Consider the following 40,414-nt stretch of genomic DNA (forward strand, 5'->3'; position numbering starts at 1 on the left):
CATTGCCACAAAAGATCGGGTGTATTGACTGGTTTGGTAATTGATTTCGGATCGTAATCTTAAGTCGTCACCAATATCCCATTTACCCCCTAATGCATAAACATAGCTATCAGTCTCGCCCGTAGAACCATCACCGCTGGTAAACAAGGCTGCGTTATTGATGTAATTCTTCTTCACCACATTCGTATTGTCGTAGAATTCTGGGTTTCTGAAGTGGCTGTTACCATTAACAAATGAAAACAGCAGTGAGTTGAAATCTTCATTGCGATAACCGTTATAGAAAGCTTCAAAGAGATACTCTGAAGTGGCATTAGGTTGCCATTGTAGCGATAAGTTAACGGCAGGGCGCTTGCGGGTACCAGTATAATCGGTTAAGCCCATCGCATCGCGCAGCAACACATACTCAGTATCAACCCCGTTAACATTGAGCGTTGAGCCCGGTGTTGTTGATAGTGCTTCACCACGATTCACAAATGCGGAGTTAATACGTTCAAAATTATCGGCACGATAAGGATCAGATGAACCAACCCAAATATTTTGATCGCGATAATTACTTTCGGCGTACGAAGCATTAATCAAGGCGCCAAATTCACCAGAACTGGTATCCCAACGATCACTGGCAAGAATACTGAAATTAGGATCCACTTTTTCGGTTGAATCACTGTAGATACCACGGGCGGCAACGACAATCTTCTCCCCAGAGAAGTTGAAGGGCCGTTGGGTTTTAATGTCGATTTGACCCGCAATGCCGCCTTCAATCAGGTTGGCAGAACGCGTTTTATACACGTCAACACTGTTCAGTAGTGAGGCGGGAATATCCGCTAATGCCACAGAACGACCCGTTGAAGTAAAAATTTGACGACCATTAATCGTGGTAGATACATCACCTAAACCACGGATAGTGACTCCACTCACTTCTCCGCCGCCTCGACCAGTCACTTGAACGCCTGTAACCCTTTGCAGGGCCTCAACCACGTTATTATCGGGAAACTTACCAATATCTTCCGCAATGATGGAATCAACAATTTGAACGTTCTGTCGCTTCAGCTCGATAGCCTTCGTTAACGAATCACGAATGCCAGTAACCTGAATCACTTCTATCTCATCAACTTTTTTTTCTTCTTCTGCATAAGCGTTTTGGCACATCAAAGATATTGATGAGGCTATCGCTATGCTGAGCAGTGAACGTGTAAACATGAAAGAGCTCCCCAAGTGCAGTTATTTCATAAGTTTGTTTAATTTTTGGTAGATATTTTGTTATGTTAATTATAATGATGCTATTGTATGACTAATAACCTGTCAACACCTAATTTGTCAGTTTCTTGTTAAAAGATATCTTTGCTGTTTACAAATATACTATTGTATGATGAATTGTGGTTGTCGTGATCATCTCCCATAGGGCATGGGTTAAAAGTGATCAACCTAAAAACATAGAACTCTTTAAAAGCATTTTAAAATTAAGTACATAAATATTAATGGGGGAGATGACTATATGAAATTGAGTAAATTGATGCTTGCTATGACGGGGCTCATCGTTCTTGGGGGATGTGGCGGCGATGGGGATTCTGGTTCATTACCTCCCAATATGGTTCCAGAGAACCAACAATTACCGGATCCGACAATCAAGCAGGAAATGTTAGATTTTAATGATCTTGCAGTGCATGATCCGTCAATCATTAAAGCTGACGATACCTATTACGTTTTTGGTTCACATTTAGCTGCGGCTAAATCAACGGATCTGATGAACTGGCAATATTTGACTCGTATTGAGCCAGTACTTGATGCCAATGGCGAACCGGTTCTCGATGATGATAATAATCCTGTCACCATCACACGCATTGCAAATGCACCCACAGATCAAAATCCATTATTTAATACAGTTTCGAGCGAAATGGCGGCCGCTTTTAAATGGACTGGCGATAAAGTTCAAGGTTCGTGGGCGCCGGATGTTATCAAGCTTAAAGATGGAAAGTATTATTTCTATTACGATTTTTGTAATAATCCAGATGACCCTGTCTATCCAACACCTGTCTGTAATGCCCCACGATCTTTTATCGGCGTTGCCGTAGCTGACGCGATAGAAGGCCCATATGTCGATAAAGGTGTATTTTTGCGCTCAGGCTTAACGGCAGATGAGATTACTCAAGGTTTAGGACCTGATGGTGTAACCGCCTATAACGGTGGCACTATGCCAAATACCATTGACCCCGCTGTTTTCTATGACAAAGATGGACAACTGTGGATGACCTATGGATCTTACTTCGGTGGGATCTGGATCTTAAAAATAGATGAGACCACAGCAAAACCATTCCCGAATCAAGGCTATGGTAAGCGGCTAACCGGTGGTGAGTTTGCGGCTAATGAAGGCTCATATATTCTCTATAGCCCTGATGCTAACTATTACTATTTATTTACATCTATTGGTGGCTTTGCGGCCAATGGTGGTTATAACATTCGTGTCTCCCGCTCAGAAAATCCTGACGGCCCTTATGTCGATGCCAGTGGTTATGACATGACTCAAGTTTATAAAAATCCTGAAGAACATGGCAATAAGATACTCGGTGGTTTCGAATTTGTTGCAGAGAAAGGCGATACGGGAAGCACTCAGGGTTATTTATCACCAGGCCATAACTCAGCCTATTTTGATAAAAATACAGGTAAATATTTCCTCGTTACCCATACTCGTTTCCCTAACCGCGATGAGCAACACTCTGTACGTGTTCATGAGATGTTTATCAATGCAGATGGTTGGTTAGTGGTATCACCACATCGTTATGCGCCAATTGACGGTGATAATGTTGTCGATGCACTCGATCTCGTCGGTGACTATCGCTTTATTAATTTTGAAAAAGATACCAACACTTCACCAAAGACATCCGTTTACCTCACACTGACCGAGAGTCGTCTTGTGAAAGGGGAAGTCACGGGTAAATATCGTTTATACGATAACGAACCGAACAGAATCACGTTAACCCTTGATAATTTGGGTACATTCGAAGGTACTCTCGCATGGCAGTGGGATGAGACCCTCGCTAAATTGGTACCCACTTTCAGCGCATTGTCAAATGAGGGCGTCTCAGTTTGGGGCTCAAAACTGCTCGATAAGACCTCAGAACAACTATTAACCGACATAGGCAACAGCATAGATGTTGTCAGTGAAGCGACGGATGGTGTGATTGCGCTACCAACGCGCGGTACACGCGGTGCGACAATAGAGTGGACATCAAGCGATGCTACTGTAATTCACCCCGACGGCACTGTGGTTCGCCCCAATGTAGGGGAAGGTGACAAGGTAGTAACTTTGACCGCCACTATTATGATTAACGGTAAAAAAGTCTCGAAGACGTATCAAGTGACTGTGTTTGCGAGAAAAACCTATAACCGTATCGCGCAGTACAGTTTCGAGAACAACCTGACAGACTCATTAGGGCTGTTTGCAGCTGGTCAACCTACAGGCGATAGAATATTTAAACCTTCTGATTCAGTTAGTTATAGCATGGGACTTGAAGGGGAAGCACTGGCACTCGATGGCACCCACGGCGTGTTACTGCCTACAGGGATCATTTCAAGCTATGAGTACACTGTCTCATTCTGGGCCAATCCGACAGTCATCACTGGGTTTTCAACGGCATTTTTTGGTGCAGTCAATGAGGAAACCGCAGCCGATGGCGGTAAGTTCTCTAACACTTGGATCAGCATGCTGCCCCAAGGCTGGGATGGCAATACCATGTTTTGGAGTAACGGCAGTGCCTGGTTTGATGGTGTTACCGGTGAGCGCATACCTGAAAATACTTGGTCACATGTCGCGTTTTCGGTGAGCAATGGGCTGGTACGTGTCTTTATCAACGGTGTTGAAAAATTCAGTCGCGGCAATCTCAGCGATTATTTCAGCGGCCAACAGGGCGTCTTTGGGCTTGGGGTTAACTACTGGGATCTACCCTATAACGGTTTGATTGATGAACTTAAGGTATATGAAGCGGCATTGACTGCAGGTGAAGTCAAAGCTTTGGATATTGATAAATTACCAGACAGCGAATTACTAGCATCTGCAGTGGATATCCTCGATTTAGGCGATTTATCCTCAGTACGTGAAGATTTGCATTTACCTGTCACGGGTCCTTATGCGGCAGCAATAACTTGGGTATCTTCAGATCCGACTATCATTAATACCACTGGCGGCGTGACTCAACCAGGTCGTGAGGAAATCGATAAAGTGGTGACCTTGACGGCAACCATAAAGCTGGGACAAGCCACTCAAACCAAAGTGTTCACAGCAAATGTGAAGTCAATGGCGCCACCAACACCTGTAGCTGTCTATAGCTTTGAAGATAACCTAACGGACAGCACTGCTCACTTTGGTGCTGGCACTGTGGTGGGTAACTTAATTGGTACAACTGGTGGAGCCATTGCTTACGCTGATGGTGCTGTGGGCAAAGCGGCAGTATTTGACGGAAAATCGGGTATTGAACTGCCAAACAACCTGATCAAAGACAATAGCTATTCAATCTCTTTGTGGCTGAATCCTAAAGTCTTGAACAAATACACCAGTGCGCTCTTTAGTTATGCCAGTGCTTCAAGCTGGACCAGCGTATTACCTGGCGGACAAAACGACTATGAACAAGCGGTATTATGGTCTGGTGAAGCTTGGTATGACGGTAGAACTGGCTTTACTATGCCAAAAGAGACTTGGTCACACATGGTGTACACGGTTAATGGTGGGGATGTGAAGGTCTACATCAATGGTAACTTACTGTTTACTGGCGCCAACTTCCCGAACGTTTTCTCTGTACCCACCACAAAATTTGCGGTCGGCGTTAACTTCTGGGATACACCTTTCACCGGTTCGATCGATGAAATCAAGTTCTATGATGAAGCGATATCCGAGCAAGACGTGCAAGATCTGTTTGGCGAATCCAATCAATAGGCATAAGCAACACCCAAGCTATTGACGTTCATCACGAAAGCATCCGAAAGGGTGCTTTTTTATTTACAGTATTTACACAGTCCTTACTTCTCATTCTGTTTAGTAGCATTGCTATATACGTTTATTTGTTGAAAGATAATACCTCACCCCAAATGAGTGATTTTATGAACAATATTGTTGGTGTTGGCAAATTACTGATGACCATTCCCGTAGGTAATATTCTAGGGGAAAGCGTGCTTTGGGATGATAAAACCCAATCCATTTGGTGGACTGATATTGAAGCTGCTGAGATACTCAATTACTCAATTACGACTCAAAGTCTTCGAACTATTGCCATGCCGTATCGAGTCGGTTCATTTGGTCTAACGCAAAATGCAGAACAACTGATTGTCGCGTTTGACCGTGGTATAGCTTTATACCATTTAAAAACTAGAGAAGTACAATGGCTTGCTACGCCAGAATCACACCTAACAAATAATAGATTTAACGACGGCCGAGTCGACAGGCAAGGGCGCTTCTGGGCCGGCACTATGGTTGAAACTGTGGTCGAAAATGGTCCTTATCCAAGCAATGATGCAGCACTTTACTGCATAGATCATCAAGGCCAATGCTTAAAAGTGTGCGAGAACATCAGTATTTCAAATGGGCTCTGCTGGAGTTCTGATGGGCTAACTATGTACCATGCAGACTCACCAACACATGAAATATTTCAATATGACTTTGATCCAAACACAGCATCAGTCAGCAATAAGCGTTCATTTGTCACAACAGAGCAAATGATTTTCCCTGATGGTTCTGAAGTCGATGGTGCTGGATATATTTGGAACGCTCAATGGGGGGGCGGCCAAGTGGTGCGTTATCGTCCTAACGGCCAAGTCGATCTTACACTGACATTACCCGTCACCAACCCAACCAGTATTGCCATAGGTGGGCCAAACATGGACTGGCTCATCATCACCAGCGCAAAGCATTCTTTAAGTACTGAACAATTATCAAATGAGTCCCAAGCAGGTGATGTATTTATTTATCAGCTAGTCGGCATAAAGGGACTGAACAGTCCATTAGCGAAATTTACAAAAATAATGAGCAATTATCAGTCCCTAAACACATTTAGTCACTTCCTAGGCGAAGAGTAGATGGGCTACCAATATCTCAACCAACAAACCACTAAAACCACTTTTTGTACAGCGTGTAAAGTTTAAGTGCCTTGCGCTAATGTAAGAGTCCGTTGTATAAATACCTGTAGTGATGATACAAGCTGTTGTATCTCGGCGTAAAATATTCAAATCGATTGAACTAAAACACTTAAGACTCGTTTCTACGGAGGCGACTATTATCTTTACGGCTATTACAATCAACAGCGGTGTGCCTATCTTGGTAGTGGTCAGTGTCAAAAACATAAAAAGCATCTTGTGCCAACATGTTTGGCACAAAACGGGCACAAATTTAGAAAAATGGCTAATTGGGGGGTAACAGTGATAGATGTGGGTTAAGCAATCGAGGCATAGTTAGGCAGATCAGAGGGGGCAGGGTGTGTTTGAATATTTCTGCAAAACACCTAGTTTAGGCACGAAAATTTTTTATTTGTCACAAATATAAACAGAGCGTCTTAAGGTAAGACAATATTAAATTGAGGTTTTAAAGGGAGTTAAAGGGAGTTAAAGGGAGTTAAAGGGAGTTAAAGTAAGAAATGGTACACCCGAGTGGACTCGAACCACCGACCCCTACCATGTCAAGGTAGTGCTCTAACCAACTGAGCTACGGGTGCACTGTTTGAATTTCACTTTTTATACTCTGTGAAGAGAGTGGTACACCCGAGTGGACTCGAACCACCGACCCCTACCATGTCAAGGTAGTGCTCTAACCAACTGAGCTACGGGTGCATTGCAAAATTTAACAAGCTATTCAAAAGCGTTGCGCCTTGGAACGAGCGCTATATTAGGGGCATAGCGCAGGGCTGGCAAGCAAAAAAAACAAATTTGTCGTCAAATGGTGAATTGCTGTGCAACTTGCCCAGTGTTTCAACAACGCCGCTGATAAAACCGCAATTTCTTATTCGTTTTACTTCAGAGAATGCATCGAAATCAAACTGATAAACCAAAAGGCGAGCACTGTCGCTCGCCATTAATGCAATCAATGGTGAACACTGTCACCTTCAATAAGGCTCAAATGCACGCCATGCTTTTGGATGTAACGCAGACGAATGAAAAATAACAGCGCTGCTGAGGTCAAGCCCGCAATCAATCCTGCCCAGAATCCATGGGCGCCCATCGCGGGAACGATATGGTCCGTATAAGCTAAGGTATAACCGAGTGACATACCAATCCCCCAGTAGGAAAACAGCGTGATATAAAAGGCGCTGCGTGTATCTTTATAACCGCGAAGAGCACCCGCTGCGACCACTTGAACTGAATCAGATAATTGATACAGGGCTGCCATCAACATCAAGCTGCCGGCTAAGGCAACCACTTCAGGATCACCATTATAAAGTTTCGCAATTTGGAATCTAAATAATACGGTCAAGACCGCTGTCGTTAGAGCAAGGGATAGTGCCAGCCATAAGCCCACTTTAGTGACCACAGCGGAAATATCGGCGCGATCACGGCCTAAGTAATAACCAATCCGAATCGATACCGCGATACCGATAGATAACGGCAGCATAAATACGATGGCAGAAAAGTTGAGCGCAATCTGGTGACTTGCGACCACTGTTGCGCCAAGTGGCGCGAGTAATAGCGCTATGATGGCAAATAAACTCACTTCAAAAAACAGCGCCATTGCTATCGGCATGCCGAGTTTGGTCATTTTCTTCATAGTTTCAAAATCTGGGCGATGAAATTTACTGAAGGGAGCTAAAGCCGCGAATTTTTTATGTAACTGCATGTAAATGGTCATGGCAACTAGCATGGCCCAGAATACGAGAGCAGTGGCGATACCACAGCCTGCGCCGCCCATGGCCGGTACGCCAAAGTGTCCATAAATAAAAATATAGTTAGCGGGGATATTTACGGCTAGACCGACAAAACCAATGACCATGGTCGGTAAGGTATAGGATATACCTTCACTGCAGCCACGTAGCACTTGATAAAGCACAAATGCGGGTGCGCCCCATAAAATACCGTCGAGATATCCTATGGTTAAGCGGTATAATTCGGGTTCTAAATCCATATGGCTAAGCACAAAGGGCGCAGATGCGAGGAAAACCATCACGCCAATGCCGCCAATGATGGCAAGATAGGCACCTTGAAAGGCCAAAGGTTGGATGGCTTTTTGATTATTCGCGCCATTGTAGTGGGCAAATAAAGGCGTAAAAGCCATCAGCAAACCTTGGACGAACAGAATAGCGGGTAACCAAAGGCTAGTGCCGACCGCAACAGCGGCCATATCAACCGCGCTAACACGGCCCGCCATAACGGTATCAATAAAGCCCATCATGGTCTGAGTGACCTGAGCTATTAGCACCGGCAGCGCCAATTGGATTAAACGTTTGGCTTGATAGCCTGAATGATTCATAAATACAGCCTTTAACGATTAAGCGAGCAGAAAATGTTTACAGGTATAGTTCAAGCCACCTGCGAGGTGGTTGCAATACATAAGAAAGATGGCCTAAATACCCTTGAGGTAGCGTTCGAACCTGATTTGCATGAGGGACTTGCGATTGGTGCAAGTGTGGCAAATAACGGGGTATGTCTTACTGTGACTCAGGTCGTTGATGATAGGGTATTTTTCGACGTAGTGGAAGAGACCTTGCGACTGACGAATCTGGCTAATTTGTCTATAGGTCAAAGCGTTAATGTTGAGCGTTCGTTAACTTTTGGTAGTGAAATTGGTGGGCACATTCTCTCTGGCCATATCCATACTAAGGCCAAAGTCATCGATATTAGCCATACAGAACAGCATTATGATCTGACACTGGGCATTGAGCCTAAATGGATGGATTACATTTTTTATAAAGGTTTTGTTGGCGTTAATGGCTGTAGTTTAACGGTTGGCGAGGTGAGTGACTCCGGTTTTAAGTTGCACTTAATTCCTGAAACCCTAAAACTGACCAATTTAAGTCAGTATAAAGTGGGTGATGAACTCAATATTGAGATCGACAGCCAAACACAAATTATCGTCGACACAGTCGAGCGCGTGCTGGCCAGGCGTTTTAACGAACAAGCACGTTAGTTTAGTGACATCGCAGCGTGTAGTGCAATCTCGTTTAATAGATTTGCTCGTCGTCTGAATCGATATACAGCTCAACCGTTCGTCTCGATTCATCGATGTGTAAGCGTAAGTGAATCGGATTACAACAAATTCGGCAGTCATCGTAATAATCTTGGTCTCCACAGCTGGCATCGATACTGATATCTTGATGGTGCCCGCAGTGGGGACAAGCAATAACTTTGTTCATGACTCTCATGGTGCAACTCCTTATCGCCAATAGAGCGAATCGCTCTGCTCAATCAACGCATCTCACACTTCGTACGCTTATATTGTCTGCGCTTTGTCGATATTCGAAACCTGAGTGCGCTTTATGTGCTTCCTATTTGAGTATACAGCAGAGTGCAGTGCACTGACTTAGATGAAGTCGGTCTCAAAACGCAGCATGATAGACCTTCTGGTTAAATATTTTCTTGTTGGATCATTATCTCTTCTAAAAACTAGTCCTTTGCCGTCACTAACCCCTCCATTTCATTGCTGTGTAACACGCCATCGCGGGCATTTTGGGTAATATCCAGCGTTAAACGCTGCATCTGTTGCTCAAGTTCACTTTTAATATCAACGAGTAACACTTGAGTATCAATCAAAGATTTGCTTGTGATTTTCACCTGCGGCTCAGGTAAAGCGGTTGCAGTGTGCGTGAGTGTTACAGCCAGTAGAATGCAGTTCAACATATCAACTCCCTTGTCATGTTTTCAGTGATGCCCAATAACTGGCGCTAGAATAGGGGAGTTAGATGACCAAGAAGTTACCAAGACACTGCAAAATCATGAATTTGCTTTTTGTTTCCAATCCCAATTCTGGTCAATATGCTTGCGCCTTTTAGCTACAATCCCTTAGAATAAACGCCCTGCTACGCAAGGCGGCTAAGACTCCTGTACTGTCTTAACCTAGCGAGCATTTCTCTTACATTAACTAAAACCAAGTGGCCCTACGTGTGGGTCACCACTGGAAAGGACATTTCATGCCTGTAATTACACTTCCCGATGGTAGCAAACGCGAGTTTGCCCATGCTGTATCGACCCTCGATGTTGCCGCTGATATTGGCCCTGGTTTAGCGAAAGCTTGTATCGCTGGCCGCGTTAATGGCGAATTAAAAGATGCTTGCGATCTCATTGAAACCGATGCTGAGCTATCAATCATTACCGCCAAAGACGAAGAAGGTGTTGAAATTCTTCGCCATTCTTGCGCGCATTTATTAGGTCACGCGATTAAGCAAATGTGGCCAGAAACCAAGATGGCGATTGGTCCTGTTATCGATAATGGCTTCTACTATGATATCGACCTTGAGCACAAGTTGACTCAAGATGACATCGACGCCTTAGAAAAGCGCATGCTTCAACTGGCAAAAACCAACTATGACGTAGTAAAACGTGTCGTTAGCTGGCAAGAAGCCCGTGATACATTCGCTGCGCGCGGTGAAGATTATAAGATTGCCATTCTGGATGAGAACATCAGCAAAGACGCGACGCCTGCGCTATATCATCACGAAGAATACACTGACATGTGTCGTGGACCGCACGTACCTAACATGCGTTTCTGCCAACATTTTAAATTAATGAGCATTGCCGGCGCTTATTGGCGTGGCAACTCAGAAAACAAGATGTTGCAACGTATCTATGGTACCGCTTGGGCCGACAAAAAAGCCCTGAGTACGCACTTAACCCGTCTTGAAGAAGCGGCTAAGCGTGACCACCGTAAAATCGGTAAGCAGCTCGACTTGTATCACATGCAAGAAGAAGCACCGGGTATGGTGTTTTGGCATAACGACGGTTGGAGCATCTTCCTCGAATTAGAAAGATTCATTCGCCGTAAGCTAAACCAATACACTTACCAAGAAGTAAAAGGCCCATTAATGATGGACCGCGTGTTGTGGGAACGTTCTGGTCACTGGGATAAATACTCAGAAGCCATGTTCACGACCAGCAGCGAAAACCGCGAATACGCCATCAAACCAATGAACTGCCCAGGCCACGTGCAGATCTTCAACCAAGGGTTGAAATCTTACCGTGATCTGCCATTGCGTATGGCTGAATTTGGTTGCTGTCACCGTAATGAACCTTCAGGCTCGTTACACGGATTAATGCGTGTACGTGGCTTTACGCAAGATGACGCCCATATTTTCTGTACTGACAGCCAAGTTCAAGAGGAAGTGAGTGCCTGTATCCAGATGGTTTACGATACTTACGCGACCTTCGGCTTTGAAAATATCGTAGTAAAACTGTCGACTCGCCCAGAGAAACGTATCGGTGACGATGCGATGTGGGACAGAGCGGAAGAAGCACTTAAGCAAGCTCTGCGTGCCAATAATATTGAATTCACTATTTTGCCAGGCGAAGGCGCGTTCTACGGACCAAAAATCGAATTTACTTTACACGATTGTTTGGACCGAGCGTGGCAATGTGGTACTGTGCAGCTCGATTATGCGTTGCCAAGCCGTCTTGGTGCAACTTACGTTGCCGAAGATAACAGCCGTCAGACCCCAGTGATGATCCATCGTGCTATTTTAGGCTCTTTGGAACGATTCTTGGGTATCTTGATAGAAGAATATGCAGGACGTTTCCCAACTTGGTTAGCCCCAATGCAAGTTGTCGTGATGAATATCACTGATAAACAGGCTGATTATGTTGAAGAAGTCGTAAAATTCTTCAAAGAACAAGGTATTCGAGCGTCTTTTGACTTGAGGAATGAGAAAATAGGCTTTAAAATACGCGAGCACACCTTAAGGCGTGTCCCTTATTTGTTGGTCGTTGGCGATCAAGAAATGGAAAATAAGGAAGTAGCGGTGCGTACCCGTGATGGTATCGATTTAGGTAAGATGCGACTTGAAGATTTCGCCACTAAAATCCATCAACAGATTTCGCTCCGTAGTCTCAAATTGTTGGAGGAATAGGTCATAAAGATCAAAAAAACAGCAGGGCGTCAGCCGGCCCCTAATAGAATCAATGAAGAAATCACAGGTGTACCAGAAGTACGCTTAACAGGCATTGATGGTGAAGCTATTGGTGTGGTAAGCATCAGAGATGCTCAGAATTTGGCAGATGAAGCAGGTGTAGACCTAGTAGAAATCAGCCCAAATGCTGAACCTCCAGTATGTCGCATTATGGACTACGGTAAGTTCCTTTTTGATAAGGCTAAGTCAGCCAAGGAACAAAAGAAGAAGCAAAAGCAGGTTCAGGTCAAGGAAATTAAATTCCGTCCTGGAACTGACGAAAACGACTATCAGGTAAAACTACGCAACCTGATACGTTTTCTGGAAGACGGGGACAAAGCGAAGATTACGCTGCGTTTCCGAGGTCGCGAAATGGCACACCAAAACCTGGGTATGGATCTATTGAACCGTATCAAGGCTGATTTGGACGAGTATGCGGTTGTTGAATCTTTCCCGAAAATGGAAGGCCGACAAGCAATTATGGTGCTAGCGCCTAAAAAGAAATAAGTAGGGCAAAACTTAAAGTAGCAAAGGTCTATGGCCTTTGCTCGCCTTGCTTTTTATTAAACATCCCAATGCGGAGTTTTAGAAATGCCTAAAATGAAAACAGATAAGGGTGTAGCGAAGCGTTTTAAGAAAACCGCTAATGGTTTCAAGCGCAAGCAAGCACACTTACGTCACATTTTGACGAAAAAAAGCACTAAACGTAAACGTCACTTACGTGCCAAATGTTTAGTATCAAAAGCTGACGTTCCAGCAATCGCGCGTCAATTACCTTACGCTTAATTTAGGAGATTAGAAAATGCCAAGAGTTAAGCGTGGTGTAACCGCTCGTGCTCGTCACAAGAAAGTTTTAAAACTAGCTAAAGGTTATTATGGCGCTCGTAGCCGTACTTACCGTGTTGCTGTTCAAGCAGTAACTAAAGCTGGTCAATATGCTTACCGTGACCGTCGTCAGAAAAAACGTCAATTCCGTCAACTTTGGATTGCACGTATTAATGCTGCCGCTCGTCAAAATGGTCTGTCTTACAGCCGTTTCATCAACGGTCTGAAAAAGGCGTCTATCGAAATCGATCGTAAGATTTTGGCTGACATTGCTGTATTCGATAAAGTTGTATTTGCAACTTTAGTTGAAAAAGCAAAAGAAGCGTTAAACTAAGAAATTAGTTTGTTGCTGTAGAGAAGGGACCATTTGGTCCCTTTTTTTGTGCGCCATTTTTGGCTTAACGAAATGATTTTACTTACCTAAGAACTTATATAAGTACTATCTAAGTAGTGCGGAATTAATAATCGCAAAGGAAAGAAATGTGCGTGCGTGAACAATATTAATTGGCACAGCCTGCAAAAATCTTGCTATTACTTAACGATTTTGACCTAAAAAAATAGCAGGCTAAGCCTGCTATTCGTTGAAAAATCGAGTCTAATTATTTTTTAGCGTCTAAATAACGCTCTGCATCGAGTGCGGCCATACAGCCTGTACCGGCAGAAGTAATGGCTTGACGATAATGTTGGTCCATCACATCACCACAGGCATAAACACCTTCGATACTGGTTTGCGTGGCGTTACCTTGCAAGCCACTCTGAACTTTTAAATAACCGTGGTTCATTTCCAACTGGCCTTCAAAAATACCGGTATTAGGGCTGTGACCAATAGCGACGAACACGCCAGCAACGGCTAAGTCAGTTATCGAGCCATCTTTAGTGCTCTTCATCTTTAGACCTGTCACACCCATGGCATCACCAACCACTTCATCCATGGTTTGATCTAAGTGAAGGATGATGTTGCCATTAGCGACTTTATCCATCAGACGGTCGATCAAGATTTTTTCTGAGCGGAAGGTGTCACGGCGATGGATGAGGTGAACTTCAGCAGCAATATTGCTTAAATATAATGCTTCTTCAACGGCGGTATTGCCGCCACCGATCACAGCGACTTTTTGATTGCGATAGAAGAAGCCATCACAGGTTGCACAGGCTGATACACCGCGACCTTTGAAAGCTTCTTCTGACTCTAACCCTAAGTAACGGGCAGAAGCGCCAGTTGCGATGATCAGCGCATCACAGGTGTACTCGCCGTTATCGCCTTTCAGACGGAAAGGGCGCTCGGTAAGGGTTACTTCGTTGATATGATCGAACAAGATTTCAGTATCGAACTTTTCAGCATGCTTCTGCATACGTTCCATCAAGGCCGGACCTGTTAAGTCGTCCGCATCGCCTGGCCAGTTTTCAACTTCAGTCGTCGTGGTTAATTGACCACCTTGTTGCATACCTGTGATCATCACAGGTTTTAAATTCGCACGCGCAGCATAAACGGCTGCGGTATATCCTGCTGGGCCTGAACCCAAAATCAATAAGTTACAATGTCTGACCTGGCTCATTTTTATCTCCGTGCCTTTAGCAAATTGCAAGGATTGTAGGGAATTTACCTGTGGGGGTAAAGTGTTGGAGGGCGATTCTTTTAGATTGCACTAATCGAGTCCATCCGTTTTGGTATGGAGAGTGTCAGTTTTACTTTACTGTGAATAAATAGCTTAAGTGTGAACCACGAAATGAGCTTGTATAAATATGATGGTGTGATCGTAATGGAGCGTATTTCTACCCAATAAAAAAATCGGCCTCAATTGTATCGAGACCGATTTGAATTCCATACTAAGTAAAGCCAGCTTAAATCCACATAAAAAGTTAAGTTAATTAAAAACTTATACTAATAGTGTCGCAGGAGATGTGAACGCTAAGTTTAGGGCGTGAGCCACTTCCTTACACACCACTTTACCGTGCATGACGTTTAAGCCATTAAGAAAATGCTTGTCTTGCAACAGCGCTTCTTTATAGCCTAAATTTGCTAACTTGAGAATGTACGGTAAGGTTGCATTATTAAGCGCAAATGTTGAAGTACGAGCGACCGCACCAGGCATATTTGCAACACAGTAATGCACAACATCATCAACGATATAGGTCGGATCTTGGTGAGTAGTGGCATGTGAAGTTTCAACACAACCGCCTTGATCGATCGCCACGTCAACGATAGCGCTGCCAGGCTTCATACGTGAAATCATGCTACGAGTAACCAATTTTGGCGCCGCAGCACCAGGAATTAGTACACCACCGATCACAAGATCGGCCTCAATAACATGACGTTCAATTGCATCCGCAGTTGAGTAAATGGCTTTTACAGCAGAACCGAATTGCACATTTAAACGACGTAGAGCATCAATACTGCGATCAAGCACAACAACATCAGCACCCATACCAACTGCCACTTGTGCTGCATTAGTACCAACCATACCGCCGCCGATAATGACGACTTTAGCAGGCTCAACCCCCGGTACGCCGCCCAATAACATACCGCGGCCACCAGAAGATTTCTCTAATGCCATAGCGCCAGCTTGGATTGACATACGACCAGCGACTTCAGACATAGGGGCAAGCAAAGGCAGGCCACCACGATCGTCTGTCACAGTTTCGTAAGCGATACATACGGCACCACTTTTGATTAAATCTTCAGTTTGCGGTAAATCTGGAGCAAGATGCAGATAAGTAAATAAAATCTGATCGTGACGCAACATAGCGCGTTCAACTGCTTGAGGCTCTTTTACTTTTACAATCATCTGCGCTTTAGCAAAAACTTCAGCAGCAGTCGCTAAAATTGTGGCGCCAGCATCAATATAATCTTGATCTGAAAAACCAATACCTATGCCTGCATTTGTTTCAACAAAAACGTCGTGACCTTTGATCGCCAACTCGCGAACACTAGAAGGAACCATACCGACACGATATTCGTGGTTTTTAATTTCCTTGGGAACACCAATAATCATCTTTGAGCCTCAATTGCCTGAAATCCCACTTTTAATGGGCATAATTGTTATTTTATCGTGACCTGAACGTGATTAATTCAGGGATATCTAGTATAGTATCGGCGACGCAGTTTATGCTGCTGAACTTTCGGCATACGTAGAATAAAATGTTGTTTTAGTGATAAAGCAAGGTTAAATAAATGGCATATAATAAAAAGAGTCCTGTAAAAGACTTGGATCGCATCGATCGCAACATTCTTAATGAACTACAACTTGATGGCCGCATTTCAAATGTGGAATTGTCAAAAAGAGTCGGACTAAGTCCTACTCCGTGTTTAGAAAGAGTAAAACGTCTCGAAAAGCAAGGTTACATCAATGGTTATACCGCATTGGTGAATCCTCATTTCTTGGGTGCATCCCTACTGGTATTCGTGGAAATCACATTAAGCCGTGATACTCCCGAAGTGTTTGATAAGTTTAACCGTGCAGTGCAACTACTCGATGATATTCAAGAATGTCATTTAGTTTCAGGCGATTTTGACTACTTACTGAAAACTCGTGTTTCAGATATGTCGGCTTATCGTCGCTTGTTAGGTGAAACTTTATTGAAATTACCTTCTGTTTCCGACACGCGTACTTATGTTGTGATGGAAGAAGTTAAGCACACCAGTCGTGTAGCGATAAATCATCTACTCTCAGATATCTAAATTACCCTGATTGTTTGGTTTTACAATAAGGGGCTTAGGCCCCTTATTTATCAGTAACGTCGATATATCCATCTCATTTAACACTTATTGCTATTAGCCTTGTATTGCCCTTAAGTTTGCTAACTTAGGGGCTTCTTTTTGTGGCATTTTTAAACAAATTTGTTAACGGAAGTGTTTGTGTAATAACTCATTCCTTCCCAAAAGCACACTAAAACACCTCAATAGACCAAATTTTGCCAATCATGACCAATTCTGTATAGAAAAACAGGCTAATGTGCTCCACATTTAGTGGGATTCTGGTATCGTTAGCCCACCTGTTTTCACTTTTATGGATTACGTCGTTTGTCTCAAGGAAATAGTGTACGCACGCTCACTGGCCTGCAACGTCTGCTGGAAGGCGGACTCATCATTTGTTGTGTTCTCGCCACTTATATTTTGCTCGCATTGACGAGTTTTAGTCCGTCTGATCCTGGTTGGAGTCAGTCGCATTTTCAAGGCGATATTAAAAACTGGACCGGAGCAGTAGGGGCTTGGATTGCCGATATTCTGTTATATTTCTTCGGCGTTACGGCTTATATCATGCCAATCATTGTCGCATCGACAGGTTGGTTATTGTTCAAACGTGCCCATCATTTACTTGAAATTGATTACTTTTCAGTGGCCCTGAGATTGATTGGATTTTTACTGATCATTCTAGGATTTTCTGCTTTGGCGAGCATGAATGCCAACAACATCTACGAGTTTTCGGCAGGCGGAGTGGCGGGTGATGTGATCGGTCAAGCCATGTTGCCGTATTTTAATAAACTCGGCACTACCTTATTACTGCTGTGTTTCTTGGGCTCAGGCTTTACGCTGTTGACTGGGATTAGCTGGCTGACTGTGGTCGAGAAAATCGGCTTAGTCTCTATTTGGATTTATAAAAAGTTAAAATTATTGCCGCAAGCGATGAAGCGTGAGCATGAAACCGAGGATACCCGTGGTTTTATGTCCGTGGTGGATAAGTTTAAACAGCGCCGTGAATCCCAATATGTGCTAGAAAAGCCCCCCATAGTTGAAAAGCCTAAGGTGCGTGAGCGTCATATTGGTCGTAGAGCTGAGATAACCCCAACGCTATATGCTGCCACTGATGATATGGTCATTGAACCAGAAGGTATTATTACTGAAACTGAGAATAATTCGTCGCCAAAAAACAAACTATCGGCGCTTGCAAAAATTCTAAGCTTGAATGGCAGTAAAAGTAAGAGTGCACAACGGGTTGAGCCACAAATCGATAATGATGATTTGGCCGCCCATGGCAATTTTGAAGCACCACCTTGGTTAGCTGAACCTCAGCATTCAAATGCCGATGAGCTGAACAGTGCCGATTTTAATTCGCATTCATTCGATCATGATGACAATGAGCCTGTGTTTAGCAGTCAAGCATTTACAGAAGATGAAGACGATGAAAGTCTAGGTTTTAGCGATGATGACGTCATTGATTTTGATACTAAAGTGTCAACAGGTGCAGTGAATCAAGCGCAGCGTAATAAGCAAGATCAAAAAGCTAAAATTGTCGATGGCATTGTGGTATTGCCAGGACAAGAAGACAAACCCGCACCGAAAAAACCGATGGATCCTCTGCCGAGTATTAACTTGCTCGACATACCTGACCGTAAGAAGAATCCGATCAGCCCAGAGGAATTGGATCAAGTCGCCCGCCTTGTTGAGCTTAAATTGGCCGATTTCAACATCATCGCCAATGTAGTGGGTGTGTATCCAGGTCCTGTGATCACACGCTTTGAATTAGAATTAGCGCCGGGCGTTAAAGCGTCAAAAATCTCTAATCTATCAAAGGATTTAGCTCGTTCATTACTGGCTGAAAGTGTGCGCGTGGTTGAAGTTATTCCGGGTAAGGCTTATGTCGGACTCGAATTGCCCAATAAATTCCGCGAAACCGTGTTTATGCGCGATGTGTTAGATTGTGCCGCCTTTACTGAGAGTAAATCCAACTTAACGATGGTGTTAGGCCAAGATATTGCTGGTGACCCCGTTGTTGTTGATCTTGGTAAAATGCCACATTTATTGGTAGCCGGTACTACAGGCTCTGGTAAGTCTGTGGGTGTAAACGTGATGATCACCAGCTTACTGTATAAGTCTGGCCCAGAAGATGTACGCTTTATCATGATCGACCCCAAAATGTTGGAATTGTCTGTCTATGAAGGTATTCCGCATTTGCTATGTGAAGTCGTGACCGACATGAAAGAAGCTGCCAATGCGCTGCGTTGGTGTGTCGGTGAGATGGAACGTCGCTACAAGCTGATGTCTATGATGGGCGTACGTAACATCAAGGGCTATAACGCTAAAATTGCCGAGGCGAAGGCCAATGGCGAAGTGATTTTAGATCCTATGTGGAAGTCTTCTGACAGCATGGAGCCAGAAGCGCCTGCGTTAGATAAGCTGCCATCGATTGTTGTCGTGGTCGATGAATTTGCTGACATGATGATGATTGTTGGTAAAAAAGTTGAAGAGTTGATTGCCCGTATTGCCCAAAAAGCGCGTGCAGCTGGCATACATTTAATTCTTGCAACCCAAAGACCGTCAGTGGATGTGATCACAGGTTTGATTAAGGCCAACATTCCCACACGTATGGCGTTCCAAGTGTCATCTCGTATCGATTCGCGCACCATTTTAGACCAGCAGGGTGCTGAAACCTTGCTTGGTATGGGTGACATGTTATTTTTGCCACCGGGTACCGCGGTACCGAATCGTGTTCATGGTGCGTTCGTTGATGATCATGAAGTTCACCGTGTCGTTGCCGACTGGTGCGCCCGTGGCAAACCGCAATATATCGAAGAAATCCTCAACGGTGCCAGTGATGGTGAACAAGTATTATTGCCTGGTGAAACCGCTGAATCAGACGAAGAATACGATCCGTTATACGATGAAGCAGTTGCCTTTGTGACTGAAACTCGTCGCGGCTCGATTTCAAGCGTACAGCGTAAATTTAAGATTGGTTATAACCGTGCAGCACGCATTATTGAACAGATGGAAGCACAAGGTATTGTTTCTGCTCAAGGCCACAACGGTAACCGTGAAGTCTTAGCGCCGCCAGCACCAAAACATTATTAAGCCGCGCTAAGGCGTAGCTTTGATACACCCAAGGGTTTACAGGGTAAGGAATAAAATGAAAAAACGATTATGCGCTGTGTTGTTAGCTTCACCTTTGCTATTTAGCGCGGCTGTGTTTGCCGATGATGCGCAGCAGCTCAGGGAAAAATTGATTGGTACCGCGTCACTAAAAGCCGATTTCAAACAAACCGTAACAGACGTTAATAAAAAGGTTATTCAAACGGGGTCAGGCATTTTTGCCTTGGCGTATCCGAATCAATTTTATTGGCATTTAACCCAGCCCGATGAATCACAGATTGTCGCTGATGGTAAAGATTTGTGGATCTACAATCCTTTCGCCGAAGAGGTGGTCATCATGGATTTTGCTGAAGCAATCAATGCATCTCCCATCGCATTGCTCGTCCACCGCGACGATGCGACTTGGTCACAGTATTCAGTGTCCAAGAAACAAGATTGCTATGAGATCAAACCTAAGGCGATTGATTCGGGCATATTGTCCGTTAATGTTTGTTTCAAAAATGCCCAGTTAGTCAACTTTAATGTTGCCGATGATAAAGGTAATTTAAGCCTGTTTGATTTAAGCAATCAGCAAGCCATCACAAATAAAGACAAAGCCTTGTTCACCTTTGTGATCCCAGACAGCGTCGATGTTGATGATCAACGTCGTAAAGCAGCGCATTAGGCTATCGCGTGAGCAGTTTATCGTTTAATTTTGCGCCCGATTTTCGTCCCTTGGCCGCGCGCATGCGGCCAAGAACGATTAGCGAGTACATAGGTCAAGCCCATTTACTGGGTGAGGGCCAACCACTACGCAAAGCATTGGAAGCAGGGCGCGCCCATTCCATGATGTTGTGGGGACCGCCGGGCACAGGTAAAACAACCTTAGCCGAATTAATCGCACATTATTCAAATGCTCACGTTGAACGCATTTCAGCGGTCACTTCTGGCGTTAAGGACATTCGCGCCGCGATTGAGCAAGCAAAAGCCGTTGCAGAATCCCGTGGCCAACGTACTCTATTGTTTGTCGATGAAGTCCACCGATTCAATAAGAGTCAGCAAGATGCCTTTCTGCCATTTATTGAAGATGGCACAGTGATCTTTATCGGCGCGACCACAGAAAATCCGTCTTTTGAAATCAACAATGCCTTACTCTCACGGGCAAGGGTCTATCTTATCAAGCGGTTAAGCCATGATGAAATCGCCCATATAGTGACTCAAGCCTTAAACGATAACGAGCGCGGTTTAGGCCTACGACAATTTGTAATGCCGACCGATGTGCTCACAACATTGGCACAACTTTGTGATGGTGATGCCCGTAAAGCGTTAAATCTTATTGAGTTGATGAGTGATATGCTCATCGACGGTGGCACCTTTACCACTGAAATGTTAATTCAAGTGGCGGGGCACCAAGTTGCTGGTTTTGATAAGAACGGCGATCAGTTTTACGATCTTATTTCAGCAGTGCATAAATCCATTCGCGGCTCAGCACCCGATGCGGCGTTGTATTGGTTTTGTCGAATATTAGAGGGCGGCGGCGATCCGCTTTACGTGGCAAGGCGCTTACTGGCGATTGCCTCTGAAGATGTGGGCAATGCCGATCCTGCGGCGATGACAATCGCACTGAATGCCTGGGATTGTTTTCACCGTGTTGGCCCCGCCGAAGGTGAGCGAGCAATAGCACAAGCCATTGTTTATCTTGCCAGTGCGCCGAAGAGCAACGCTGTGTATACCGCATTTAAGGCGGCGCGTGCGTTAGCTCGCGAAACAGGGCAAGTCGAAGTGCCGCACCATTTACGCAATGCACCGACTCAGTTAATGAAAGACATCGGTATGGGAGCAGGGTATCGATATGCCCACGACGAAGCGAATGCCTATGTCAGTGGTGAAAATTATTTCCCCGAATCCCTGCAAACAGCACAGTTTTATTTTCCGACTGAGCGAGGGTTCGAGAAACGGATCAAAGATAAATTGGCGCAATTAGTCCAGTTAGATCAAGCCAGTGAGAACAAAAGATATGACTAACATCCTATTAGTGGCTTTCGGCGGGTCAATTGGAGCAGTTTTACGCTATCTTATTTCAATATTCATGATCCAAGTATTTGGCAGCAGTTTTCCTTTTGGTACACTGTTGGTTAATGTTATAGGTTCATTTTTTATGGGCGTAATTTACGCTCTGGGGCAAATGAGTCATATCAGCCCTGAACTCAAAGCGCTGATCGGTATCGGCCTGTTGGGCGCTTTGACAACGTTTTCGACTTTCTCTAATGAAACCTTGTTGCTGATGCAAGAAGGGGATTGGCTGAAGGCGATTTTGAATGTGGTGTTGAATCTAAGTCTATGTTTATTCATGGTGTACTTAGGTCAACAACTGGTTTTTTCTCGCATTTAACTATTAAGAATATATCACATGTTAGATCCTAAATTTTTGCGCAACGAATTAGAAGTTACCGCTGAGCGACTGGCTACCCGTGGCTTTATTTTAGACATAGCTCATCTCATTCAATTAGAAGAAAAGCGTAAGTCACTGCAAGTGGCTACCGAAGAATTACAAGCGTCGCGTAATGCCATCTCCAAATCCATTGGCCAAGCTAAAGCCCGTGGTGAAGATGTTGACGCGATTATGGCGCAAGTGGGCGATTTAGGTTCACAGTTGGATGCCAAAAAGATTGAACTGGCCGCCGTACTTGAAGAAGTCAATGCCATTGCCATGTCTATGCCTAACCTGCCTGATGAATCAGTACCAATGGGTGCCGATGAAACAGAGAACGTTGAAGTGAGACGTTGGGGTACGCCACGCACTTTTGATTTCCCGATTAAAGATCATATCGATTTAGGCGAAGGCCTAAACGGCTTAGATTTTAAAAATGCCGTTAAAATTACTGGCTCACGTTTTATCGTGATGAAAGGCCAAGTCGCCCGCTTAAACCGCGCCATTGGTCAGTTCATGTTGGACTTACATACCACAGAGCACGGTTATACCGAAGCCTATGTGCCATTACTGGTTAACGAGGCAAGCTTACTCGGCACAGGCCAGCTACCTAAGTTTGGTGAAGACTTATTCCACACTAAACCTGCGACTGAAGAAGGCCAAGGCTTGAGCCTTATCCCAACCGCAGAAGTGCCATTAACGAACTTAGTTCGCGATAGCATTGTTGATGAAGACGAGCTGCCAATAAAGTTAACTGCGCATACTGCATGTTTCCGCAGCGAAGCGGGCTCATACGGCAAAGATACCCGTGGTCTGATCCGTCAGCACCAATTCGATAAAGTTGAAATGGTGCAAATCGTTAAACCTGAAGATTCAATGGCGGCACTTGAAGCGCTAACAGGTCATGCTGAAACAGTGTTGCAGCGTTTAGGTTTACCGTATCGAACTGTGATTTTATGTACTGGCGATATGGGCTTTGGATCAAGCAAAACCTACGACATCGAAGTCTGGTTACCAGCACAAAACACCTATCGTGAGATTTCCTCTTGCTCAAACATGAAGGATTTCCAAGCCCGTCGTATGCAAGCACGTTACCGCGTGAAAGCAGATAATAAGCCCGCGCTATTGCATACGTTAAACGGCTCAGGTTTAGCTGTAGGTCGTACTTTAGTGGCTATTTTAGAAAACTATCAAAATGCTGATGGCAGTATCACAGTCCCTGAAGTTCTGCGTCCTTACATGGGCGGTTTGACTCAAATAGGCTAATGGAACACAAAATAATACTATGGATAAAGGCCAGCGCTATCTCCGTTGGCTTTCCTATACCGCTGTGATTGCAGTATTTTTTGCTGTAATGCTTGCCACCGTAGGCAAAGCCATCTGGGTTGTGTTAGAAAACGTCAAATAACCCTATCAACTTTGTTCAAGTAAAAAGAAAGGCATGTTTCCCAAGGGAACATGCCTTTTTGTTTGTGTCATGTTTACGTGATGACTTAACCCTTTGCCATTAAATACATTTAGCTGGTTTGGGCAGGCCCGCGATTTTCGTTGCTTGTTTCGCAGGTCCAATCGGGAATAGGGTATATAAGTATTTTGAATTGCCTTTGTCTGGTCCTAAGGCTTGGCCAATGGCTTTAACTAATACACGGATAGCAGGGCTAGTTTTATATTCGAGATAGAAATCTCGAACAAAGTTAATCACTTCCCAATGGGCTGGCGTAAGTACAATTTGCTCTTCTGCCGCTAACAACAGGGCCATATCGGGTTGCCAATCGTTAAGATTTTTTAAATAACCTTGATGGTCACGGGCGATTTCTGCGCCATTAAATTGCAATGGATTTACCACGTTATCACCTTGTCATGGAGTAATGATTGAGCCACAAATTCATTGTAATCGATAAGCATCACGTTCTTTAAACGTTCGGATAGGCCGCGTGCGACAACATCGTCTTTTAAAACCATCAACTTAAAGGGCGATAATGCCATTGCCCACTGGCGCAGCAGTAACGCGTTAACGCCATCGCTCGATAATAAAATCGCATCTTCCTTACAGGCGTAACGTAAACAAAGTTTCAGCGCGCTATCTCGACTGGGAGATGTTTGAATATGATGTAAAATCATTAGAATACTAAGACCTCATCCACTTGGTTTAAATGGGCTGCGATGGCTTCATCGTTGACCACTGTCACTGGGATCGACAGTAAGCCATGGCTTAAGCCGTAATCGGCTAAGGATTGCTTACAGACAAACATAGAGCCAATATCATACAGCGGCAGTGCTTTAAAGGTGGAGATGTAATCTTTAGCACCGATAAGCTCAGGCTGTTGATCTTTAATCAAATGCAACACACCTTCATCCACAAACACTAAACTCACTTCTTGTTCGAAGCTAGCGCTAAGCAGGGCAAGATCTAAACCTTCGCGGCCACGAACAGTACCATGTGGCGAGCAGCGAAATAGAATACACAATTTTTTCATAGTAGCCCTGAGAGTTAAAAACTGATCAAACGATCGGCCGATTCAATACCTGTGATTAGCTCACCTAAACCGCCCATGATAAATGACTCGCCCACATTCCAGTGGCTTAGGCCATTCTCGCTGGCATCTTGCTGACTCACAATGCCACGACGTAGCGCTGCAGAAACGCAATTGACTAACGGGACCTGATGGGATTGCGCCAGCTGTTTCCAGTCACTGATCACATCGTTTTCATCGGAGGCGGGTAAGCTTAAATCTGTGGAGTTATACACGCCATCTTGATAAAAAAACACACAGATAATCTGATGCCCAGCTAAAAGTGCAGCTTGGGAGAAGCGTAAGGCGTTAACACTCGCCGACGTGCCATAAGCGGGCCCGTTCACTTGGATAATAAATTTGCTCATTTAAAATAAAAATGGCCCTAAAAGTAGGGCCATTCTAACGCAAGTTAAGCTAAAAATCGCTAACTAGGATTAGTCATCGTTGCCTATGCCCATCAGGTGTAACAGCGCGATGAAGAGGTTTAAGAAGTCTAGGTATAACGAGATAGTCGCGCGAATGTAATTAGTTTCGCCGCCATTGACGATACGGCTAGTATCAAACAGGATAAAACCTGTCATCAGTAACGCCAAGCCTGCGTTAATTGCCATAAAGGCAACACTGTTACCCATAAAAATATTAATCACAGCGGCGGCGATCACCACAATCAAGCCGGCGAACAAGAATCCACGTAGGAAAGAGAAATCTTTCTTCGTGGTCACGGCATAGGCTGATAACGCAACGAAAATCACTGACGTTAACCCCAGTGCTTGCATGATCAGCTGTGGACCGTTTGCCATACCCGCGTAGTGATTGAGCATGTAGCCCAGTGAAGCACCTTCCATACCAGTAAAGGCAAACACCCAGAAGATACCCGCTGCAGACTCGGCTTTACGTAAAGTGACAAACAACAGTACTAGGCCACCAATCGATAAACCAATGGAGACTAATGGACTGATATTTAATGCCATTGCCAAACCCGCACACAGGGCAGAGAAGGCCAATGTCATCGATAACAGCATATAAGTGTTTTTAAGAAGTTTGTTCACTTCCAGTGTTGACGCACTCGTCGAATATAAGGTTTCTTGGGTCATGTTGATCTCCGTTGACACATTTCCAAACTGATCATTTTGATTTTTTACAGCACACTAAGTTCCCGTAAAATCCTAAAATGAACTTAACTGGTGCAATGATACCGTACATGAGATACGGGTGAAAGTCATAGAACCATGAATAACAAATTGTTAATCTTCAAAATTTTACTCAATTATTTATTTCAACTTTAACTGCAAAGCATAAAAAATAAGATTCTTGTATCTGCGTCTTCATCCACTATGAAGGTAAAGACTTAGTCTGTACATAAGCAGACGGTACACAATCACACTCAACGCTGATTTCAATGACTAGATCAACATATTGAGTTTAAAACAAGCTTAAGCCAGCCACTCTTTGTGCAATTTTTCAGTATCGCCAAGATATTCCAGCACCCAAGCGAGCGCAGGCGACATCTTGTCAGCATTCCAGGCCAAGCAACAAGGGCTTGTCTGCTTTGGATTTTCCAGTTTTTTTTCAACGAGCGCACCCGCCTTAATAAACACGCTCGCTAAATGCACTGGCATATAACCGACGCCTAAACCTTCACGGAAACAGTTAATGGCACGGATCCAATCAGGTACGACTAACCTGCGTTGATTCTCTAGTAACCAAGTCATACGTTTTGGAATTTCCCGAGAGGTATCTTCTAAACAAATCGAAGGAAAAGGGCGCAGCTCATCGTCACTTAATGGGCGGTCAATACTGGCCAAGGGATGATTTTTACTAACAAGAAACGCCCACTCAATATCCCCCATGTCTTTATATTGGTAAACGCCACCGACTGGAATTGCGGTTGTCGCACCAATAGCAATATCACTGCGACCCGTGGCGAGCGCTTCCCAAACACCGTTAAAGACTTCAATACGAATAATTAATTCAATATCATGGAAGTGTCGATAAAAGTCAGCAATTAATACGCTGATCCTGTCGGCACGGACGATATTATCAAGGGCTATGGACAAGGTGGGTTGCCAACCATTTGCCACGCGCTGAGTGCCACGTTTCATCTCGTCCATCTGCGTGAGCAAGGTTCTGGCTTGCTTCACAAAATGTTCACCCGCTGGTGTTAACGTTACGCTGCGATGATGCCGTTCAAAAAGAATGACGCCGAGTTCTTCTTCTATTTGCTTGACCGCGTAGCTCACGGCAGAGGGCACTTTATGTAGCCGATTCGCCGCCGCGGTGAAACTACCTACACGAGCCACAATATCAATGAGTTCTAGCGCTTGTTCTGAGAGCATAACTGACGTCCATTCCAATGAAAATAATTGATAGCACAAGTCAAAAATAAACGTTTCCAATAAATTTAACAAGTCTTTAGACTGTACACTTTAGTCAATCCGACCCGATTATTTTATGAAAACGTCTAGTAACACCTTTGTAAACATAAAGTTCTTTATGTTTCTATTCTATTTAGCCATGTTGAGCATGCTTGGCTTTATTGCCACTGACATGTATTTGCCTGCTTTCAAAGCAATTGAAGGCTCATTTAACAGCACACCATCACAGGTGGCGATGTCACTGACCTGTTTCCTTGCGGGTCTTGCCTTAGGTCAGCTGCTTTATGGCCCGTTAGTCAATAAAATCGGCAAACGTTGGGCACTGATCTTTGGCCTTGTTTTATTTGCCATTGCTAGCGTGTTTATTGCCAACAGTGATTCTATATTAATGCTCAATACCGCGCGCTTCTTCCAAGCCATTGGCGCCTGTAGCGCAGGGGTTATTTGGCAAGCTATTGTGGTAGAACAATATGATGCCTATAAAGCCCAAGGTATTTTCAGCAACATTATGCCATTGGTTGCATTATCGCCTGCATTAGCACCAATCCTTGGCGCTTATATTCTGAACGAATTAGGCTGGCGTGCAATCTTTATCTCCTTGTGTGTTATCGCTTTTCTGCTGGTATTGATGACCTTGTACTTTGTTCCAGGCAAGAGTCAACATAAACACAGTGAACATGTTGCTGTATCTTATGGGCAAATTTTGAAAAACACCCGCTATTTAGGCAACGTCGTGATCTTCGGTGCCTGTTCCGGTGCTTTCTTTGCCTACTTAACTGTGTGGCCGATTGTGATGGAAATGCACGGTTATCAAGCGACTGAAATTGGGTTAAGTTTTATCCCGCAAACCATCATGTTTATTGTCGGTGGTTATGCGAGTAAGTTACTGATAAAACACATTGGCGGGCATCAAACACTCAATATCTTGTTGTCAGTTTTCGCAGCCTGCGTTATTTCGATCATCATGTTCACGCTGATTTATCCCGCGAGCACGATTTTCCCACTGCTTATTTCGTTCTCGATTTTGGCCGCAGCTAATGGCGCTATTTACCCAATAGTCGTGAACAGCGCGCTACAGCAGTTTAGTCAGAATGCCGCTAAGGCCGCTGGATTACAGAACTTCTTACAGATCAGCATTGCCTTTGGAGCATCTAGCTTAGTTGCTATGTGGGCAAGCCTAGGTGAAGTGGCGATTGGTTGGGGTATCCTATGTTGCGCTATTTTAGTTGTGGTCGGCTATATACTTAAGAGTCAACAAGAGTGGGGCGACTTTGCCAAACATTTCACTAAGCCAGATCCCGCACGGGTAGGCATAATGTCCGATGTGAAGCAAAATCCAGCGGATTGAGTGTAATAGCAACAATTGGCGCATAATTGAGAGTTAGTGCTTTACAGTCAACAGACTTACTTATATTATGCGCCTCGTTCGGAGGGGTGGCAGAGTGGTTTAATGCACCGGTCTTGAAAACCGGCGTGGGTTTATAGCCCACCCAGGGTTCAAATCCCTGCTCCTCCGCCATATTTAGTCAAAAAGCCGCTAAGCAATTAGCGGCTTTTTGCATTTTAGCTATTTTAGTCTTGCGTTTCTGATCCGAAACGCAGCGCCTCAGCCATATTTCACAAGCAAGACCATCAGCAATGATGACTTTGCTTGTATTATTTAACTCTAGATTTCCTCATTCAACATGATTCACTAACAATCTCAGCCATCATTACACTTTGGGTAATTTGTGTTGGACCATGGCCAGCGCAAAGGAGTTCCAGTTTGCATTAGCATAGCTACTCACCAGATCCCGGAGTGTTGTCGGTTCGCCAGCGTTATCCACCGGTTGCAAAATTATCCGCAAATTCAGCGCATTGAAGTAATCTCGCCGCTCCACCACAAAAAACTGCTTCTTGTAGGGGAGTAGCAATGTGTCCTCAGCTTGCGCATTAAACTCACGCGCGGCTAAATAGCCAGTAAACCAATGATTGAGTAATGTGTCGCATTGTTTAGTATGGAATAAACTTCCCCAATCATCCCCAAGTATGGCTTGACCCGACAGGACTCGCTGGCAATGATGAAAATCGATAAACCCTAGCTCACGTGTAATCACTTGTTGGCAATGCTTAAGCTGGAAATCTGAGTGTAAGATGCCCAACTTCGCCATTAAGGTCGCGACTCTTTGCTTGGCTAACGGCTCATCCTGCTGACAAGCTTTGAGCAGTTTTTTAGCGCGAACTTTGGTTTCATTTAATGCGATGGCGCTTGAATCTTTCATCTTGGCTAACTTCATTTTGCATTACCTCCATGACTGACTCGATTTGCTCGCGGCACGTGAATGAAAGGCCAAATACTGATGATCAATAAACTCAAGAGACAAGCTAAGATGTCCGCGATTGGAAAGGCCATCCACAACTCAATCAAAGCGTTTGACATGATATTAATGTTTAATGCGCCTGTGATAAATGAAATCTCTGTAAAGGATAGTTGAGGTAACAGGACCAGCAGGGGCAGTAACAAACCATAGATTTTTATCCCAGATAATAGCAATGCAAGCTTAGGGCGATTTGTGCCTTGATACACAGCAATCGCAATACCTGTGATCCCCGCCAAAGGTAAAGCGATAAATGTCACACTCGAAATCTTAATACAGGCGGCAATGAGTGCGGGGGCATCGGTGAACACGCGAAATACCGAGTTAGGAAAACCCATAAATACGATTGTCACAAACGCCAATAAATGATCAAGCTGGGCGAGTGACACGATAGTCACTATCAGGCCGCAACATAGGGCTAACGCAAAACCAGTGTTCGCGATTTGACTCGCCTTATTAAACTCGCTTGCCCCTAAAAATCGGCTCACTAAGGTCGCAGTTCCATTGTAATGGGAAGGCAATCGTTACCCCAGCCAATGCATCGGCGCCGATGTATTTCAAAATAAAATAAGAGTCGACTAAGTTGTAGCTGCCACTGAGCATCATGGCGAAGGCCATGGGTAATGCAAAACGCAAATAAAAAGTAGGGATAGCTAATGTACCTAAGGACTCTGTTGACTGAGAGCTTGAGTGAGATTTCCTGTGGGAGGGTGTTTCGGTGGCAGCCAAGGGTACAATGTCAGAAGGTTCAACATTGATACCGGCGGGTTTGAAAGTGTTAGCGGTTGCATGTTTCACAAACAATTCTCCTAAGTTTATTGGCATTCCGCTAAGCCAAACTTATTTGATTGCTGTGGGTTCGATATGAAATCGATTCGCAACGCTGTTAATTTATCAGAGTGATATCATCTTTTGCGGACAGGCTTCTCTGCAACTTCCATTTACAAGCAAATAGCAACAAACCATCATCTAGTCCCCAAGCACCAAACTTAGTTAATTGTACCAATACACAAATAAGAGCAGGTAAGATGGCCCAGAGAATTTCGGCGGAAAAAAGCAAATCTCAGTCTGCCGCGAAATTTCATTCTGAGTGGACACGAACACAAATGTGTTCGTGGTCACACAGAATGAGAATCTCAGGCAGCCGTAATTGAACTTATTCAATGACTTGACGGTTTAACAAAATAACAACATTGCCATTCAAGTTGAGATTTTTGAACATTTTTGCCACCTAAATTGAGATTTGTTTTTCACCTTAAAATCAATAGCTTGGTGGTGACACTATGCTTTATCGCCGCCAATCTATTCATTTTCCACAAATCAAATATCAAGTCAACGCATATCAGATTGCTTCAAGGTTTCTACTTACATATGTTGTAGGTGTGGTAAGTGAGCCGCCGACAATACAGGCGTATATTTAAAAATCTAAACGAATTGAAATTTGCGCGGATAAAACGCCATGATTTAAATCGTATCTGAGTGCGGAGGTCTGCTACATATATTTGGAACGGATATTGGGTGCAGGACGATATTGCTTTAATGAGTTAAGCGATGGGGATAATAAGTGGGATTTATATGAATGGCTTTCAGCTTAAAGCCCACATCATTACCGATGACGAATGTGGGCATTAACCTTAGTGTCTATGCTTTAATTTAAATCGTAAGTATTTTATATATATAGGTTTTAACAGGCGATATTGCTTCATTATATGAGTGATAACTGCATCGGTTTTTGTTGCTGGCGTATTTGTAGTACATCTTCAAATTGGCAAAGTGCCAGACTGCCGGCACGCGCGACGCGAGGAGGGCGAAGTTTACCCATTTTTCTAAGTGCGTGAAGTAGCTCCATGGGTAAGCCTGTTAATGATACCGCTTTCTCTAGGGAGATAGCGTCATATTGCCGCTTGCTAAAGACGTCCTTTGCAAACCGTATAAAAGACGCCGGTTCGCACCAGATAGCACGTCGTAAATTGTGACCTTCGCCATATCCTAACTGCAGGCGGCCTTCTTTGAATCCTATGAGAATGTCATACATTTCAACATCATTATGTACCATGACCTCCGTGAGTGTTGATAAGCACACCATGCCAGGTTGGATGTCGTTACCGACTAACAACTGGAAAATAGGTGCAACATCAATTTGGCTATTATGGTGAAGTCTGCTTTTACGTGCATGTTTCACTAAATTAACGTGTTGAAGCAGCTGCAGTTCTTCTGGCCTCAGCTCAAGTAGCCGAGATGCTTTTCCAAATGGAAGCCATTGTTCTGTCACCGAAAGAGCAATGCCATCTGCGGGGGGAGCTGGGATAACAATATCTAACGTAGCGGCAGGCCACGTGCAGGAAAGTGTTTCAAGGAACTGCACAATAGCCACACTGCGGATATTGTGAGGTAGTAAAGATGAGGTTGCCTGAAGTGTCTTTTGTACCCACTCTCGAAAAAATGCATTATCCGTTAATAACCGGTATCCCTTTTCGAGCATGTTTTCATAAAATGGCAGTGAAGCATAGGCGTTCGGTTTGAGCGCCATGATGTGCTCTTTTTCCAATACCAGTGCGGCATAGAGGCAATCTGACACTTGAGCCTCACTCAATGAACGTACATTTTCTGACGAGGGTTTCAGTTGTACCCCGCATCGAGGAGAAGTACAGTGCCCTTTTATAAGTGGAATATCCCAAGCAAGGCTTTCGTAACACGTGGTGCATTGACTCGTCAGTGCAGATTGGTGTTTGGAGCAGGCATGACAAAACGGATTTTGCACTTCCGTTAACAGGTAGCCATCTTCATTCAAGCACTGAATACACACTTTAGGGTTGAGTTGAATGTTGCGGTTAAACATCGGATTGATAATCGTAGAAAACACATCACCTTGGCTTATTGGTATGCCAAATTTAGCATTCAGAGCCGGTGTAATTTGAAGCTTAATAATGTTATTTTGCTCAGTTGACGACACCATACTCCCAATCCTTGCGTAACCATTAACGCGCGCTAAACGAAGAAGGTAACTGATGCTAACTTCATCAGGTTTTCTCTGTGGCGAAAAGGCTAAAGACACGTTTTCAACTCCCGCTTTAATTTCTGGTATTCATGTGTGACCGCAGCGTCTATTGCCCTATAGCTATATTCAGACTCATCAAAGGGATTATTGACGTTTTGGCTGTAAATATAAAAGTTCGCTTTTAAACGCATCATCAGTGTGTGGCGGTCTTTGATATGACTCATATCTTCACGCATGAATAAGCCATCAAGGGTACTGAAGCTGCGCTCCATATAGGCAACGTAAAGTCTATCTAATAGCTCTTTATCCTCGATACCAATTTGAGGAGCGCTGATTTGCTGTAGAAAGCTGTTGATACAATCAACCCATTCTTGCGTTCTCGGTAAGATACGATGCAGTTTTACTGACCTCAGCATTCTGCGACTGAGTTGCTCGTTGTCGTCGACGGTTTTATCCACTTCGCCGAAGGTCAGGAGTCGCATGGCCCGCTCACTACCGATAAAGACAATTGAACAAGTGAGCGTGTCGAGTAGGGCGCAGAAGTATTTCAACATGTCTAATGCAATTTTCCCTTGTTTAGCAGGAAAAACCTGTTGAATTTCATCAAGAATAATGAGTTCGACACCACGTGCTTTAATCAGAAATCGAAATTGCTTATCTAACTCACCCGCAGCAACTTTACCTATTGGGGGCTGCACGCCTAATTCCGTTATCAACAGTCGCAAAATATCATCAACTTTGCTTTTCGCTTCTTGAAAACGGTAAGTGAATATCGGCAGACGAATGTGGTCGACTTCTTTCACCGGAGGAAACTGAGCGGCATAACATTCAGCGATGTAGGTTTTGCCTTCGCCCGATTTACCATAAATGAGCACGCCTTTTTTATTATTGGGAAGGTGACACATTTGATGAACTCGCCCAATTTGTTCATGGGCGTGTTTAACCAATGTATGTTTAACAATAAAGGTGTCTACAGGTGTAGGTATGCTGACTACCATAAGGCTTTAGTGTCCCTTTGCGTGTTATCAATAATTTGTTCTGGTTCATTCAGTTGGCTTGCGCGTTGTTTGTCAGCCAATTCAGTCTTGTCTAATGAGTTTTGCCACTTAATATCTTTTAACGAATCAGTCGCATTGGCATTCTGAATGCGCTGCTCGATTGACAGTTCTTTTGCATTATTGTCTTCAAACGAACTTGTCGGTTTGCCACTTCGTTTAATACGTACTGTTTTGGCGGGAATGAAACGGTCAATCGTGACGGCATATTGACCGGTAACCTGATGTTTTTCAGTTTGGAAAATGTGTTGTCCTTTCTGCACTTTGCCATTTAACTGTGCAAAGGAAACGGGCCAACGCGAGTTGATTTCTTCATCATAATTATAAGCAACGATTGACCTGGCCTCTGTCTCGTTCGGGAGCGCAACGCTGACAGTGACACTGCTTGCATCATAGGGGTTGTAAAACACCTGAACGGTGGGGTTGACGTTTTTGTGACCATAGGTCATGAGTAACGTATGCACTTTTTTCAGTTCAACACTGGTGAAGCGGTGTTTCAATACACGGACAAAACCTCTTGAATCGAGTTGCTGCTCATGCGCCTGTGTCGCGACATGGAAGTGGTGCTTAATAGAATCGTAATCATAATAAGATTGCACCACCCTAGATTGCTGCCAACAGAATATCGGTGAACAATTTAACCCTGAATGGGTCTTGTGAGCGTATTCTGTCAGCATGGTATTGATTATCTTTGTGAACGTACTGGCAGTGATATGCGTATTCTTAAGTGGATTTATTTTTGTTCTAGTGCCTTTTTTCGGATAGGTATTTAAACCAACAGTGCGGTTGCCGGCTGAATCCGTCACCACCATCGATTCAAATTTTTGCCTAAACACTCTAAAGTGCGATTCTACAAAGGGTTTCGCTGACGGTGTATTCGAAGGGGTATAAACGATATTGCTCCCCAGCTGTTCACATAGACTCTTAATTAACTTGTTGTTAAATGCAGGGCCATTATCCATGATGAACGTATCTGTCTTACCGCAAAAGGGGAGATTGTCGTCACGCAAATACGTATTTTGGATCAACTGTAAAACAACCTCCGTCGCTTCTCCTTTGCCATAATCAAAAACCATACTTAGCGGTGCACGCGTATAACAATCAAGTGCATAATAGATGACCACAGGCTCAGTTAGCTCCCCCGTGACATCATCAATAACACGGATATTTGTGTGCAAACAATCGAGTTCAACACGTTGCAATGGGTAATGCAGTTTTATCCGTTTAATCAGGTTAAGTGAGAGCTGCTGACGTTCAGCGTGGGGAGTTTTTGGATCGTCTAATTTGTCACAAATCGACTGTCTCGCTTCAATTCTGCGCGAAAACGTTCGTTTGCTTGCAACGATAATATTGGGATTTGTTTCACGTGCTTTCAGCGCATCTTGTTTGTAACAAGCATAATGACCCGTAGCCACTTTATGGCGACTATCTTGGTAAGTCGTGCTCAAATACGTGTCGATTAACGCGTTAGACTCCTCACCGATACGAGGGGTATGTGAGCGTGATTTACAGATTAAACTGTCATCATTGAAACGTGAGCTTATCCAAGTCTTCCAGTAACGGTTAATCGTTGTTTTCTTGGGATGTTCAGCCCCTCTGAGTGCAGGGTAATTCTCCTCAACAACTTCAATCATTTTCTGATAGGTAGTGGACGTCGTCGGCTTTAGGGTTTCGTCGTTCTGCAGCATGTCGCGCAGCGTATGAATATAAACAATCCGCGAATCCCGAGTCGCTTGCTGTACTGGGGACAAAATGAGACGCGTTTTTTCGACCGGTTTGGGGAAAAGGGTTTTCTCATGCAGTTTTGTGCTAAATACATCTAGCGCTAAGAACTCTCGCGTTTTTTCATCATCATCCACTTCGAGCAAAATCGACACGTCATCAGCAAACAAGACCGTCATGATGTCGCCGTTGCTATTGTGGAATTGATGGTCACGCGCCTGAGCAAACATCACGATAGCATCACCTTATTCAGGGTTGTGCTTGCCAGTAGCAACTGTGATTTGTCGAATTGGTAAAAACCGGCTCCGACTAAATGATATGCATCACCCACGGATGTTTGGCTTCTAGGCTTGAGCCAATCGACTAACGCCTCAAATGTCAATAATTCAGGTAGGTCTGCATGGTTGAGCGTACATGATAACCGTGCAGAACGCCGATTAGCGATTAACTGGAGGTTGGTATAAATCATGGGCGTTAACTGACGCTCATCAACGAGGACGATAGGGACATTAGCCGTCTTAAGTGAGTATTCATTGAATAGTGCTAATCGCGACTGGAAGTCTTTCGTGATATGACTTGAATGATGGACTTCAATAAATGCCGCAGTACCATTAGCATATTTAATAAGAAAATCAGGTGTATATCGAATGGTCTTATTGGTAATACTGTCATGGAGATGCAGGCTTTCAGGCTGCGCAGCATAGGCAACGATATTCGGTTCACACTCCATCTGCGCCGCAATACACAATTCAAGGAATGATTCGACCTTCAGCGGGGCTTGATTCTTCTGCGAAAAATATTGATATACATGCCTGCCGCGTGATTTATTCGCTTTATACTTGTTACTCACGTTACACCTCTTGCTACATTTCAGAGTGCTAACCGTTAATTTGCAGCGGAAAAATTAATCTCTGCTAAAATTAAAGGTTACCCCTATGGATAAGGCAAACGTCTTTCTCGACATGGGGAAAGCGCTCACGTGTGTTTGTTAACACGCGAGCAGCATATTCAATTTTCGAAAATCCACAAAAACTTGTGAATTTTCGTGCAAGGCACAATTCATTTTAAAAAAACATCCAGGCGTTCATCACGCTTCTATGCCCCCCAATCGCCATTGATACCTCGCTGTTTTATTTCAATTCTTTTAGCTTGAAAACGTATTTTAAAAACGCATTACATTCAAAAAATGCATTCACTATTATTTTTAAAAATCATTGTTTTTAAAGCATTAATTTTTAAAATATGCCCTGCACAAGCGCACTTCGACTGTAAACATATCTTTACAAAATGACGATATGAACATCGCTAACTTAAGGGTAAGCCGATTAACCCACATTAAAATTTGTTACTACATAACAATGATATAAACGACGAATTAACCTTAAATTTGTCAGCAAAAAATATTTTTGAGGAAATGGAGAATTTTTTTAGCAAACCGTGAAAAAGGGCAAGTTTATTGTTTTTAATTACGCATAACCCATTCGAAAGTTGCCCCTGATGTCGCGATTTGGAAATGCATGTTTGTTTGGCCAGATAAACGCATGCTGAACCTCGATGGGCAAGACGCGCTAAACACGCCGGAATACAGCTGCATGCCTTCATGTGGCGGATTAACGCGAGAGTTGAGAAAGGGGCAAATGTCTGAAGCGTACTCTATTTGTTGTCCACAGAGAGGGGAAGGTTGGTGATATGACTGATAACATTACCATCTATAACGTTTTTGCTTGCCAAGGCATGCGGGTATTAGACCTTAGATACCGAACCTACTTCTGGCTAGGGTAATGAACTGCGGTCGATCCGTTCATCCCTGGGTCACAATAAAATATACGAATGCAACGACGAACAGTGGATACAACAATGCCAATCTTAAGTTATCAATATGGAAGTCTGTTCTAAATAGCTTATGCCCCAAAGCTTGTTTCAAAGTTAAAAATGCAAGTAGGGCGAATAAAGCTTTGGCTATAGAAAAGCTAATGTGATGAGGTTACTTTCAACCTAGAAGTCATGCCCATCCGATCTTTCAAATGCCTGCTAATACTCATGTCAGGATAGCCATTCCCTCAAGACGAAGCGGAATGACCGACAAAAAGTAGCCAGACTTATAGACGCAAGCCTGTTAGGGGACGTGCTGCGAGTGTCAGCCTGAATGTGGGGGCGAAATGCTGTCGACTAAGGTCAATAATCAGTCGAAAGTAATCGTAAAAAAATGAGAAAGCTAAAACGATATCAAGTGATTACCCATCAAACAGTATAAAAAACCGCTACCGCAAAAAAGCAAATTCCTATAGCATCATTCATACCCATTTACACGGATGTGGCAACGGCCAAGTCCAACAAGCGATTTATGCCTTACAAACAGCGCAGCGCATAAATACTAAGACGTTATGCAGGAAAAGGAGTTTTCAATGAAGCATAGAATAGTCAGTCTTTTCTTCTGTTTTGTATTTTCTTGCTGGACTGTCGCCGCTACAGCAGCGGGGCGTGATTATAAGTGTGTCGTTGAAAGGGTATCTTCTGCATCTGGTGATAACGGGAGTTCACACCAATTCTATGTAGATAACTACGTAGGAAGGGACTTCTCAGTGGATAGAGCTAGCGGTGTGATGGCCGGTGCACTCAAAAATTCATATGTAACAGAACCTCAAGTTATAGATTTTGGTTCATCTGAGAATGCCTATAAAGTGGTCGCAACTATGAGAGTAGATCAAGGTGCTGGAGCTGGATCGAGTGTTTATGCGCTCACTATCGAAGAGTTTGAATCAGGCCCTGAAAAGCCTTTTGTATTCTTAATGAATGCGACGGTATTTTTTGGAAAGTGCGAGCACTACTGAAATGCATAACAAACCGCTGAAATTCGTTACGGCCACAAAAAGCGTGGCCTTCACTAGGACTCGCTTTGCTCGCCTTCTAGCGGGGCGTTATACACCTAATTCGTAACTGAGAGTCTGAATGTATCAAATTGATTTAATGACAATCCCTGTTTATAGAATTAAACGTGAAGTATATTACGAACAGAGAAGTGTATTTACTGAAAATAGGATCTTTGGTGGTTCTGATGCTGAATTTAAAAGGAAGTATTGTGAAGATAATCCAGATTATTTAAGTATTTATAAAAATGCAATACATAAAAATTATGGTGGGGCTTGGGAATATAATGAAATAATAGGTTTTATTAAACTACATATTTTAGGTTCACAAATTAGAGGCGAATATTGGCAAGATGATAAAAAACGGTTTGTTAAATCGAGAACTAAGCAGTTCAAATATGTAACTCATAAATTAGCTCCTGAGAATTCGTTTTACAAAGAGGCAACAAACGCAGAAATCTACCAAACTATTTGCTCATACGTCGATGATTGTCGTAATGAATTAAAAGGTCGTCACATTGACGATTCTAACCTCAAAAACATAGGTAAATACGTAGATTGGAAGTCATTAATCAAAGGTGTATAACAATTTGATTAATTTGACTAAAAGCCGGAGTCTATTTTCGTTACGCTCAAGTTTAGCCCACAATTTTTCGCCAGTTTTTAAGGCGCTATACCTATTGAAAGGATTTGCGATAGATGAGCAAAATTGAAGAAAGTCTTATCATATTCTTCGATATCGAAAAACAGGTACGTGAGCATATAAATACTCATAGATATCAGAAGGTTTTGATTTCAGAGTTAGATAACTGGAATCAAATATGTTGTTCATTGGATACCCTTGGTGACACTGGCTTGGCATTGCAAAGCTACTTTAAATCGGAATATCCTGAGGAAACTGGATTATCGTATATCTATACATACGGGCTACTACAAGCATTATTTATACAGCAAGATGCAATGAATCATTTATCAGAAGCATTTGATGTACCATATGAACTGTCAGAAGAATTAAAAGGTATTAGAGCAGTTAGAAATGCCTCAATAGGTCACCCAACAAAGAATCAAGTAAAGAAAACAACGTACTTTAATCACATATCTCGTATTTCTATGAGCAAAGGTGGTTTCACCCTTGCTCGTTTCTACGACGAGGGTAAAAGTGAGTTCATCGACGTAGATTTTTCGGAAATTGCAGAAACACAGCTGATGGGCATCAATACAGCATATCTATCAATTAATGAAAGGCTTCGAGAAATTGACGAAAAGCATAAGGCTAAATTTATGGAAAAACCGCTAGTAGACATCCTTCACTCAGAAATGAGATATATGTTTGAGAAAGTAGGACAAGCTATTTACTCGCCTTCGAGCTCAAATGTCTCCTTTGGTTTTAAAATGCTTGAGTCGATTGAAAAAACATATAATGAGTTTCAAGGTGCACTGCAAGAAAGAAACGAGCTTACTGATTATACTAAGTACGACCTTGATGAATATTTTCATGGCATTGATCGAGTAAAAGATTATTTGACAAACTCAAATACTAATGATTTTTCTGAGTCTGACGCCAGAATTTACTTGTACTACCTGCAAGAAAATCACAAAAGGTTCGAAGGTATTGCACGAGAAATAGACGAAAGTTACGAGGAAGAATAGATATCAAGTTGCTTTAAGTGACAAAAAAACAGCTGGTATTACTTGTTCTCGCTAATTTTTTTGCTAGCCATTTTACTGCATTTTTAGCAAAAGGTTACCCCATAGAAATTTTAAATCGAAACTCACTAACTCGAGCTAAAAGTCCAACTCGGAAATGTCCCATACGCATCTTAGTCCGTCAAGTTGCCTTGTGTTCTTAGCATTAGCGTATTAGCCTGTAAATGACAATCATTTGCATTTATCAAATATTTATGGTATTATAAGGGTATGGGCTAGTTCTAGCCTCAATTGTTCTACTCAATATATAAACCATATATCGTCATATCGTCGTTACCCTTATATCTTCTCAATAAGTTATTTCTTTTCAAAAGGAGGTATTCTCATGCCTGAATAAAAATATGCACTCAATTAATAGAATTATTTCCAACTAAGTAAGCTGATTATGAAAAATTATAAGGAACAAAATATGCTAAGTAAACAAAGCCAGGGTTATTTAAATGATGTTAACAATCGCATAAAGAAGCATCAAGGTGAGGTAAACATCATTACAACTCATCCAATTCCAGAAATATATAAGCTTGTATTTCTAAGTGGAATGCCTAGTTATATGATTAATGCTAAAGAACTTCATGGAAAAAATACTGAGGGAAGTATAGTCCATCTAAATGATATTATTTACACGGTAGTAAAACGACTAACCATATCTAGTAAGGTTCTAGAGCTACATCTAGATGATGTATCAACTCAATAAAGTAAAGAAATCTAATATGGCACT

At 43.3% G+C, this 40,414-nt stretch carries 38 protein-coding genes and 3 tRNA genes (1 of these 41 running past the window's edge); 20 read left to right on the forward strand and 21 right to left on the reverse strand.

Annotated features, from left to right (window positions below; genetic code table 11):
* A protein-coding gene (locus ACHA99_RS18210) for a TonB-dependent receptor (RefSeq protein WP_393944267.1) crosses the window boundary here: on the reverse strand, positions 1-1,197 show its beginning. Its footprint begins 1,572 nt before the window's first position; only the first 1,197 of its 2,769 coding nucleotides appear in the window; the start codon lies at positions 1,195-1,197; the stop codon falls past the left edge of the window.
* Positions 1,198-1,492: 295 nt separating this feature from the next.
* Between ACHA99_RS18210 and ACHA99_RS18215 the strand changes: the two genes are divergently transcribed.
* Positions 1,493-4,924, forward strand: a complete 3,432-nt coding sequence (locus ACHA99_RS18215; protein ID WP_393944269.1) for a LamG-like jellyroll fold domain-containing protein — start codon at positions 1,493-1,495, stop codon at positions 4,922-4,924.
* A gap of 164 nt (positions 4,925-5,088) precedes the next feature.
* Positions 5,089-6,060 carry an SMP-30/gluconolactonase/LRE family protein gene (locus tag ACHA99_RS18220; protein WP_393944271.1) on the forward strand — a complete coding sequence of 324 codons (972 nt, stop codon included), beginning with the start codon at positions 5,089-5,091 and terminating at the stop codon, positions 6,058-6,060.
* Between the two features lie 555 nt (positions 6,061-6,615).
* Here the strand turns inward: ACHA99_RS18220 and ACHA99_RS18225 are convergent.
* The 3 genes from ACHA99_RS18225 to ACHA99_RS18235 form a co-directional block, all read right to left on the reverse strand.
* Positions 6,616-6,692: transfer RNA gene (locus ACHA99_RS18225), tRNA-Val, on the reverse strand.
* A gap of 38 nt (positions 6,693-6,730) precedes the next feature.
* Positions 6,731-6,807: transfer RNA gene (locus ACHA99_RS18230), tRNA-Val, on the reverse strand.
* A 250-nt stretch (positions 6,808-7,057) separates the two neighbouring features.
* A complete protein-coding gene (locus ACHA99_RS18235) occupies positions 7,058-8,437 on the reverse strand; it encodes an MATE family efflux transporter (RefSeq protein WP_028759932.1) in 1,380 nt (459 codons plus the stop codon).
* 33 nt (positions 8,438-8,470) lie between these two features.
* Between ACHA99_RS18235 and ACHA99_RS18240 the strand changes: the two genes are divergently transcribed.
* A complete protein-coding gene (locus tag ACHA99_RS18240; protein WP_028759933.1) occupies positions 8,471-9,094 on the forward strand; it encodes a riboflavin synthase in 624 nt (207 codons plus the stop codon).
* A gap of 34 nt (positions 9,095-9,128) precedes the next feature.
* Here the strand turns inward: ACHA99_RS18240 and ACHA99_RS18245 are convergent, their stop codons facing one another.
* Together ACHA99_RS18245 and ACHA99_RS18250 are read right to left on the reverse strand one after the other, a co-directional pair.
* Positions 9,129-9,329: a CPXCG motif-containing cysteine-rich protein gene (locus ACHA99_RS18245; RefSeq protein WP_028759934.1), complete on the reverse strand. Its 201-nt coding sequence runs from the start codon at positions 9,327-9,329 to the stop codon at positions 9,129-9,131.
* 241 nt (positions 9,330-9,570) lie between these two features.
* Entirely contained in the window at positions 9,571-9,804 is a 234-nt protein-coding gene (locus ACHA99_RS18250) for a hypothetical protein (protein ID WP_113940463.1), read from the reverse strand.
* Positions 9,805-10,094: 290 nt separating this feature from the next.
* On the opposite strand from ACHA99_RS18250, the gene thrS reads away from it, so the two are divergent.
* The 4 genes from thrS to rplT all read left to right on the forward strand — a co-directional run bounded on the left by thrS (position 10,095) and on the right by rplT (position 13,221).
* Positions 10,095-12,023: a threonine--tRNA ligase gene (thrS, locus tag ACHA99_RS18255; protein ID WP_028759936.1), complete on the forward strand. Its 1,929-nt coding sequence runs from the start codon at positions 10,095-10,097 to the stop codon at positions 12,021-12,023.
* Positions 12,024-12,026: 3 nt separating this feature from the next.
* On the forward strand, positions 12,027-12,569 hold the full coding sequence (gene infC, locus ACHA99_RS18260) for a translation initiation factor IF-3 (protein WP_012089240.1): 543 nt from the start codon (positions 12,027-12,029) through the stop codon (positions 12,567-12,569).
* A gap of 84 nt (positions 12,570-12,653) precedes the next feature.
* Positions 12,654-12,848, forward strand: coding sequence for a 50S ribosomal protein L35 (gene rpmI, locus ACHA99_RS18265; protein WP_006081653.1), 195 nt, complete (start codon positions 12,654-12,656; stop codon positions 12,846-12,848).
* 16 nt (positions 12,849-12,864) lie between these two features.
* Positions 12,865-13,221, forward strand: coding sequence for a 50S ribosomal protein L20 (gene rplT / locus ACHA99_RS18270; RefSeq protein WP_006081652.1), 357 nt, complete (start codon positions 12,865-12,867; stop codon positions 13,219-13,221).
* Positions 13,222-13,486: 265 nt separating this feature from the next.
* Here the strand turns inward: rplT and trxB are convergent, their stop codons facing one another.
* Positions 13,487-14,440, reverse strand: a complete 954-nt coding sequence (gene trxB / locus ACHA99_RS18275; RefSeq protein WP_007647644.1) for a thioredoxin-disulfide reductase — start codon at positions 14,438-14,440, stop codon at positions 13,487-13,489.
* 321 nt (positions 14,441-14,761) lie between these two features.
* A complete protein-coding gene (gene ald / locus ACHA99_RS18280; protein ID WP_028759938.1) occupies positions 14,762-15,877 on the reverse strand; it encodes an alanine dehydrogenase in 1,116 nt (371 codons plus the stop codon).
* A 179-nt stretch (positions 15,878-16,056) separates the two neighbouring features.
* Between ald and lrp the strand changes: the two genes are divergently transcribed.
* From lrp to ACHA99_RS18315, 7 genes are all read left to right on the forward strand, one after another.
* Positions 16,057-16,563 carry a leucine-responsive transcriptional regulator Lrp gene (lrp, locus tag ACHA99_RS18285; protein WP_006081649.1) on the forward strand — a complete coding sequence of 169 codons (507 nt, stop codon included), beginning with the start codon at positions 16,057-16,059 and terminating at the stop codon, positions 16,561-16,563.
* A gap of 342 nt (positions 16,564-16,905) precedes the next feature.
* Positions 16,906-19,671 (forward strand): DNA translocase FtsK 4TM domain-containing protein, encoded by a 2,766-nt coding sequence (locus ACHA99_RS18290; RefSeq protein ID WP_393944277.1) that lies wholly within the window; start codon positions 16,906-16,908, stop codon positions 19,669-19,671.
* A gap of 55 nt (positions 19,672-19,726) precedes the next feature.
* The gene (gene lolA / locus ACHA99_RS18295; protein ID WP_028759940.1) at positions 19,727-20,353 is read left to right on the forward strand and encodes an outer membrane lipoprotein chaperone LolA; all 627 of its coding nucleotides are present in this window, start codon (positions 19,727-19,729) and stop codon (positions 20,351-20,353) included.
* Between the two features lie 8 nt (positions 20,354-20,361).
* Positions 20,362-21,693, forward strand: coding sequence for a replication-associated recombination protein A (locus ACHA99_RS18300; RefSeq protein WP_393944279.1), 1,332 nt, complete (start codon positions 20,362-20,364; stop codon positions 21,691-21,693).
* Positions 21,686-22,060, forward strand: coding sequence for a fluoride efflux transporter CrcB (gene crcB / locus ACHA99_RS18305; protein ID WP_028759942.1), 375 nt, complete (start codon positions 21,686-21,688; stop codon positions 22,058-22,060). Before ACHA99_RS18300 ends, crcB begins: the two co-directional genes overlap by 8 nt.
* 18 nt (positions 22,061-22,078) lie before the next feature.
* Positions 22,079-23,365, forward strand: coding sequence for a serine--tRNA ligase (gene serS, locus ACHA99_RS18310; RefSeq protein ID WP_028759943.1), 1,287 nt, complete (start codon positions 22,079-22,081; stop codon positions 23,363-23,365).
* 19 nt (positions 23,366-23,384) lie between these two features.
* Positions 23,385-23,507, forward strand: coding sequence for a hypothetical protein (locus ACHA99_RS18315; protein WP_028759944.1), 123 nt, complete (start codon positions 23,385-23,387; stop codon positions 23,505-23,507).
* A gap of 99 nt (positions 23,508-23,606) precedes the next feature.
* Here ACHA99_RS18315 and ACHA99_RS18320 read toward each other — a convergent pair whose 3' ends face one another.
* The 6 genes from ACHA99_RS18320 to punR form a co-directional block, all read right to left on the reverse strand.
* Positions 23,607-23,945, reverse strand: a complete 339-nt coding sequence (locus ACHA99_RS18320; protein ID WP_105252498.1) for a TusE/DsrC/DsvC family sulfur relay protein — start codon at positions 23,943-23,945, stop codon at positions 23,607-23,609.
* Positions 23,939-24,220: a sulfurtransferase complex subunit TusB gene (tusB, locus tag ACHA99_RS18325; RefSeq protein ID WP_105252497.1), complete on the reverse strand. Its 282-nt coding sequence runs from the start codon at positions 24,218-24,220 to the stop codon at positions 23,939-23,941. Before tusB ends, ACHA99_RS18320 begins: the two co-directional genes overlap by 7 nt.
* The gene (gene tusC / locus ACHA99_RS18330) at positions 24,220-24,576 is read right to left on the reverse strand and encodes a sulfurtransferase complex subunit TusC (protein ID WP_393944283.1); all 357 of its coding nucleotides are present in this window, start codon (positions 24,574-24,576) and stop codon (positions 24,220-24,222) included. The genes tusB and tusC overlap by 1 nt, the downstream gene beginning before the upstream one ends.
* Positions 24,577-24,590: 14 nt before the next feature.
* Complete coding sequence (tusD, locus tag ACHA99_RS18335) at positions 24,591-24,980, reverse strand: sulfurtransferase complex subunit TusD (protein ID WP_028759948.1); 390 nt, start codon at positions 24,978-24,980, stop codon at positions 24,591-24,593.
* Between the two features lie 69 nt (positions 24,981-25,049).
* Complete coding sequence (locus tag ACHA99_RS18340; RefSeq protein WP_028759949.1) at positions 25,050-25,709, reverse strand: Bax inhibitor-1/YccA family protein; 660 nt, start codon at positions 25,707-25,709, stop codon at positions 25,050-25,052.
* A 339-nt stretch (positions 25,710-26,048) separates the two neighbouring features.
* The gene (punR, locus tag ACHA99_RS18345; protein WP_168827717.1) at positions 26,049-26,951 is read right to left on the reverse strand and encodes a DNA-binding transcriptional activator PunR; all 903 of its coding nucleotides are present in this window, start codon (positions 26,949-26,951) and stop codon (positions 26,049-26,051) included.
* Between the two features lie 115 nt (positions 26,952-27,066).
* Between punR and punC the strand changes: the two genes are divergently transcribed.
* Together punC and ACHA99_RS18355 are read left to right on the forward strand one after the other, a co-directional pair.
* Positions 27,067-28,338 carry a purine nucleoside transporter PunC gene (gene punC, locus ACHA99_RS18350; protein ID WP_393944286.1) on the forward strand — a complete coding sequence of 424 codons (1,272 nt, stop codon included), beginning with the start codon at positions 27,067-27,069 and terminating at the stop codon, positions 28,336-28,338.
* Positions 28,339-28,418: 80 nt separating this feature from the next.
* Positions 28,419-28,509: transfer RNA gene (locus ACHA99_RS18355), tRNA-Ser, on the forward strand.
* Between the two features lie 193 nt (positions 28,510-28,702).
* Here ACHA99_RS18355 and ACHA99_RS18360 read toward each other — a convergent pair.
* The 7 genes from ACHA99_RS18360 to ACHA99_RS18390 all read right to left on the reverse strand — a co-directional run bounded on the left by ACHA99_RS18360 (position 28,703) and on the right by ACHA99_RS18390 (position 35,972).
* Positions 28,703-29,266: a hypothetical protein gene (locus ACHA99_RS18360; protein WP_393944288.1), complete on the reverse strand. Its 564-nt coding sequence runs from the start codon at positions 29,264-29,266 to the stop codon at positions 28,703-28,705.
* Positions 29,263-29,835, reverse strand: a complete 573-nt coding sequence (locus tag ACHA99_RS18365; protein WP_393944290.1) for a hypothetical protein — start codon at positions 29,833-29,835, stop codon at positions 29,263-29,265. The genes ACHA99_RS18360 and ACHA99_RS18365 overlap by 4 nt, the downstream gene beginning before the upstream one ends.
* On the reverse strand, positions 29,804-30,145 hold the full coding sequence (locus tag ACHA99_RS18370; RefSeq protein WP_393944292.1) for a hypothetical protein: 342 nt from the start codon (positions 30,143-30,145) through the stop codon (positions 29,804-29,806). The genes ACHA99_RS18365 and ACHA99_RS18370 overlap by 32 nt, the downstream gene beginning before the upstream one ends.
* Before the next feature lie 907 nt (positions 30,146-31,052).
* Positions 31,053-32,402, reverse strand: a complete 1,350-nt coding sequence (locus ACHA99_RS18375) for a hypothetical protein (protein WP_393944294.1) — start codon at positions 32,400-32,402, stop codon at positions 31,053-31,055.
* Complete coding sequence (locus tag ACHA99_RS18380; RefSeq protein WP_115334638.1) at positions 32,393-33,343, reverse strand: TniB family NTP-binding protein; 951 nt, start codon at positions 33,341-33,343, stop codon at positions 32,393-32,395. The genes ACHA99_RS18375 and ACHA99_RS18380 overlap by 10 nt, the downstream gene beginning before the upstream one ends.
* Positions 33,337-35,352, reverse strand: coding sequence for an integrase (locus ACHA99_RS18385; RefSeq protein ID WP_310802531.1), 2,016 nt, complete (start codon positions 35,350-35,352; stop codon positions 33,337-33,339). Before ACHA99_RS18385 ends, ACHA99_RS18380 begins: the two co-directional genes overlap by 7 nt.
* Positions 35,352-35,972 (reverse strand): Tn7 transposase TnsA N-terminal domain-containing protein, encoded by a 621-nt coding sequence (locus ACHA99_RS18390; protein WP_263185797.1) that lies wholly within the window; start codon positions 35,970-35,972, stop codon positions 35,352-35,354. The genes ACHA99_RS18385 and ACHA99_RS18390 overlap by 1 nt, the downstream gene beginning before the upstream one ends.
* A 1,555-nt stretch (positions 35,973-37,527) precedes the next feature.
* Between ACHA99_RS18390 and ACHA99_RS18395 the strand changes: the two genes are divergently transcribed.
* The 4 genes from ACHA99_RS18395 to ACHA99_RS18410 all read left to right on the forward strand — a co-directional run bounded on the left by ACHA99_RS18395 (position 37,528) and on the right by ACHA99_RS18410 (position 40,390).
* Entirely contained in the window at positions 37,528-37,953 is a 426-nt protein-coding gene (locus ACHA99_RS18395) for a hypothetical protein (protein WP_131526074.1), read from the forward strand.
* 118 nt (positions 37,954-38,071) lie between these two features.
* A complete protein-coding gene (locus tag ACHA99_RS18400; protein ID WP_393944297.1) occupies positions 38,072-38,575 on the forward strand; it encodes a hypothetical protein in 504 nt (167 codons plus the stop codon).
* A gap of 113 nt (positions 38,576-38,688) precedes the next feature.
* Positions 38,689-39,639: a hypothetical protein gene (locus ACHA99_RS18405; protein WP_393944299.1), complete on the forward strand. Its 951-nt coding sequence runs from the start codon at positions 38,689-38,691 to the stop codon at positions 39,637-39,639.
* Between the two features lie 466 nt (positions 39,640-40,105).
* Positions 40,106-40,390: a hypothetical protein gene (locus tag ACHA99_RS18410; RefSeq protein WP_393944301.1), complete on the forward strand. Its 285-nt coding sequence runs from the start codon at positions 40,106-40,108 to the stop codon at positions 40,388-40,390.
* Positions 40,391-40,414 lie beyond the last annotated feature (24 nt).

It is taken from the genome of Shewanella sp. S23-S33, from assembly GCF_043359565.1.
Classification (GTDB): domain Bacteria; phylum Pseudomonadota; class Gammaproteobacteria; order Enterobacterales; family Shewanellaceae; genus Shewanella; species Shewanella oncorhynchi.

Bases quoted from the DNA above. Each gene is read 5' to 3' on its own strand.
- ACHA99_RS18215 (WP_393944269.1), top strand. From the start codon at position 1,493: ATGAAATTGAGTAAATTGATGCTTGCTATGACGGGGCTCATCGTTCTT.
- ACHA99_RS18220 (WP_393944271.1), top strand. From the start codon at position 5,089: ATGAACAATATTGTTGGTGTTGGCAAATTACTGATGACCATTCCCGTA.
- ACHA99_RS18235 (WP_028759932.1), bottom strand. From the start codon at position 8,437: ATGAATCATTCAGGCTATCAAGCCAAACGTTTAATCCAATTGGCGCTG.
- ACHA99_RS18240 (WP_028759933.1), top strand. From the start codon at position 8,471: ATGTTTACAGGTATAGTTCAAGCCACCTGCGAGGTGGTTGCAATACAT.
- ACHA99_RS18245 (WP_028759934.1), bottom strand. From the start codon at position 9,329: ATGAGAGTCATGAACAAAGTTATTGCTTGTCCCCACTGCGGGCACCAT.
- ACHA99_RS18250 (WP_113940463.1), bottom strand. From the start codon at position 9,804: ATGTTGAACTGCATTCTACTGGCTGTAACACTCACGCACACTGCAACC.
- thrS (WP_028759936.1), top strand. From the start codon at position 10,095: ATGCCTGTAATTACACTTCCCGATGGTAGCAAACGCGAGTTTGCCCAT.
- rpmI (WP_006081653.1), top strand. From the start codon at position 12,654: ATGCCTAAAATGAAAACAGATAAGGGTGTAGCGAAGCGTTTTAAGAAA.
- rplT (WP_006081652.1), top strand. From the start codon at position 12,865: ATGCCAAGAGTTAAGCGTGGTGTAACCGCTCGTGCTCGTCACAAGAAA.
- trxB (WP_007647644.1), bottom strand. From the start codon at position 14,440: ATGAGCCAGGTCAGACATTGTAACTTATTGATTTTGGGTTCAGGCCCA.
- ald (WP_028759938.1), bottom strand. From the start codon at position 15,877: ATGATTATTGGTGTTCCCAAGGAAATTAAAAACCACGAATATCGTGTC.
- lrp (WP_006081649.1), top strand. From the start codon at position 16,057: ATGGCATATAATAAAAAGAGTCCTGTAAAAGACTTGGATCGCATCGAT.
- lolA (WP_028759940.1), top strand. From the start codon at position 19,727: ATGAAAAAACGATTATGCGCTGTGTTGTTAGCTTCACCTTTGCTATTT.
- crcB (WP_028759942.1), top strand. From the start codon at position 21,686: ATGACTAACATCCTATTAGTGGCTTTCGGCGGGTCAATTGGAGCAGTT.
- serS (WP_028759943.1), top strand. From the start codon at position 22,079: ATGTTAGATCCTAAATTTTTGCGCAACGAATTAGAAGTTACCGCTGAG.
- ACHA99_RS18315 (WP_028759944.1), top strand. From the start codon at position 23,385: ATGGATAAAGGCCAGCGCTATCTCCGTTGGCTTTCCTATACCGCTGTG.
- tusB (WP_105252497.1), bottom strand. From the start codon at position 24,220: ATGATTTTACATCATATTCAAACATCTCCCAGTCGAGATAGCGCGCTG.
- tusC (WP_393944283.1), bottom strand. From the start codon at position 24,576: ATGAAAAAATTGTGTATTCTATTTCGCTGCTCGCCACATGGTACTGTT.
- tusD (WP_028759948.1), bottom strand. From the start codon at position 24,980: ATGAGCAAATTTATTATCCAAGTGAACGGGCCCGCTTATGGCACGTCG.
- ACHA99_RS18340 (WP_028759949.1), bottom strand. From the start codon at position 25,709: ATGACCCAAGAAACCTTATATTCGACGAGTGCGTCAACACTGGAAGTG.
- punR (WP_168827717.1), bottom strand. From the start codon at position 26,951: ATGCTCTCAGAACAAGCGCTAGAACTCATTGATATTGTGGCTCGTGTA.
- punC (WP_393944286.1), top strand. From the start codon at position 27,067: ATGAAAACGTCTAGTAACACCTTTGTAAACATAAAGTTCTTTATGTTT.
- ACHA99_RS18360 (WP_393944288.1), bottom strand. From the start codon at position 29,266: ATGAAGTTAGCCAAGATGAAAGATTCAAGCGCCATCGCATTAAATGAA.
- ACHA99_RS18380 (WP_115334638.1), bottom strand. From the start codon at position 33,343: ATGGTAGTCAGCATACCTACACCTGTAGACACCTTTATTGTTAAACAT.
- ACHA99_RS18385 (WP_310802531.1), bottom strand. From the start codon at position 35,352: ATGTTTGCTCAGGCGCGTGACCATCAATTCCACAATAGCAACGGCGAC.
- ACHA99_RS18395 (WP_131526074.1), top strand. From the start codon at position 37,528: ATGAAGCATAGAATAGTCAGTCTTTTCTTCTGTTTTGTATTTTCTTGC.
- ACHA99_RS18400 (WP_393944297.1), top strand. From the start codon at position 38,072: ATGTATCAAATTGATTTAATGACAATCCCTGTTTATAGAATTAAACGT.
- ACHA99_RS18405 (WP_393944299.1), top strand. From the start codon at position 38,689: ATGAGCAAAATTGAAGAAAGTCTTATCATATTCTTCGATATCGAAAAA.
- ACHA99_RS18410 (WP_393944301.1), top strand. From the start codon at position 40,106: ATGCTAAGTAAACAAAGCCAGGGTTATTTAAATGATGTTAACAATCGC.